Annotated in this window: 38 protein-coding genes, 3 rRNA genes and 7 pseudogenes (2 of these 48 only partly in view); 34 read left to right on the top strand and 14 right to left on the bottom strand. The window is 72.8% G+C overall.

Features of this window, described 5'->3' with window-relative positions:
• Together ABEB13_RS40590 and ABEB13_RS16685 are read left to right on the top strand one after the other, a co-directional pair.
• Positions 1-3,164: pseudogene (locus tag ABEB13_RS40590) on the top strand (glycosyltransferase); it begins 780 nt to the left of the window's first position.
• Positions 3,165-3,170: 6 nt separating this feature from the next.
• On the top strand, positions 3,171-4,835 hold the full coding sequence (locus ABEB13_RS16685; RefSeq protein WP_345706144.1) for a DUF5719 family protein: 1,665 nt from the start codon (positions 3,171-3,173) through the stop codon (positions 4,833-4,835).
• A 43-nt stretch (positions 4,836-4,878) separates the two neighbouring features.
• Here ABEB13_RS16685 and ABEB13_RS16680 read toward each other — a convergent pair whose 3' ends face one another.
• Positions 4,879-5,328 carry a metallopeptidase family protein gene (locus tag ABEB13_RS16680; RefSeq protein ID WP_100889937.1) on the bottom strand — a complete coding sequence of 150 codons (450 nt, stop codon included), beginning with the start codon at positions 5,326-5,328 and terminating at the stop codon, positions 4,879-4,881.
• 84 nt (positions 5,329-5,412) lie between these two features.
• Here ABEB13_RS16680 and ABEB13_RS16675 point away from each other — a divergent pair, with 84 nt between their 5' ends.
• From ABEB13_RS16675 to ABEB13_RS16650, 6 genes and pseudogenes are all read left to right on the top strand, one after another.
• Complete coding sequence (locus ABEB13_RS16675; RefSeq protein WP_345706143.1) at positions 5,413-5,820, top strand: DUF3499 domain-containing protein; 408 nt, start codon at positions 5,413-5,415, stop codon at positions 5,818-5,820.
• 216 nt (positions 5,821-6,036) lie between these two features.
• Positions 6,037-6,219 (top strand): Trm112 family protein, encoded by a 183-nt coding sequence (locus ABEB13_RS16670; RefSeq protein WP_345706142.1) that lies wholly within the window; start codon positions 6,037-6,039, stop codon positions 6,217-6,219.
• Positions 6,220-6,253: 34 nt separating this feature from the next.
• Positions 6,254-7,420, top strand: a complete 1,167-nt coding sequence (locus tag ABEB13_RS16665; protein WP_345706141.1) for an SIS domain-containing protein — start codon at positions 6,254-6,256, stop codon at positions 7,418-7,420.
• 126 nt (positions 7,421-7,546) lie between these two features.
• Positions 7,547-8,521, top strand: a complete 975-nt coding sequence (locus tag ABEB13_RS16660; protein ID WP_345706140.1) for a cation diffusion facilitator family transporter — start codon at positions 7,547-7,549, stop codon at positions 8,519-8,521.
• A 297-nt stretch (positions 8,522-8,818) separates the two neighbouring features.
• Positions 8,819-10,267 (top strand): adenosylhomocysteinase, encoded by a 1,449-nt coding sequence (gene ahcY / locus ABEB13_RS16655; RefSeq protein WP_100889941.1) that lies wholly within the window; start codon positions 8,819-8,821, stop codon positions 10,265-10,267.
• Between the two features lie 124 nt (positions 10,268-10,391).
• A pseudogene (locus tag ABEB13_RS16650) lies at positions 10,392-11,041 on the top strand (hypothetical protein).
• Between the two features lie 45 nt (positions 11,042-11,086).
• On the opposite strand, the gene ABEB13_RS16645 reads toward ABEB13_RS16650, so the two are convergent.
• Positions 11,087-12,043, bottom strand: coding sequence for an RDD family protein (locus tag ABEB13_RS16645; protein ID WP_345706138.1), 957 nt, complete (start codon positions 12,041-12,043; stop codon positions 11,087-11,089).
• Positions 12,044-12,155: 112 nt separating this feature from the next.
• Here ABEB13_RS16645 and ABEB13_RS16640 point away from each other — a divergent pair, with 112 nt between their 5' ends.
• The 4 genes from ABEB13_RS16640 (at position 12,156) to rrf (ending at position 18,841) form a co-directional block, all read left to right on the top strand.
• A complete protein-coding gene (locus ABEB13_RS16640) occupies positions 12,156-13,160 on the top strand; it encodes a stage II sporulation protein M (protein WP_345706137.1) in 1,005 nt (334 codons plus the stop codon).
• Positions 13,161-13,731: 571 nt separating this feature from the next.
• Positions 13,732-15,253, top strand: a 16S ribosomal RNA gene (locus ABEB13_RS16635).
• 279 nt (positions 15,254-15,532) lie between these two features.
• Positions 15,533-18,637 (top strand): 23S ribosomal RNA (locus ABEB13_RS16630).
• Positions 18,638-18,725: 88 nt separating this feature from the next.
• Positions 18,726-18,841: ribosomal RNA gene (rrf, locus tag ABEB13_RS16625) — 5S ribosomal RNA — on the top strand.
• Together the 16S, 23S and 5S rRNA genes form the textbook arrangement of a ribosomal RNA operon.
• 72 nt (positions 18,842-18,913) lie before the next feature.
• Here the strand turns inward: rrf and ABEB13_RS16620 are convergent.
• Positions 18,914-19,090, bottom strand: coding sequence for a hypothetical protein (locus tag ABEB13_RS16620; protein WP_345706136.1), 177 nt, complete (start codon positions 19,088-19,090; stop codon positions 18,914-18,916).
• On the bottom strand, positions 19,087-19,959 hold the full coding sequence (locus ABEB13_RS16615) for an LLM class flavin-dependent oxidoreductase (protein ID WP_345706135.1): 873 nt from the start codon (positions 19,957-19,959) through the stop codon (positions 19,087-19,089). The genes ABEB13_RS16620 and ABEB13_RS16615 overlap by 4 nt, the downstream gene beginning before the upstream one ends.
• Positions 19,960-20,007: 48 nt before the next feature.
• Here ABEB13_RS16615 and ABEB13_RS16610 point away from each other — a divergent pair, with 48 nt between their 5' ends.
• Positions 20,008-20,826: a helix-turn-helix domain-containing protein gene (locus tag ABEB13_RS16610; protein ID WP_345706134.1), complete on the top strand. Its 819-nt coding sequence runs from the start codon at positions 20,008-20,010 to the stop codon at positions 20,824-20,826.
• On the opposite strand, the pseudogene ABEB13_RS16605 reads toward ABEB13_RS16610, so the two are convergent.
• The 5 genes and pseudogenes from ABEB13_RS16605 to ABEB13_RS16585 form a co-directional block, all read right to left on the bottom strand.
• Positions 20,804-22,112 (bottom strand): annotated as a pseudogene (locus ABEB13_RS16605) (DUF58 domain-containing protein). The gene ABEB13_RS16610 and the pseudogene ABEB13_RS16605 overlap by 23 nt on opposite strands.
• A 25-nt stretch (positions 22,113-22,137) precedes the next feature.
• Positions 22,138-23,135: pseudogene (locus ABEB13_RS16600) on the bottom strand (AAA family ATPase).
• A 56-nt stretch (positions 23,136-23,191) separates the two neighbouring features.
• Positions 23,192-24,469 carry a DUF4350 domain-containing protein gene (locus ABEB13_RS16595; protein WP_345706133.1) on the bottom strand — a complete coding sequence of 426 codons (1,278 nt, stop codon included), beginning with the start codon at positions 24,467-24,469 and terminating at the stop codon, positions 23,192-23,194.
• Positions 24,466-25,086: a DUF4129 domain-containing protein gene (locus ABEB13_RS16590; RefSeq protein ID WP_345706132.1), complete on the bottom strand. Its 621-nt coding sequence runs from the start codon at positions 25,084-25,086 to the stop codon at positions 24,466-24,468. Before ABEB13_RS16590 ends, ABEB13_RS16595 begins: the two co-directional genes overlap by 4 nt.
• 66 nt (positions 25,087-25,152) lie before the next feature.
• Positions 25,153-26,064 carry a DUF7847 domain-containing protein gene (locus ABEB13_RS16585; RefSeq protein WP_345706131.1) on the bottom strand — a complete coding sequence of 304 codons (912 nt, stop codon included), beginning with the start codon at positions 26,062-26,064 and terminating at the stop codon, positions 25,153-25,155.
• Positions 26,065-26,679: 615 nt separating this feature from the next.
• On the opposite strand from ABEB13_RS16585, the gene mtrA reads away from it, so the two are divergent.
• From mtrA to ABEB13_RS16560, 5 genes are all read left to right on the top strand, one after another.
• Positions 26,680-27,357 carry an MtrAB system response regulator MtrA gene (gene mtrA, locus ABEB13_RS16580; RefSeq protein ID WP_033821070.1) on the top strand — a complete coding sequence of 226 codons (678 nt, stop codon included), beginning with the start codon at positions 26,680-26,682 and terminating at the stop codon, positions 27,355-27,357.
• Positions 27,358-27,418: 61 nt separating this feature from the next.
• Entirely contained in the window at positions 27,419-29,497 is a 2,079-nt protein-coding gene (gene mtrB, locus ABEB13_RS16575; RefSeq protein WP_380233101.1) for an MtrAB system histidine kinase MtrB, read from the top strand.
• Positions 29,487-29,945 carry an LpqB family beta-propeller domain-containing protein gene (locus tag ABEB13_RS16570; RefSeq protein WP_345706130.1) on the top strand — a complete coding sequence of 153 codons (459 nt, stop codon included), beginning with the start codon at positions 29,487-29,489 and terminating at the stop codon, positions 29,943-29,945. Before mtrB ends, ABEB13_RS16570 begins: the two co-directional genes overlap by 11 nt.
• Positions 29,870-30,424 (top strand): LpqB family beta-propeller domain-containing protein, encoded by a 555-nt coding sequence (locus tag ABEB13_RS16565; RefSeq protein ID WP_345706129.1) that lies wholly within the window; start codon positions 29,870-29,872, stop codon positions 30,422-30,424. Before ABEB13_RS16570 ends, ABEB13_RS16565 begins: the two co-directional genes overlap by 76 nt.
• Positions 30,328-31,323 carry an LpqB family beta-propeller domain-containing protein gene (locus ABEB13_RS16560; RefSeq protein WP_345706128.1) on the top strand — a complete coding sequence of 332 codons (996 nt, stop codon included), beginning with the start codon at positions 30,328-30,330 and terminating at the stop codon, positions 31,321-31,323. Before ABEB13_RS16565 ends, ABEB13_RS16560 begins: the two co-directional genes overlap by 97 nt.
• Here the strand turns inward: ABEB13_RS16560 and ABEB13_RS16555 are convergent.
• Complete coding sequence (locus tag ABEB13_RS16555) at positions 31,311-32,054, bottom strand: ComF family protein (RefSeq protein ID WP_345706127.1); 744 nt, start codon at positions 32,052-32,054, stop codon at positions 31,311-31,313. The two genes, ABEB13_RS16560 and ABEB13_RS16555, sit on opposite strands and share 13 nt — an antisense overlap.
• A gap of 412 nt (positions 32,055-32,466) precedes the next feature.
• Here ABEB13_RS16555 and hpf point away from each other — a divergent pair, with 412 nt between their 5' ends.
• On the top strand, positions 32,467-33,153 hold the full coding sequence (gene hpf / locus ABEB13_RS16550) for a ribosome hibernation-promoting factor, HPF/YfiA family (RefSeq protein ID WP_345706125.1): 687 nt from the start codon (positions 32,467-32,469) through the stop codon (positions 33,151-33,153).
• A 191-nt stretch (positions 33,154-33,344) separates the two neighbouring features.
• A complete protein-coding gene (locus ABEB13_RS16545; protein WP_345706124.1) occupies positions 33,345-34,070 on the top strand; it encodes a response regulator in 726 nt (241 codons plus the stop codon).
• A gap of 4 nt (positions 34,071-34,074) precedes the next feature.
• Here ABEB13_RS16545 and ABEB13_RS16540 read toward each other — a convergent pair whose 3' ends face one another.
• The gene (locus tag ABEB13_RS16540; RefSeq protein WP_345706123.1) at positions 34,075-35,238 is read right to left on the bottom strand and encodes a winged helix-turn-helix domain-containing protein; all 1,164 of its coding nucleotides are present in this window, start codon (positions 35,236-35,238) and stop codon (positions 34,075-34,077) included.
• 272 nt (positions 35,239-35,510) lie between these two features.
• Between ABEB13_RS16540 and secA the strand changes: the two are divergent.
• Positions 35,511-38,259: pseudogene (secA, locus tag ABEB13_RS16535) on the top strand (preprotein translocase subunit SecA).
• A 92-nt stretch (positions 38,260-38,351) separates the two neighbouring features.
• Here secA and ABEB13_RS16530 read toward each other — a convergent pair.
• The gene (locus tag ABEB13_RS16530; protein ID WP_345706122.1) at positions 38,352-38,963 is read right to left on the bottom strand and encodes an Rv3235 family protein; all 612 of its coding nucleotides are present in this window, start codon (positions 38,961-38,963) and stop codon (positions 38,352-38,354) included.
• Between the two features lie 330 nt (positions 38,964-39,293).
• Here ABEB13_RS16530 and ABEB13_RS40585 point away from each other — a divergent pair.
• The 7 genes and pseudogenes from ABEB13_RS40585 to ABEB13_RS16500 all read left to right on the top strand — a co-directional run.
• A pseudogene (locus ABEB13_RS40585) lies at positions 39,294-39,530 on the top strand (patatin-like phospholipase family protein); the annotation flags it as partial.
• A gap of 218 nt (positions 39,531-39,748) precedes the next feature.
• Positions 39,749-39,904, top strand: coding sequence for a hypothetical protein (locus ABEB13_RS16525; protein ID WP_345706121.1), 156 nt, complete (start codon positions 39,749-39,751; stop codon positions 39,902-39,904).
• A complete protein-coding gene (locus tag ABEB13_RS16520) occupies positions 39,904-40,362 on the top strand; it encodes a patatin-like phospholipase family protein (RefSeq protein ID WP_345706120.1) in 459 nt (152 codons plus the stop codon). The genes ABEB13_RS16525 and ABEB13_RS16520 overlap by 1 nt, the downstream gene beginning before the upstream one ends.
• Before the next feature lie 99 nt (positions 40,363-40,461).
• Positions 40,462-40,971, top strand: coding sequence for a DUF6912 family protein (locus tag ABEB13_RS16515; protein WP_100889957.1), 510 nt, complete (start codon positions 40,462-40,464; stop codon positions 40,969-40,971).
• 30 nt (positions 40,972-41,001) lie between these two features.
• Positions 41,002-41,661 (top strand): HAD family hydrolase, encoded by a 660-nt coding sequence (locus ABEB13_RS16510; protein ID WP_345706119.1) that lies wholly within the window; start codon positions 41,002-41,004, stop codon positions 41,659-41,661.
• Positions 41,662-41,761: 100 nt separating this feature from the next.
• Positions 41,762-43,339, top strand: coding sequence for an aldehyde dehydrogenase family protein (locus ABEB13_RS16505; RefSeq protein ID WP_345709695.1), 1,578 nt, complete (start codon positions 41,762-41,764; stop codon positions 43,337-43,339).
• 314 nt (positions 43,340-43,653) lie between these two features.
• Positions 43,654-48,592 (top strand): annotated as a pseudogene (locus ABEB13_RS16500) (NAD-glutamate dehydrogenase).
• 70 nt (positions 48,593-48,662) lie between these two features.
• Here ABEB13_RS16500 and ABEB13_RS16495 read toward each other — a convergent pair.
• Positions 48,663-49,313, bottom strand: coding sequence for a Pycsar system effector family protein (locus tag ABEB13_RS16495; RefSeq protein WP_345706118.1), 651 nt, complete (start codon positions 49,311-49,313; stop codon positions 48,663-48,665).
• Between the two features lie 193 nt (positions 49,314-49,506).
• Between ABEB13_RS16495 and ABEB13_RS16490 the strand changes: the two genes are divergently transcribed.
• From ABEB13_RS16490 to ABEB13_RS16465, 6 genes are all read left to right on the top strand, one after another.
• Positions 49,507-50,190 (top strand): Crp/Fnr family transcriptional regulator, encoded by a 684-nt coding sequence (locus ABEB13_RS16490; RefSeq protein ID WP_345706117.1) that lies wholly within the window; start codon positions 49,507-49,509, stop codon positions 50,188-50,190.
• Positions 50,191-50,291: 101 nt separating this feature from the next.
• Positions 50,292-51,047: a hypothetical protein gene (locus ABEB13_RS16485; RefSeq protein WP_345706116.1), complete on the top strand. Its 756-nt coding sequence runs from the start codon at positions 50,292-50,294 to the stop codon at positions 51,045-51,047.
• A complete protein-coding gene (locus ABEB13_RS16480) occupies positions 51,044-52,477 on the top strand; it encodes a hypothetical protein (RefSeq protein WP_345706115.1) in 1,434 nt (477 codons plus the stop codon). Before ABEB13_RS16485 ends, ABEB13_RS16480 begins: the two co-directional genes overlap by 4 nt.
• A complete protein-coding gene (locus tag ABEB13_RS16475; RefSeq protein ID WP_345706114.1) occupies positions 52,393-53,097 on the top strand; it encodes a hypothetical protein in 705 nt (234 codons plus the stop codon). The genes ABEB13_RS16480 and ABEB13_RS16475 overlap by 85 nt, the downstream gene beginning before the upstream one ends.
• A gap of 23 nt (positions 53,098-53,120) precedes the next feature.
• Entirely contained in the window at positions 53,121-54,107 is a 987-nt protein-coding gene (locus ABEB13_RS16470) for a hypothetical protein (protein ID WP_345706113.1), read from the top strand.
• Positions 54,070-55,806, top strand: coding sequence for a DUF4407 domain-containing protein (locus ABEB13_RS16465; RefSeq protein WP_345706112.1), 1,737 nt, complete (start codon positions 54,070-54,072; stop codon positions 55,804-55,806). The genes ABEB13_RS16470 and ABEB13_RS16465 overlap by 38 nt, the downstream gene beginning before the upstream one ends.
• A gap of 60 nt (positions 55,807-55,866) precedes the next feature.
• Here the strand turns inward: ABEB13_RS16465 and ABEB13_RS16460 are convergent, their stop codons facing one another.
• On the bottom strand, positions 55,867-57,671 hold the 3' portion of the coding sequence (locus tag ABEB13_RS16460) for an FHA domain-containing protein (RefSeq protein ID WP_345706111.1). The gene runs 970 nt beyond the window's last position; only the last 1,805 of its 2,775 coding nucleotides appear in the window; its start codon lies beyond the right edge, outside the window; its stop codon occupies positions 55,867-55,869.

The following is a 57,671-nucleotide window of genomic DNA, read 5'->3' as shown; positions in this document are numbered from 1 at the left end:
GACTTCTGCTGGCGGGTCAACGCCGCCGGCCACCGCGTCGTCGTCGCCCCCGACGCCGTGCTGCGGCACGCCGAGGCGGCCAGCCGCGAACGCCGCTCCATCGACTGCGCCGCCGAGCACCCGCACCGGGTCGACAAGGCCGGCGCGGTCTACACCCTGCTCGCCAACTCCCGCGGCGTGCTCTTCCCATACGTGCTGTTCCGGCTGATCGTCGGCACCCTGCTGCGGGTGCTGGCCAACCTCGTCGGCAAGGACCCCCGGCAGGCGTTCGACGAGCTCGCCGGCCTCGGCCACGAGCTCGTCCGGCTGCCCCGGCTGCTGCTCGCGCGCAAACGGCGCAGGCGCACCCGCTCCGCCGACGCCCTCGACGACCGCAGCCTCTTCCCGGCCCCCGGCGCCACCGCCCGCCTCGCCCTCGAGACCGCCATCGCCTCGCTGGGCATCGGCGGCAGCGACGACGCCGGCGCCGGCCGGCACGGCTCCGTCGAGTCCGGCCCCGGCGACGACGACGCCGACGACCTGGTCGTCGAGCAGTTCGTGCTGCTCAAGAAGATCGTGCGGCGCCCCGCCCCGGTGCTCTTCGGCGCCCTCCTGGTCTTCGCCCTCGTCGCCTGCCGCAGCCTGCTGGGCGGCGGCGACCTGCTCGGCGGCAACCTGCTCCCGGCCTCCGACGGCTTCTCCGGCCTGTGGAGCGCCTACGCCGACTCCTGGCACCCCGTCGGCACCGGCTCCACCGCCGCCGCACCGCCCTACCTCGCGGTGCTCGCCCTGCTCTCCGGGCTGTTCTTCGGCAACGCCAACCTGGCGCTCACCCTGGTCGTGGTGCTGTCCGTGCCGCTCGCCGCGGTCAGCGCCTACCTGGTCTCGCGGCCGCTGATCGAGTCCAAGATCGTCCGCGCCTGGGCCAGCGCCACCTACGCGCTGCTCCCCGCCGCGACCGGCGCGCTCGCCCAGGGCCGGATCGGCACCGCGGTGCTCGCCGTCACGCTCCCGCCGCTGGCCCGTGCCGCGGCCATCGCGGCCGGCCTCGGCATCCGCACCGAGAGCGCCGCCCGCGGCGCCCGGCCCGGCTGGCGGCCGGTCTGGATGGCCGCCTTCATGCTCATGCTGTCCACCGCGTTCGTCCCGCTCGCCTGGGCCATCGCCGTCCCGCTGTCGCTCGCCGCGCTCGCGCACGCCGTGCTGCGCGGCGGCGCCTTCGGGTCCGGCGGCTCGGCGCTGCGGCTGCTCGGCCTGCGGGTGCTGGTCATCCTGGGCGTCCCCGTCCTGGTGCTCGCGCCCTGGTCGCTCCAGGTGCTGTCGCACCCTCGCGGCTGCTGCTGGAGGCCGGCGTCCCCGGCTTCAGCGGCTCCGGCGCGACCCCGCTCGGCCTGCTGCTGACCAACCCCGGCGGCGCCGGCACCCCGCCGTTCTGGCTCTCCGCCGGCGTGGTGCTCGCCGCGCTCGCCGCCCTGCTGCGCGCCGACCGCCGCCGCGCGGTGCTCGCCGCCTGGGGTGCGGCCGGCGCCGGCCTGCTGTTCGCCGTCCTGGTCGCGGGCACCGAGGTGACGCCCGCGTCCGGCGGCCCGGCCGTCGCCGCCTGGGCGGGCCCCGCCACCCTGCTGACCGGCGTCGCCCTGCTGGCGGCCGCCGCGATCGGCGCGGACGGCGCCAACGCCCGCGTCTCCGGCATCGCCTTCGGCTGGCGCCAGCCGGTCGCCGCCCTGGTGCTCTTCTCGGCCGCGCTGGCCCCGCTCGGCACCGGTCTGTGGTGGGCCGTCACCGGCGCCGACGGGCCGCTGCACCGCAGCCAGGAGGCCCAGCTTCCCGCGTTCATCGCCGAGCAGGCCACCACCACCGACCGCTCCCGCACCCTCGTGCTGACCGGCCCGGCCAACGGCGCCACCGTGGGCTACGCCCTCGTCCGCGGCGCCGGAATGACCCTCGGTCAGGCCGAAGCCACCGTGGACGCCGCCGACGACGACGGCCTCGGCGGGCTCACCGGCCGGCTGCTGGCCGGTTCCGGCGGTGACCAGGCAAAGGCCCTCGCCGCCTTCGGCATCGGCTACGTCGAGGTCAAGGACCCGCTGACCGCCAGGGTGCGGGACGTGCTGGACACCACCCCCGGCATCACCCGGCTCAGCCAGGGCCACGGCATCGGCCTCTGGCAGGTCGACGGCGCCGTCGCGACCAGGGTGACGATCGTCCCGCCGAAGGGCGGCGCCGTGCTGCCCGTCCGGTCCGGCGCGCACGACGTGTACACCAGCATCCCGGCAGGCCCGACGGGCCGCGTGCTCCGCCTCGCCGAACACGCCGACCCGGACTGGCAGGCCACCCTCGACGGCACGCCGCTGCACCCGGTCACGCTCGACGGCGACTGGGCGCAGGCCTTCGAACTCCCGGCCTCCGGCGGCCGGCTGGACGTCACCAGGACGGGCAGCCTGGCGCACACCGGCTGGATCGCCGGTCAGCTGCTGCTCGGCCTGGTCGTCCTGGTGCTGGCCCTGCCCGGCCGGCGCAGCCACAAGGACGACGACCTGCCCGAGGAGGTCGTCGCCGCCCAGGCGCTCGCGGCGGCCGCCGAGGCGCCGCTGCCCGGCAGCCGCCGGGCACGCCGGATGGCCGAGCGCGGCGAGGGCGAGGGCGACGGCACCGACCCGTCCGGCGTCTACGCCGGCGGCCCCGACCAGGGCGGCGCCGACCCCGGCCACCCGGACGCGGACGAGTCGTTCGCCGACCCGTACCAGGCCGACCCGTACCAGGGCACCGGCTACCAGGACGCGTACGGCTGGGAGCAGTCCGCGCAGGGCACGCCCGAGCCGGAGGGCGCCGCCGACGGCCAGGGCTACGAGCAGGGGTACGAGCAGGGCTACGACCCGCAGGCCTACCCCGTCGGCTACCAGCAGCAGTACGACCAGCAGGGGTACGACCAGTCGGGGTACCAGCAGCCCGGCCAGGACCAGGGCTACCAGCCCCAGCCCGGCTACGAGGGCGGCCAGTACGCCGACCCGTACGCCCCCTACGGCTACGAGCAGCAGCAGTACCAGGGCGGTCACCCGGCCGAGCAGGAGCAGCCCTGGGTCCCGGGGCAGCAGCAGGGCGAGCCCTACTACGACCCCAACGCGGCGCACCAGGACGGCTACGGCAACGGCGGGCACCCGCACCACCACGGATCGGGGAGCTGACCCGCGATGAAGAAGCCCAGCATCAAGGCGCCCGCGCTGAAGGCCCCGAAGCTCAAGGAGAGCCTGCGCCGTCCCGCCCTCGGCGGCGGCCTGCCCGGCGGCAGCCGCACCGGGCAGTCGCTGCTGGCCGCCGCGGCCGTGCTCGGCGTGGTGTTCGGCCTCGCCGAGCTCCGGCCCCCGGCGGCCCCGACCGCCGTGGGCGGTCACGGTACGGCGACCACCTCGCAGGTCGAGCGGACGGCCGCGGTCTGCCCGCCGCCGCGCCAGGGCCTGATCGGGACGACCACGCAGACCCTGTTCAACCCGGCGACCGACGCGGCCAAGGGCACCGGCACCCTGACCGACCTCGCGCCGCCGGCGGCGGCCCCGGCGCCGTCCGCCGCGGCCCCGTCGGGCAGCGCGTCCGGCTCGCCCTCGGCGAACCCCTCCACCGGGGCGTCCGCCCCGGCCGGCGGCCAGGCCGCGGCGCCCGCCCGGCTCACCCTGGCCAAGCCCGGTGTGCCGGTGACCGGCACCGCCCCCGACGGCGACGCCCCGGCCACGGTGGCCGGCGCCAGTGGCGCCTTCGCCCCCGGCTTCAGCGTGTCGCAGACGACCTCGGTCTCCGACCAGAGCCGGCTCGGGCTGTCGGGCGTCACCTGCGAGGCGTCCGGGACGGACTTCTGGTTCGTCGGCGGCAGCACCGCGGCGGACCGCAACGACTACGTGACCCTGGTCAACGCCGACTCCTCCCCGGCGACCGTCGACGTCCGGCTGTTCGGCGACAAGGGCGAGCTCACCACCGAGGGCGGTACCGGCATCTCGATGGCGCCCGGCACCTCCCAGGCGTTGCTGCTCAAGCCGATGCTCAAGGACGAGGTCGCCGACCTCGCGGTGCACGTCGTGGTGCGCGGTGGCCGGGTCGCCGCCGGGGTGAACGCGGCCCAGCAGGGCAAGGGCTCGGACTGGATCGCCGCCTCGGCGGCGCCGGCCGCCACCCAGATCATGCCCGGGCTCCCCGCGGACCTCACCTCCTCCCGTCTGGTGGTCGCGGCCCCGGCCGACGACGACGCCGACCTGAAGATCCAGGTCTCCGGGAAGAACGGCTGGTTCACCCCGGCGGGCAAGGAGACCCTGCACGTCAAGGCCGGCATGGTCGCCGCCCTCGACCTGGGGAGCCTCAACCACGGCGAGGCCGGTGCGATCAGGATCAGCCCGAGCGACCCGGCCCACCCGACGCCGGTGGTGGCCACCGTCCGGGTGGACCGCAGCAACAACGGCAAGGCCGAGGCCGCCTGGATCGCCGCCGCGCAGCCGGTCGGCAAGCGCGCCAGCATCGCGGAGAACCGCGGCGGCGGCGCCACCACGCTCTACCTGACCGCGGGCGGCGCCTCGGCCGCCAAGGTCCGGCTGACCGCCTCGGCCGGCAGTGGCGGCGGCACCCCCGCGACCAAGGACGTCGACGTGCCCGCCGGCACCACGGTGGCCGTCCAGGGCCTGGAGCCGGCCGGTCTGAAGGACGTGTACGGCATCACCGCCGAGACGCTGTCCGGCGGGTCGGTGTTCGCGGCGCGGATGCTGGCGGTCAACCAGAAGGACGTCCCGGCCTTCACCGTCCAGGCCTTCCACGACGACCACAGCACGGTGACCGTGCCGTTCGCCGAGAGCGACCCGGGCCTGCTGCTGCGCTGAGCGGCGTGGGGGCGGCCGGCCGACCGCCCCCACGGAGGCGTCGTCAGTCCTCGTCGTAGCGGGGGTCGACGGCGTCGGGCGACAGCCCGAGCAGTTCGGCGACCTGTTCGATCAGGATCTCGTGGACGAGGGCGGCGCGGTCCTCGCGCGACTTCGCGCGGATCTCGACCGGCCGCCGGTACACCACGATCCGGCTCTTGCGGCCCTGCGCGGCGGTGATCACCCGGCCGAGCGGCACCCCGTCCGGTGCCGGCTCGCCCTTGGCGGGCAGCGGCACCTCCTGGACGGCGAACTCGACGTCCACCAGCTGCGGCAGGCGGCGTTCCAGCCGTTCCACCGACTCGCGCACGTAGTCGTCGAACAACTCGGAACGGGTAAGCGAGATCGGCACCTGAGGCGGTGCCAGCGGTCCGCGCATACCGCGGCCGTGTCGGTCGCGGTGGCGCGGTCGCCGCTGCCCGCCGGCCGGTGACGGAGATGTGGGGCTGTCCATATCAGTGTCGAGAGTAGTCCCTGACCGCGCCCGTGCGGGCCACCTCGCCGTCCACCCGCGGGCGACACGGCGAGCTCGCCGGGGGTGGGTCGTCGCGGCCCGCTCGGGAGTGCGGTACCGTCCACCCTCGTGAGCTCTGTACGTCGTTGTTCGCGGACCGCGTGCGGCCGGCCGGCCGTCGCAACGCTGACGTACGTCTACGCGGACTCCACCGCCGTCCTGGGCCCGCTCGCGACCTACGCGGAGCCGCACTGCTACGACCTGTGCGCGGAACACGCCGAGCGCCTCACCGCCCCGCGCGGCTGGGAGGTCGTCCGCCTCGCCGCCGACACCGGGCCCGTGCGCCGCACCAGTGACGACCTGGAGGCGCTGGCCAACGCCGTCCGCGAGGCCGCTCGCCCGCAGGAGCGCAGCCCGCGCCAGTCCGGTGACGGCGACCCCGGCGGCCTGCGCCGCGGCCACCTCCGCGTGCTGCGCTCGCCCGACAGCTGAACTCCCGGGCACGCCCGGCCGGGCGCCCGACGCCGCGCGCACATCCGCCGCGAACCGCCGGGCGGGCCCCGAGCCCCGTCCTCGCCGCCGACCGCACCCGACGGCCACGGCTCCGGCACACGGATGATCTGACGACGGCCGTGCCCCGGCCGGTAGTGTTGCTACCGGCCGGGGCACGGCCGTACCGCCACGCAACGAACCTGGAGCCCGACGTCCATGAGCCTGCCGTCCTTCCTGCTGGAGATCCTGGTCTGCCCGCAGTGCCACGCGCCGCTGATGGAGAGCTCCGAGCAGGGCGAGAGCGAGCTGCGCTGCACCGGTGACGGCTGCGGCCTGATCTACCCCGTCCGCGACGAGATCCCCGTCCTGCTGGTCGACGAGGCCCGCCGCCCCTCCTGAACCCCGCCCGGTGAGCCCGCTGGAGGCCGGCCGCATGCTCGACGACATCCTGCTCGACGATCCGGCCGCGCTGCAGCGGGCCGACCGGCATCACGCCCTGCTCGCCCTCGCCGGGGCCGGGGCACGGGTCCGCACCGCGGCCCGGCTCGCCGACGAAGCCGGACTCGGCGACCTCCGCCCGGAGGGCCGTCCCCGCACGGTGCTCGTGGCGGGCCACGGCAGCGCCCTGACCGCGGCCGCCGCCCTGGACGCGCTCGCCGTGACCGGCTGCCAGGTCGTGCCGCTGCCGCCGTCCGAGGTCGGCCGGGCCGACCGGGGGGCGTTCGCCTCCGGATTCGGCTGGCAGTTGCCGGGCTGGCTCGGCCCGCTGGACCTGCTGGTGATCAGCAGTGCCACCGGTGGCGAGCGCGGCCTCGTCCAGCTCGCCCAGCAGGCCTACACCCGGGGCTGCGCGATCGTCGTCACCGCGCCGCGTGAGAGCCCGCTCGCCCAGGCCGCCCTGCAGGTCAGGGCCCTGTCCCTGCCGTACGCGCCGAGCCCCGTGGAGCCCGGCGAGGGCCCCGACGACGAGCCCGACCTGCCGGCGGAGGACCCGGGGGCGCTCTGGGCGCACCTGGCGCCGCTGGCCGCGCTGGCCGACCGGATCGGCGTCGTCCAGCTGCCCCAGGGCGCCCTGGCCGCCGTTGCCGACCGGCTGGACGAGGTGGCCGTCCGCTGCCGTCCGGACGCCGCTGCCTACCTGAACCCCGCCAAGGGCCTGGCCGCCCAGCTGTCCGGCACCGTCCCGCTGATCTGGGCCGACGGAGAGGTCCCGGGCGCGGTGGCCGAGCGCTTCGCCGCGATGCTGGCGGACCGGGCCGGGCTGCCGGCCCTGCCGGGCCGACTGCCGCAGGCGCTCACCGCGCACCGCGGCATGTTCGTCGGGCACCTCGGCGGCGGCGGGGATCCGGACGACTTCTTCCGCGACCGAGTGGACGAGCCCGAGCAGCTCCAGCTCCAGGTGGTGCTGCTGCGGCACGCCCCGGGCCGTCCCGAGGACAGCGACCCGGGCCGTGCCGTCGGCCGGGCCCGCCGTCTCGCGGCCGGGCACGAAGTCCGGCTGACGGAGTTCTCCAGCACGCTGGAGGATCCGCTCCAGGCCTTCGCCGAGCTGGCCGGGCCGGCCGACTTCGCCGCGGTCTACCTCGGTCTGGCCCGCTGACCGCCGGTCCGGGTGTCCGTCCTGCGGCCGGCCGCGGGTGCCGGCCGGCCGTCAAGATACTGTGTCCGGTCGGAAGCTGAGCCACGGCCGCCCGCAGCGGCCCGTCCGGAGGGACCGATCCACAGCATGAGCACCGAAGGCGGCACCAAGGCACTGGTCGCGGCACTGTCCGCGAACCTGGCGATCGCGGTCGGCAAGTTCACCGCCTTCGCCTTCACGGCCTCCTCCTCGATGCTGGCCGAGGGCGTCCACTCGATCGCGGACTCCGGCAACCAGGTGCTGCTGCTGATCGGCGGCAAGCGCTCCACCCGGGCGGCCGACGAGCAGCACCCGTTCGGCTACGGCCGCGAGCGCTACGTGTACGGCTTCCTGGTCTCCATCGTGCTGTTCACCGTCGGTGGTCTCTTCGCCTGCTTCGAGGGCTACGAGAAGATCCACGACCCGCACGAGCTGAAGTCGTGGGGCTGGGCGGTCGGCGTCCTGCTGTTCGCGATCGTGATGGAGGGCTGGTCCTTCCTCACGGCGTACCGCGAGGCCGCCAAGGACAAGTCCGGCCGGAGCTGGACGGAGTACATCCGCCGGGCCAAGGCCCCGGAGCTGCCGGTCGTCCTGCTGGAGGACACCGGCGCGCTGATCGGCCTGGTGCTGGCGCTGCTCGGCGTCTCCCTCACGGTGATCACCGACAACGGCGTCTGGGACGGCATCGGGACGCTCGCGATCGGCATCCTGCTGGTCGTCATCGCGGTCGTGCTCGCCCTGGAGACTAAGTCGCTGCTGATCGGCGAGTCCGCGGACAAGGAGGTCGTCGCCGAGATCCGCGACGCCCTGGTCGACCACGACTCGGTGACCGACGTGATCCACATGCGCACGCTGCACCTCGGTCCGGAGGAACTGCTGGTCGGCGCGAAGATCGCGGTCAACGCGCAGGACAGCGCCGTGCAGGTCGCGGAGGCCATCGACCTGGCCGAGGCCCGGGTCCGCCGCGCGGTGCCCATTGCCCGGGTCATCTACCTGGAGCCCGACATCTACAGCGCCGAGAAGGCCGCCGCCGGCCCCGACCCGGAGGCCACCCCGGGCGGTCCGGTCCCCGCCGCGCACTGACCCCCGGCCGTCCCGGCCACCGGAGGTCCGCCCCGTCCGGCGCGGACCGCCGACGGCCCGGGGCGGCCGAAACCGTGCACCCGAACACCGCGCCCCGCCGGTTTCCCGCCGCCTCGCGGTGTAGATTCGTGGGCAGAGCCAAACGTCGCTGCTGATGGCGGTCGATCGGAGCCCGGTGCCCGGTCGAGGGAGAGAGGTCCTCCGACGGATTGTGCCGCGCAGCAGAGTGCCGACCACCGGCCGCTCTGCGGCCAAGCACACCCGTTCACAGGCCCCACGCAGCGAGGAGTACCCCGCATGTCGTCCAACCTCAACGGTGACTTCAAGGTCGCCGACCTCTCCCTGGCCTCGTTCGGCCGCAAGGAGATCCAGCTGGCCGAGCACGAGATGCCCGGTCTGATGTCCATCCGCAAGGAGTACGCGGCGTCGCAGCCGCTGGCCGGTGCGCGGATCACGGGTTCGCTGCACATGACGGTGCAGACGGCCGTGCTGATCGAGACGCTGACCGCGCTCGGTGCCGAGGTCCGCTGGTGCTCCTGCAACATCTTCTCCACCCAGGACCACGCGGCCGCGGCGATCGCGGTCGGCCCCGAGGGCACCGTGGAGAACCCCTCGGGCGTTCCGGTGTTCGCCTGGAAGGGCGAGACGCTGGAGGAGTACTGGTGGTGCACCGAGCAGGCGCTGACCTGGCCGGACGGCCAGACCCCGAACATGATCCTGGACGACGGCGGTGACGCCACCCTCCTGATCCACAAGGGCGTCGAGTTCGAGAAGGCCGGCGAGGCGCCGGACCCGTCCACCGCGGACAACGACGAGTTCCGGATCATCCTCGAGGTGCTGAACCGCACCCTGACGGAGTCGCCGAGCAAGTGGACCGAGATGGCGGCCACGATCAAGGGCGTCACCGAGGAGACCACGACCGGTGTCCACCGGCTGTACGAGATGCACCGGGACGGCAAGCTGCTGTTCCCGGCGATCAACGTCAACGACGCCGTCACGAAGTCGAAGTTCGACAACAAGTACGGCTGCCGCCACTCGCTGATCGACGGCATCAACCGGGCCACCGACGTGCTGATCGGCGGCAAGGTCGCGGTCGTCTGCGGCTACGGCGACGTGGGCAAGGGCTGCGCGGAGTCGCTGCGCGGCCAGGGCGCGCGCGTGATCGTCACCGAGATCGACCCGATCTGCGCGCTGCAGGCGGCGATGGACGGCTACCAGGTGACCACCCTGGACGAGGTCGTCTCCATCGCGGACATCTTCATCACCACGACGGGCAACAAGGACATCATCCTCGCCTCGCACATGGAGCGGATGAAGCACCAGGCGATCGTCGGCAACATCGGCCACTTCGACAACGAGATCGACATCGCGGGTCTGGCGAAGCTGCCGGGCATCGTGAAGACCGAGGTGAAGCCGCAGGTCCACGAGTGGCGCTTCGCCGACGGCCACACGATCATCATGCTGTCCGAGGGCCGCCTGCTGAACCTGGGCAACGCCACCGGTCACCCGTCGTTCGTCATGTCGAACTCGTTCGCGAACCAGACGATCGCGCAGATCGAGCTGTTCACGAAGACCTCGCAGTACCCGGTCGGCGTGTACGTGCTGCCGAAGCACCTGGACGAGAAGGTCGCGCGACTGCACCTGGACGCGCTGGGCGTGAAGCTCACCGTGCTGTCGCAGGAGCAGGCCGACTACATCGGCGTCCCGGTCGAGGGCCCGTACAAGCCGGAGCAGTACCGCTACTGACCCGGTCGTAGCGCGCCGACGTGCGCCCGGTGCCCTCGCGGCACCGGGCGCACGCCCGTTCCCGGGCCCCGGCCACCGCAGGCCGTACCCCGCCCCACCGGGGCGTACGCATAGGCTTCGGCCCATGCCCAACGGCCGCTACTCCTCCACACCGACACCGGCCCCGCCGGCCACGGTCCCGTGCTGCTCGGCGAGGAGCGCTTCAGCTGTGCCCCGGGCCCGGTCGGCTGGCGGTACGTCTCCAAGACGTACGCCCCCGACGGCACGGTGCTCGCCACCACCGACCTGACCCTCGACTCGCGCAGTCGGCCGCTGCGGATGGAAGTGCGCTCCGGCGACTGGCAGGTGCGCGGCGGCGCGGTGGACGGGGTCGCCTGGGTCCGGTCCGCCGCCGACGATCCGGCCGGCGAGCAGGCCGTCGAGGGCCACGACCGGGCGCACGGGTTCACCGGGACGTCCCCGGCCTTCCTCGTCGCCACCGCCCGCATGCTGGGGCTCGCCGTCGGCGCGAGCAGCCGGGTCCGCCTCGTCGAGCTCACCGAGCCGGTGCTCGCGCCCCGCACGGTCGACCAGGGCTGGCAGCTCGCGGGGGTGGACGTGCACGACACCGACACCGGCCCGCTGGCGGTCGAGCGCTACCTCGTCGCGGACCTCGCGACCGGTGAGCAGCGCACCGTCCACCTCGCGGGCGACGTCGTCGTCGCCGCGCCCGGCATCGAGCTGGAGGAGCTGGCGTCGCCGCCCAACGCCTGGCCCGCACGCCCGGCGGACTGACCGCCGGACCCCGGCCGAGGTGCGGGACGCGGCGCGGGCCTCGGGTCAGGCCGGGGGAGCGAACCCGGTCGACGGCCGGTCGGACGGCGCCGGTGCCGGAACCGGAGGCGGAGGCGGAGCCGTCGGGAGCGCGGGTGGCGGGGCGTGGGCCGGCAGGACGGGAACGGACGGCAGCTCGTACTGCTGCTGCTGCTGAGGCGCGGAGTGGTGTTGCGCGTACTGCTGCTGAAGGGCCGCGGCGCCGGAGGCCTTCTCCCACTCGCGCCGCTGCCGCTCGGTCAGCACCGCCCCCAGATAGCCGGCCGGGTGGACGCCGTACGGGACCGGCCGGCCGGTGAGACCCGCGAAGTCCGCGGCCAGCCGCCCCGCCATCGCCTCCGCGACGCCCGGGTCGAGCTGGGCCTGCCGGCCGAGGAACTGCCGGATCGCCAGCCACAGTCCGTCCGGCACCGCCGAGAGGTCCAGGGCCACCAGCTGCTCGCCGATCGCGTGCAGCAGGGCGGGCGCGACAGGAGGAAGCTCGGAGTGCCGACGCGCGGCCTCCGGGACCCGCTCCCGGACCACCAGGGTGCCCGCGAAGAGGTCGCCCAGCCGACGGCCCTGGGGAGAGACCAGCGAACTGATCACCGCACCGGTGCCGGCCAGCATCTGGATCTCCAGCACCGCGACCAGGCCCCGGACCATCGCGTGCCGGAAGCGCACCGGGCCGCCGTCGGTGCGGACCACCCGGAGCCCCAGCGCCAGCTTGCCCAGCGACCGGCCGCGCGAGAGGGTCTCGACCGCCACCGGCACACCGAGCAGGAAGAACACACTGATGCCGAGGATCAGGGCCGCGCCGGCCGCCTCGTCCAGGTCCGGCACGGCGGACACGACGATCGCGGTCGTCACCGCCAGGCCGACGAACTCCACCGCCAGGTCCAGGGCGATGGCCAGTGCCCGGCTCGGGACCTTCGCCGTCTGCAGCCCCAGGACGACGGCCTCGCCCGTCACCAGGTCGCTCACCGCACCCACCCCACCCGTTTCCGTCGTGATCTCAGGCGGCCAAACATACGGCTGCGCGCCTCTGGCAAGCTAGGCCCGCCCCCGCCCGTCGCGCACCCGTGGAGTGAGCAGCATGGACCTGGACGTCTTCGTCGCCACCCACCAGCAGGAGTGGGGCCGGCTGGAGGCGTTGAGCCGCAGGCGCCGGCTCGACGGCGCGGAGGCCGACGAGCTCATCACCCTCTACCAGCGCGCCACCGGCCACCTCGCGCAGGTGCAGTCCGCGGCCCCCGACCCCTCCCTGGAGGGCCGGCTCACCACGCTGGTGGCCCGCGGACGCAGTGCGGTGACCGGCGCCCGCACCTCGTCCTGGCGGGACGTCGGCCGGTACTTCACCGTCAGCTTCCCGGCGGCCCTCTACCGGGCCCGCCGCTGGTGGGTGCCGATCGCGGTGGTCTCGCTGCTGGCCAGTGCCCTGGTCGCGTGGTGGGTCTCCACCCATCCCGAGGTCCGCGACGCGCTGGCGACCCCTGCGGAACTCGGCGACATGACCCGGCCCGGCGGTGCGTACGAGGCCTACTACTCGGCGCACCCGGCGACCGCCTTCGGGTTCCAGGTCTGGACGAACAACGCCTGGGTGGCCGCCCAGTGCCTGGTCTTCGGTGTCTTCCTCGGCATCCCGGTCCTCGGCGTGCTCTTCGAGAACGTGATGAACCTCGGCATCGGCCTGGGGCTGATGTCCTCCGCCGGACGCCTCGACCTCTTCCTGGGGCTGCTGCTGCCGCACGGGCTGCTCGAACTGACCGCCGTGTTCGTGGCCGCCGGCATCGGTCTGCGCCTCGGTTGGACGGTTGTCGACCCCGGCCCGCGCACGCGCGGCGCCGCCCTCGCGGAGGAGGGCCGCGCCGCCATCGGCATGGCGATCGGACTGGCCGCCGTCCTCCTCGTCACCGGGATCATCGAGGCCTTCGTGACCCCGTCCGGGCTGCCGACCTGGATCAGGGTCGGCATCGGCGTCGTGGTCGAGGTGCTGTTCCTCCTCTACGCGCTGGTCCACGGCCGCCGCGTGGTGGCCGCCGGCGAGATCGGCGACGTCGAGCGGGCCGACCGCACCGACATCCAGCCCGTGGCCGCCTGAGCGTGGTGTGCAGGAACCGGCCCGCCGGCCTGGTAGGCTCGTGATCATCCCGCCAGGACCATTGACGTGGAAGTAACGGGCTAGTAGGTTTGAACGGTTGCGTACAGCTGGACAACAGCGGGACGCAGGCGTAGTGTCTACGACACCGTCGAGCCGAGGCAGAGCGTCCGCAAGGATCGCCACCCGGCGAAGACAAATCCCGGAACTGAGCACTCCAAAGCCTTTGATAGGCTTTGCTGCGAAGTGAAGGAAATCCCCCTCAGCGGGAATTCCGAGAAACGGAAGCCGGTAAAACGGCCGCCGCGGATCTGATAAGCTGGGAACACGAAAGAGCGAAACGCCCGGAGGGTCCGCTGGAAGGCGGTCCGAAGGAAGTGTCCGTTCCTTGAGAACTCAACAGCGTGCCAAAAGTCAACGCCAGATATGTTGACATCCCCGGCCCCGGATTTTCTGGGGTTGGAGATTCCTTTTGAAGTAACAAACACAGCGAGGACGCAGTGCGCGGGGTTCACCTCATTCCGGTGACCGCCGTGCCGCTCAACGCGGGTGTGAACCCGATTACGGGTAATCATTCACGGAGAGTTTGATCCTGGCTCAGGACGAACGCTGGCGGCGTGCTTAACACATGCAAGTCGAACGGTGAAGCCCTTCGGGGTGGATCAGTGGCGAACGGGTGAGTAACACGTGGGAAATCTGCCCTGCACTCTGGGACAAGCCTTGGAAACGAGGTCTAATACCGGATATGACCTGCTCCTGCATGGGGGTGGGTGGAAAGCTCCGGCGGTGCAGGATGATCCCGCGGCCTATCAGCTTGTTGGTGGGGTAATGGCCTACCAAGGCGACGACGGGTAGCCGGCCTGAGAGGGCGACCGGCCACACTGGGACTGAGACACGGCCCAGACTCCTACGGGAGGCAGCAGTGGGGAATATTGCACAATGGGCGAAAGCCTGATGCAGCGACGCCGCGTGAGGGATGACGGCCTTCGGGTTGTAAACCTCTTTCAGCAGGGAAGAAGCGCAAGTGACGGTACCTGCAGAAGAAGCACCGGCTAACTACGTGCCAGCAGCCGCGGTAATACGTAGGGTGCGAGCGTTGTCCGGAATTATTGGGCGTAAAGAGCTCGTAGGCGGCCTGTCGCGTCGGATGTGAAAGCCCGGGGCTTAACCCCGGGTCTGCATTCGATACGGGCAGGCTAGAGTGTGGTAGGGGAGATCGGAATTCCTGGTGTAGCGGTGAAATGCGCAGATATCAGGAGGAACACCGGTGGCGAAGGCGGATCTCTGGGCCATTACTGACGCTGAGGAGCGAAAGCGTGGGGAGCGAACAGGATTAGATACCCTGGTAGTCCACGCCGTAAACGTTGGGAACTAGGTGTTGGCGACATTCCACGTCGTCGGTGCCGCAGCTAACGCATTAAGTTCCCCGCCTGGGGAGTACGGCCGCAAGGCTAAAACTCAAAGGAATTGACGGGGGCCCGCACAAGCAGCGGAGCATGTGGCTTAATTCGACGCAACGCGAAGAACCTTACCAAGGCTTGACATACACCGGAAACGGCCAGAGATGGTCGCCCCCTTGTGGTCGGTGTACAGGTGGTGCATGGTTGTCGTCAGCTCGTGTCGTGAGATGTTGGGTTAAGTCCCGCAACGAGCGCAACCCTTGTTCTGTGTTGCCAGCATGCCTTTCGGGGTGATGGGGACTCACAGGAGACTGCCGGGGTCAACTCGGAGGAAGGTGGGGACGACGTCAAATCATCATGCCCCTTATGTCTTGGGCTGCACACGTGCTACAATGGCCGGTACAAAGGGCTGCGATGCCGCGAGGCGGAGCGAATCCCAAAAAGCCGGTCTCAGTTCGGATTGGGGTCTGCAACTCGACCCCATGAAGTTGGAGTTGCTAGTAATCGCAGATCAGCATGCTGCGGTGAATACGTTCCCGGGCCTTGTACACACCGCCCGTCACGTCACGAAAGTCGGTAACACCCGAAGCCGGTGGCCTAACCCTTGGGAGGGAGCCGTCGAAGGTGGGACCAGCGATTGGGACGAAGTCGTAACAAGGTAGCCGTACCGGAAGGTGCGGCTGGATCACCTCCTTTCTAAGGAGCACATGGCCGGTTGCGAGCGAATGTCTCGCACGGTTGCTCATGGGTGGAACGTTGACTATTCGGCACATCGAGTATGGGTCTGTCAGTACTGCTCCTTCGGGGGCGTGGAACGCGGGGACCGCTTGGTGGGTCGGGCACGCTGTTGGGTCCTGAGGGAACGATTTTTTCGTTCGCCTCTGGGATGCCGGCCTCACTTGACGCACTGTTTCGGTGTGGAGGGTGGGTGTCTGGTCGTTGTTTGAGAACTGCACAGTGGACGCGAGCATCTGTGGCCAAGTTTTTAAGGGCGCACGGTGGATGCCTTGGCACCAGGAACCGATGAAGGACGTGGGAGGCCGCGATAGGCCCCGGGGAGCTGTCAACCGAGCTTTGATCCGGGGGTGTCCGAATGGGGAAACCCGGCAGTCGTCATGGGCTGTCACCCATACCTGAACACATAGGGTATGTGGAGGGAACGCGGGGAAGTGAAACATCTCAGTACCCGCAGGAAGAGAAAACAACCGTGATTCCGGGAGTAGTGGCGAGCGAAACCGGATGAGGCTAAACCTGATACGTGTGAGACCCGGCAGGGGTTGCGTATGAGGGGTCGTGGGAAAGTTCTTCAGTCGTCTGCCGGCGGCTGGGTGAGTCAGAAACCGTTGGTGTAGTCGAAGGACATGCGAAAGGTCCGGCGTAGAGGGTAAGACCCCCGTAGACGAAACATCAGCGGCTCACTTGAGCTTCTCCCAAGTAGCACGGAGCCCGAGAAATTCCGTGTGAATCTGGCGGGACCACCCGCTAAGCCTAAATATTCCCTGGTGACCGATAGCGGATAGTACCGTGAGGGAATGGTGAAAAGTACCGCGGGAGCGGAGTGAAATAGTACCTGAAACCGTGTGCCTACAAGCCGTGGGGGCAGTCTTCGGACTGTGACTGCGTGCCTTTTGAAGAATGAGCCTGCGAGTTTGCGGTGTGTAGCGAGGTTAACCCGTGTGGGGTAGCCGTAGCGAAAGCGAGTCCGAATAGGGCGGTACAGTTGCATGCCCAAGACCCGAAGCGGAGTGATCTAGCCATGGGCAGGTTGAAGCGCGGGTAAGACCGTGTGGAGGACCGAACCCACCAGGGTTGAAAACCTGGGGGATGACCTGTGGTTAGGGGTGAAAGGCCAATCAAACTCCGTGATAGCTGGTTCTCCCCGAAATGCATTTAGGTGCAGCGTCGTGTGTTTCTTGCCGGAGGTAGAGCACTGGATAGGCGATGGGCCTCACCGGGTTACTGACCTTAGCCAAACTCCGAATGCCGGTAAGTGAGAGCACGGCAGTGAGACTGTGGGGGATAAGCTCCATGGTCGAGAGGGAAACAGCCCAGAACACCGACTAAGGTCCCTAAGCGTGTGCTAAGTGGAAAAGGATGTGGAGTCGCAGAGACAACCAGGAGGTTGGCTTAGAAGCAGCCACCCTTGAAAGAGTGCGTAATAGCTCACTGGTCAAGTGATTCCGCGCCGACAATGTAGCGGGGCTCAAGTACACCACCGAAGTCGTGTCATTCACAGAATACGCCCAACGGCGCTGTGGATGGGTAGGGGAGCGTCGTGTGCCGGGTGAAGCAGCGGAGGAATCCAGTTGTGGACGGTTCACGAGTGAGAATGCAGGCATGAGTAGCGATACAAGAGTGGGAAACTCTTGCGCCGATTGACCAAGGGTTCCTGGGTCAAGCTGATCTGCCCAGGGTAAGTCGGGACCTAAGGCGAGGCCGACAGGCGTAGTCGATGGACAACGGGTTGATATTCCCGTACCCGCTTTGAAGCGCCAACGTCGAACCTCTTGATGCTAAGCCCGTGAAGCCGGCCTGGAGTCTTCGGACGAAGGGACGTGGTGGAGCCGGTGACCCAACAGGGTAGTAGGTGAGCGATGGGGTGACGCAGGAAGGTAGTCCAGCCCGGGCGGTGGTAGTCCCGGGGTAAGGGTGTAGGACGAACGGTAGGCAAATCCGCCGTTCACATAGTCTGAGACCTGATGCCGAGCCGATTGTGGTGAAGTGGATGATCCTATGCTGTCGAGAAAAGCCTCTAGCGAGTTTCATGGCGGCCCGTACCCCAAACCGACTCAGGTGGTCAGGTAGAGAATACCGAGGCGTTCGGGTGAACTGTGGTTAAGGAACTCGGCAAAATGCCCCCGTAACTTCGGGAGAAGGGGGCCAGTCCTGGTGATGACATTTACTGTCTGAGCTGGGGTTGGCCGCAGAGACCAGCGAGAAGCGACTGTTTACTAAAAACACAGGTCCGTGCGAAGCCGTAAGGCGATGTATACGGACTGACGCCTGCCCGGTGCTGGAACGTTAAGGGGACCGGTTAGTCTAGTTTCGACTAGGCGAAGCTGAGAACTTAAGCGCCAGTAAACGGCGGTGGTAACTATAACCATCCTAAGGTAGCGAAATTCCTTGTCGGGTAAGTTCCGACCTGCACGAATGGCGTAACGACTTCTCGACTGTCTCAACCACAGGCCCGGTGAAATTGCATTACGAGTAAAGATGCTCGTTTCGCGCAGCAGGACGGAAAGACCCCGGGACCTTTACTATAGCTTGATATTGGTGTTCGGTTCGGCTTGTGTAGGATAGGTGGGAGGCTTTGAAGCCGTGACGCCAGTCATGGTGGAGCCATCGTTGAAATACCACTCTGGTCGTGCTGGATGTCTAACCTGGGTCCGTGATCCGGATCAGGGACAGTGTCTGGTGGGTAGTTTAACTGGGGCGGTTGCCTCCTAAAGAGTAACGGAGGCGCCCAAAGGTTCCCTCAGCCTGGTTGGCAATCAGGTGTTGAGTGTAAGTGCACAAGGGAGCTTGACTGTGAGACTGACGGGTCGAGCAGGTACGAAAGTAGGGACTAGTGATCCGGCGGTGGCTTGTGGAAGCGCCGTCGCTCAACGGATAAAAGGTACCCCGGGGATAACAGGCTGATCTTCCCCAAGAGTCCATATCGACGGGATGGTTTGGCACCTCGATGTCGGCTCGTCGCATCCTGGGGCTGGAGTAGGTCCCAAGGGTTGGGCTGTTCGCCCATTAAAGCGGTACGCGAGCTGGGTTTAGAACGTCGTGAGACAGTTCGGTCCCTATCCGCTGTGCGCGTAGGAGTGTTGAGAAGGGCTGTCCCTAGTACGAGAGGACCGGGACGGACGAACCTCTGGTGTGCCAGTTGTCCTGCCAAGGGCATGGCTGGTTGGCTACGTTCGGGAGGGATAACCGCTGAAAGCATCTAAGCGGGAAGCCTGCTTCGAGATGAGCACTCCCACCTCCTTGAGAGGGTAAGGCTCCCAGTAGACGACTGGGTTGATAGGCCGGATATGGAAGCCCAGTAATGGGTGGAGTTGACCGGTACTAATAGGCCGAGGGCTTGTCCTCAGTTGCTCGCGTCCACTGTGTTGTTCTGAAACAACGACCCCGACCCCGATCTTTTTCGGGTGTGTCGGCGGCGACAGTTTCATAGTGTTTCGGTGGTCATAGCACGAGGGAAACGCCCGGTCACATTCCGAACCCGGAAGCTAAGCCTCGTAGCGCCGATGGTACTGCAGGGGGACCCTGTGGGAGAGTAGGACGCCGCCGAACAATCATTCTGAAAGCCCCTCCAGGCCACGCCTGGAGGGGCTTTCTGCATTCCCGGGCCCCATTTCCTTCCGGCTACTGACCGAGCCGCGGCAGGATGTCGGCGATCCGCTCCAGCTGGTCGTGCTGGTCCTTCAGCGTCAGTGCGCCGATGCGGAGGATCAGGTGGCGGGCACCGGCGTCGATGTAGCGGCCGAGGGTTGTGGCGACTTCATCGGCCGTGCCGGTGACCAGGGCCTGAATGGCCGTCACCTGTTCCAAGGACATGCCGTAGGTGCTGCGGGCGTAGGCATCGACGGTGCGCCGGCCGTCCTCCGGGTCGTCGGCGAGTCGCACCGTGACGAAGAGCGCGGGCGTGACGGCATCGGCTCGACGGTCGGCGGCGGTGGCGGCCAGCCGTACGGCGGCCAGGCCCGAACGGTAGTCGTCGGGGTCGGGCGGGTACGGCAGCCATCCGTCGTAGAGGCGGCCGGTGCGGGCGAGTGCGGCGGGGTGGCGCCGCCGAGCCAGATGGGGGGACCACCGGGTGCGAAGGGGCGGGTCGCCGGCGGTACCTCGTCGAACTGCAGCAGCTCGCCGTGGAACGAGGTCGGGCCGTCGGCCGTCCACAGCTGCCGCCAGAGCCGGACGGTCTCGTCCAGGCGCTTGAAGCGCCGCTCCCACGGGACTCCCGACAGGTCGTAGAGCGGTTTGCCGAAGCGTCCGGGGAAGCCGGCCCCCACGGCGACGGCGAGCCGGCCGCCGGAGAGCAGGTCGATCGAGGCCAGGCTCTGGGCGGCCTGGACGGGACGGCGGAGGAAGGGCAGCAGTGCGCCGGTGCCGAGCGTCGTACGGTGGGTCAGCGGGGCCAGTGCGGCGAGCATGGTGAGCGGCTCGATCCGCGGGGTGAGCAGCGAGTCGTTGACGAAGAGCGAGCCGAAGCCGAGCTCCTCGGCGCGCAGGGCGAACGGGACGAGGTCGCGGGGGTCGGTGCCCTCTCCCCACTGGGCCGAGCCCGTGGGCAGCAGGACTCCGACCCGGACGGGATCCGGGCGGCGGTCCTGCGGTGCGTCCGTCTGCGCGGTGGTCTCCTGCGGTGCGTTCACCTGCGGCGGCTGGTTCCGGGTGGTGTCGTTCGGCATGGCACCACCGTCCCCTGCCGTGGTCATCGGCTCAATTCCCCGGAGGGAATGGTGGATCGGCCGTGGACGGCGGAGACTCGGGGCATGGGGTTCGGGGAGTCACTGAAGGAGCGCAGGACGCAGCGGCGGATCAGCCAGCTCGAACTCGCGCACCGCGCGGGCACGTCGCAACGCCATGTCAGCTTCATGGAGAGCGGCCGGTCCGCGCCGGGGCGGGCGATGGTGCTGCGGCTCGCCGACTCGCTCGGGTTGTCCTTGCGGGAGAGCAACGAGTTCCTGCTGTCCGCCGGTTACGCCGCGGCCTTCCCGGAGAGCGGCGTGGACGGGGCGGCGCTGGCTCCGGTGCGGCGGGCGCTGGACCTGATCCTGGAGGGCCATCTGCCGTGGCCCGCGCTGGTGATCTCCGGGTCGGGTGAACTCGTGGCGTCGAACGCGGCGTTCGGGAGACTGGTCGCCGGGGTCGACCCGGAGCTGTGCGCGGTCGGGGCCAACGTGTACCGACTCGCCCTGCATCCGGACGGGTTGGCGCCACGGATCGTCAATCTGGCGGAGTGGTCGCGGCACATCCTGGCGCGGCTGCGGCAGGCGGGCGGCGCCGGGCCGGTCGGGCTGTACGCCGAACTTCGTTCCCTGGTGCCGGAGTCGGCGGACGGTGCCCAGTCGCTGGGCTTCGCCGTGCCGCTGGTCCTGCGGTCGCCGGGTGGCCTGCTGCGGCTGTTCACGACGGTGACGACGTTCGCGACCGCGACCGATGTGACCCTCGCCGAGCTGAAGCTGGAGGCCTTCCTGCCCGCGGACGACGCGACCGCCGACCTGCTGGCCGGGGACTGGCAACAGGTCAGGGTCAGAGCCGGCCGGCGGCCTTGAGGGCGAGGTAGGCGTCGGCGAGCGCCGGGGGCAGCGCGGCGGGCGGGGCGTCCAGGACGGTGGCGCCGAGCCGGGTCAGGCGCTCGGCGGTGCGGCGCCGGCCGGCACGGGTCCGCTCGGCGGCGGCGGCACCGTAGACGTCGTCCACCGTGCCCCGGGCGGTGGCGAGTTCGTCGAGACGGGGGTCGGCGACCGACGCCACGACGACCTCGTGGCGCTTGGCCAGCAGGGGATCCGGGCGAGCAGCCCGTCCTCGGCGGATCCGTTGTCCAGGCCGGTGAGCAGGACGATGAGAGAGCGGTGCGGAGCCATCCGCAGCGCGGCGGCGGCCAGGGCCCGGTGGTCGGTCTCGACCAGGGTGGGCTCCAGGGTGGCCATGGCGTCGGTGAAGGCGGGCAGGATGTCCGCGGGGGAGCGGCCGACCACGGCGGCGCGGCGGTGCCGGTCGTGGGCGAGCAGGTCCACCCGGTCGCCGGCCTTGGTGGCGAGTGCGGTGAGCAGCAGGGCGGCGTCCAGTGCGGCGTCCAGCCGGGGGCGTCACCGACCCGGCCGGCCGCGCCGCGGCCGGTGTCGAGCACGATCAGGATGTGCCGGTCGCGTTCGGGCCGCCAGGTGCGGACGGCAACCGTGTGGCGGCGGGCACTGGCCCGCCAGTCGATCGACCGGACGTCGTCGCCGGGCAGGTACTCCCGCAGCGAGTCGAATTCGGTGCCCTGTCCGCGGGTCAGCACCGAGGTGCGGCCGTCGAGTTCGCGCAGCCGGGCGAGCCGGGACGGCAGGTGCCGGCGGCTGGCGAACGGCGGCAGGGCGCGGACCGTCCACGGGACGCCGTGCGAGCCCTGACGGGCGGCCAGGCCGAGCGGGCCGTGCGAACGGATCGTCACCCGGGTGGCGTGGTGGTCGCCGCGCCGCGTCGGCCCGAGGACGGTGACCAGCCGTCGCCGCTCGCCGCCCGGGATGCCCACTCGGTGCCGGGAGGCGGCGTAGGAGCTGCCGGACTGCCAGGCAGACGGCGGCCAGGCGTCCCTGACGGCCGCTCGCAGCACCCGTCCCGACGGGTTGGTGACGGTCAGTTCGACCTGCGCCCGCTCGCCCGTCCGCACCCGGGTGTCGCCGGCGCGTTCCAGGCGGAGCGTGCGGACGGGCGCGGCGAGCACCAGATCGGCGATGACGCCGAGCAGGACGACGCCGGTCACCGCGGCGATGCCGGCCCAGGAGGGGGTGACCAGGCCGACGACGAGCGCGCCGAGCGCGGCGAGCAGGGCGGTGCGGCCGGTCAGGGCCATGGGTGGGGCTCCTCGGGGGTGGGGGTCAGCGCGGGGCGGGGGTCTGGGCGAGGACGGCCTGCACGACGGAGTCGGCGGTGACGCCCTCCATCTCGGCCTCGGCCCGGAGCTGGACACGGTGCCGCAGCGTGGGCAGTGCCAGGGCCTTGACGTCGTCGGGGGTGACGTAGTCGCGGCCGGCCAGCCAGGCCCAGGCCCGGGAGGTGTTGAGCAGGGCGGTCGCACCGCGGGGGAGACGCCGATCGACAGCGACGGCGACTGCCGGGTCGCCCGGCAGAGGTCGACGATGTAGGCGAGGACCTCGGGGGCGACCGTGACCGCGGCGATCTCCGCCCGGGCGGCGGCGATGTCGGCCGGGCCGGCCACCGGGCGGACGCCGGCGGCGGCGAGGTCGCGCGGGTCGAAGCCGGACGCGTGGCGGGCCAGCACCTGGTACTCCTGCTCGCGGGTCGGCAGCGGCAGGACGAGCTTCAGCAGGAAGCGGTCGAGCTGGGCCTCCGGCAGCGGGTAGGTGCCCTCGTACTCGACGGGGTTCTGGGTGGCGGCGACCAGGAACGGGACGGGCAGCGGCCGCGGCTCGCCGTCGACGGTGACCTGCCGCTCCTCCATGGCCTCCAGCAGCGAGGCCTGGGTCTTCGGAGGGGTGCGGTTGATCTCGTCGGCGAGCAGCAGGTTGGTGAAGACCGGGCCGGGCTGGAAGGAGAACTCGGCGGTGCGGGCGTCGTAGACGAGCGAGCCGGTGACGTCGCCGGGCATCAGGTCCGGGGTGAACTGGATGCGCTTGGTGCCGAGGCTGAGCGCCCGGGACAGGGTGCGGATCAGCAGGGTCTTGGCGACGCCGGGGACGCCTTCGAGCAGGACGTGGCCGCCGCAGAGCAGGGCGACCACCAGGCCGGTGACGGCGGCGTCCTGGCCGACCACGGCCTTGGCGATCTCGTCGCGCAGGGCGGTCAGCGCGGCGCGGGCGTCACCGGCGGCCGGGGCGGGGGCGGACCCGGCGAGTGGCTGCCGGCCGGCCGGTATCGCGGCCGGGGGCTCGTCGGTCTTGCTGAGGGACGTGAGGGCAGCGGGCTGCTCGGTCACGGCTGTCGTACCTGCCTTTCCAGGGCGTCGAGGTCGTCGGTGAGCCGCAGCAGCGCGGCGTCGTCGGAGGGCGGCCCGCCGTACAGCAGTGCGTGGACGTCGGCCGAGGTCCGGCCGATGCGCCCGGCGGCGGCCGCGCAGAGCGCCGCCGGGTCGGGTCCGCCGGCGGCGGGCGGGACGCCGAGCACGGGCGCGAGGCGGTGCCGGGCGGCCTCGCGGAGCGCGTCGGCGGCGTGGCCGCGGGCGTTGGCCCTGCGGTACAGCCGGGCGCGGCCCTCGGTGGTCTCGGCCGCGCGGACCACCACGGGCAGGTCCTCGCCGACCACGGGGCCGAGCCGGCGGGCCCGCCACAGGACGGCCAGCAACGCGGCGACGGTGAGCTGCAGGGCGGCCCAGGACCAGCCGGACGGGATGAGGTCGGTGAGGCTGCGCTGCCGGGTCTCCGCCGGCGGCGCCTGGCCCTGGGCGGGGTGGCCGGGCAGGTACCAGACGAGGTGCGGGTGGGCGCCGAGCAGGCCGAGGGCGAGCGCGGCGTTGCCGTCCGTCGTCAGCCGGGCGTTGGTGAGCGGCCGGGCGGTGCCGAGCACGGCGGTCTGCCGTCCGGTCGCGTCCCGGTGCAGCACCAGCGAGGGGTGGCCGTTGCGGGGGTAGCAGCCGGTGTCGTCCGGCTGCGGCAGGTAGAGCAGCCCGCCGAACTCCGCGCTGCCGGCCCGGGTGGCCTCCGGCAGGTCGCACCCGGGCGGGGTGCTCTCGTCGGTGACGTAGTCGGGCAGCCCGTCGGTGTCGGCGGCCAACCGCAGGCCGCCGGCGAACGCGTCGAGGACGCCGTTGTCCGGGGCGAGCAGCACCAGCCGGGTGGCACGGCCGCGCTCGGTGGCGGCGAGGCCGCCGAGGTCGGGGGTGTCGAGCAGGTACGGCTCCGGGAGCACGACGGTGGTGTCGTCCTCGCGCAGTGCGGCGGCGAGTTCGGCCTCGCCGGTGGCGGTGCGGACGGTGACGCCCTGCCGTTCCAGCAGGTGGACGAGGGCGCGGGTGCCCGAGGGGTCGGGGGAGCGCGGGTCCAGCGGCGCCCAGCTGCTGTTGCCGCCGAGGCCGGTGATGAGCAGCCCGGTGAGGAGGAGGACGGCGACCGTGGCGAGGGACCAGCGGGCCCGCCGCCAGCGCAGGCGGGCCGGGACGGCGAGGCTGGTGGCCCCGGCCGGGGCGCCGTCGCCGGGGCGGCCGTCGTGGTGGGGCGCGGTGTCCGCGGGGCCGAGCGGCGGTGCGGTGGTCATGCGGCGGCTCCGCCGGTCGGGGCCAGCACGGGGCGGGTGGCGGTCAGGGCCCGGTCGAGGGCGACCAGGCCGTCGTAGGCCGCGCGGTCGGCGGTGCGCTCGCCGTACGCGATGTCGTCGAAGGTGCGGGCGGCGGCGGCGAGCCGGTCGGCGTGCTCGGGGAGCACGCGGCCGGCTTCGGCGGCGGCCTCGTCGGCGGTGCGGCCGGGTCGGAGGTCGAGCAGGGCACGTTCCTCCAGGGCGCGGACGAGGGCGCGCATCTGCTCGCGGACGGCCTGCTGCCAGTCGCCCGCGGCCGCGTGCGCGGCGGCCCCGGCGCGGTGCTGGTCGGCGGTGCGCGGCCCGCGGGCCTCGAACAGGGCGGTGGCCCGCCCGGCCTCGCGGCGGGGGGCACCGAGGCGCCACCACAGGGCGGCCACGACCAGGACGGCGAGCAGGATCAGCAGCACGATGCCGGTGGCGTCGCCGGCCATGGCCTGGCCGACGTGCGAGAACAGCCGGGTGACCTGCTCGTCCAGCCAGTCGGTGACCCGCTGGGTGATGCTCGGGTCGTGCCGGTGGTAGGCCGGGTCGAGCAGTTCGAGCCGTGCCGAGTCCCGGGCCGGCCCGCGCGGCACGGTGACCGGTACGCCGTCGGCGAGAGTGCGCAGCGCCGCGCCCGGAGCCCCCAGTACGGCATCGGTTCAGGCCCCCGGGACGGGGTACTGCCCGGACCAGCCGGTCACCTGGGGCTCGGGCAGGCCGGCGGCCCGGGCGAGCTCGATGTCGAGGGCCTCGCGGCGGATCCGCTGGTCGATGTAGAGCAGCACGTTGACGGCGGCGGCGAGCGGGAAGGTCAGGGTGGAGACGATCGTCCCGGCGATCGCCATCACCAGCAGGCCGAGCGGCGGCATGGTGCTGGTGAACGGGTCGCCGGAGGCGTTGATCGAGGGCCCGCCGGAGATCACCACGGCGATCACCGAGAACGGCACGCTGATCATCCCGGCGGCGATCGTGATGATCACCCGGGTGAGCAGGTTGATGCCGAACAGCCGCCACCAGGCGCCGCGCACCAGCCGGGCGGAGCGGCGCAGCGACGTGGTCACGCCCTGCCGCTCCAGGACCAGCGCGGGTGCCGCGAGGCTGAACCGGATGCCGAGCCAGGCCGTGAACGGGAGGCCGGCCAGCACGAGCAGGGCGCCGATGCCGATCAGCAGCGGGTCGGCGTCGTAGACGAGGCCCAGGACGAGCGTGATGGCGCCCGGGAACATCGGGGCGGCCGCGATCAGGCCGGAGAGCAGGGTCACGCCGGTCAGCGCGAGCATCCGCGGACGGGCGGCGGCCCAGGCCTCCCGCAGGGTCACGCCCTGCCCGAGGACGGCCTTGCTGACCACCAGGGTGAGCATGCCGACGGCGACCACGCCGAGCAGCAGGTCCAGCGGCAGGCCGATCGCCAGGGACAGCAGGTCGGAGAGGCTGCCGGGGTGCTCGTACGCCCACCAGCCGGCCAGTGCCTGCACCAGCTGCTGGACGACGGCCAGGCCCAGTGAGAGCCCCAGCGCGGTGCGCCAGTGCCGGCGCACGGTGGTCACCGCGCCGTCGAGGACCTCGCCCACGCCGAGGGGACGCAGCGGGACGACGCCGGGCTTCGGGCTGACCGGCGCGGCCCAGCCGCCCGGCCCCCAGCCGCCGGGCGCGCCGTACGGGGCTCCCGGGCCCCAGCCGGGACCGGGAGCCCCGGGGCCGCCCGCCCCCGGGCGCCGCCGTCCGGGCCCTGGCCCTGGCCGGGGATGCTGCCGTACGCTCCGCCGTACCCGCCGTCGTGGGGCCCGGCGCCGCTCGGTGCGGGGCCGCCGACCGAGCCCGGCTGAGGTCCGGCCGGCGGCCGGACGTCGTCGCGGGGCGGTTCGGACGAGCCGGGAGAGGCCCAGCCCGGGGTGTCGGTCATCAAGGCTCCTTGGCGGGCCCGGGCGCTGTCGCCCGCGGCACCGGGAGTTCGGGGCGGCATCGGTCGGGTACGGCGGGACGGTCGTGGGTCGCCGCTGTGCCGCCCATCGTGCCATGGTGGGGCCGAGGGCCCCAGGGGTATCCCGTTGCTGATCGACAACGGTCGGCGGAGCTGCTCTGAGCAGCGGTTTTTGCGGCGCTATGCCCGGTTCGAAGGGTGCGGCGACGGACGGTCTGCGGCAGCTGTGCGGCAGGTCACAATCGGGTAATGAGAAGATGGAGACATGAAGGGACGTGTCCTGGTCGTCGATGACGACACCGCACTGGCCGAGATGCTCGGCATTGTGCTGCGTGGTGAGGGTTTTGAGCCGTTTTTCGTGGCAGACGGGGACAAGGCGCTGGCCGCGTTCCGCGAGACCAAGCCGGATCTGGTGCTGCTCGACCTGATGCTGCCCGGCAGGGACGGCATCGACGTCTGCCGGCAGATCCGGGCGGAGTCCGGCATCCCGATCGTCATGCTGACCGCGAAGACGGACACCGTCGACATCGTGGTCGGCCTGGAGTCCGGCGCCGACGACTACGTGACGAAGCCGTTCAAGCCCAAGGAGCTGGTGGCCCGGGTCCGCGCGCGGCTGCGCCGTGCCGAGGAGCCGACGCCCGAGCAGCTGACCATCGGCGACCTGGTGATCGACGTGGCCGGTCACTCCGTCAAGCGGGACGGCCGGGGCATCCCGCTGACCCCGCTGGAGTTCGACCTGCTGGTCGCGCTGGCCCGCAAGCCCTGGCAGGTGTTCACCCGCGAGGTGCTGCTGGAGCAGGTCTGGGGCTACCGGCACGCCGCCGACACCCGGCTGGTCAACGTGCACGTCCAGCGCCTCCGGTCGAAGATCGAGAAGGACCCGGAGCGCCCCGAGATCGTCGTGACGGTGCGCGGTGTCGGCTACAAGGCCGGGCCCAGCTGACGTGACGCGGTACGAGGCTGACGACTCCCCGTCGGGCACCGATGCCGGCGGGGAGGCTGCTGTGCGCGGCGACGTGCTGAGTTCCAGCACGCGCGGACGCACGTCCCGGCGCTGGCCGGCCGCGCTCTGGTCGGTGCCCGCCCGTCAGCTGCGCCGGCCCCTGCGCCGGCTGCTCGCGCTCTACCGCCGCTCCATCCAGCTGCGCGTGGTCGCGGCCACCCTGCTGCTCTCGGTGGTCGTGGTGCTGGTGCTCGGCGTGGTCGTGGTCGCCCAGGTCCGGACGGGGCTGCTCGACACCAAGAAGCACGCCGCGCAGGGCCAGGCCCTCGGCGGCTTCCAGATCGAGCAGGACAAGATCAACGAGGCGATCAACCTCCAGGCCAAGGCCGGCACCGGCAACGACCCCACCCGGGACGAGATCGGCACCTGGCTGATCAAGCAGGTCTCCGACCTGGCCAGCGGCGGCACCGGCGTGTACTCGGTGGTCGCGCTCGTCCCGTCCACCGGCGGCCAGGAGAGCGCGCCCAGCGCCGCCCTGCGCGGCGCCTGGTACTCCGGCAACATCGTCCCCGGCTCGATCAGCCAGGAGCTGCGCGACCAGGTCGCGGGCGAGCCGACCGTCCCGCACCAGCAGACCACCACCATCCAGCGCAGCCCCGACGACGGCAGCCCGCCCTACACCGAGCCCGGCCTCGTCATCGGCAAGCAGTTCAGCGGGCCCGACGGCACCCCCTACCAGCTCTACTACGTCTTCTCCTTCGGCCAGGAGACCAAGACCCTCGGCCTGGTCACCGGCACCCTGGCGACCGCCGGCGTGTTCGTGGTGATCCTGCTCGGCGGCATCGCCTGGCTGGTCGTGCGCCAGGTGGTGACCCCCGTCCGGATGGCCGCCGGGATCTCCGAGCGGCTCGCCGCCGGACACCTGGAGGAGCGGATGAAGGTCACCGGGACGGACGACATCGCCCGCCTCGGCGAGTCCTTCAACCGGATGGCCAACGCGCTCCAGGCCCAGATCCGGCAGCTGGAGGAACTCTCCCGGGTGCAGCGGCGCTTCGTCTCCGACGTCTCGCACGAACTGCGCACCCCGCTGACCACCGTCCGGATGGCCGCGGACCTGATCTACGACAGCCGCGAGGACCTCGACCCGATGGCGGCCCGCTCCGCCGAGCTCCTCCAGGACCAGCTGGACCGCTTCGAGTCGCTGCTCGCCGACCTGCTGGAGATCAGCCGCTTCGACGCCGGCGCCGCGATCCTGGACGCCGAGCCGGTCGACCTGCGCGACATCGTGACCCGGGTCGTGGAGTCCGCCGACCCGCTCGCCCAGGCCAAGGGCTCCGCGGTCGTCATCCGCGGCGCCGAGAAGCCGGTCGTCGCCGAGGTCGACTCGCGGCGGATCGAGCGGATCCTGCGCAACCTCGTCGTCAACGCCCTCGAACACGGCGAGGGCCGGGACATCGTCGTCCGGCTCGGCACCGGCGAGGGCGCGGTCGCCGTCGGCGTCCGCGACTACGGCATCGGCCTCAAGCCCGGCGAGGCGTCCCGGGTCTTCCACCGCTTCTGGCGGGCCGACCCCTCGCGGGTCCGCACCACCGGCGGCACCGGCCTCGGCCTGTCCATCGCCGTCGAGGACGCCCACCTGCACGGCGGCTGGCTCCAGGCCTGGGGCGAACCCGGCGGCGGCTCGCACTTCCGGCTGACCCTGCCGCGCACCCGCGGCGGCGAGATCATCCGGGCGCCGTTCCGCCTGGAGCCCGACGACTCCCGGCACAACCGCGGCCTGGCCGCCACCGGCGCCCCCTACCGCCGGGCGCTGCGCCCCGGCGGTGCCACCGCCCTCGCCACCGCCGACGGCGGCCCGGCGCAGGACAGCCCGGAGACCCCGGAGACCGGCCCGTCCGGCTTCGGCAGCGGGCTCGGCGGCGTGCTGTCCATCGGCCCCGGCCTCGGACGGCAGCCCGCGGCACCGGTCGCCGACCCCTCGGACGTCCGGACGCTGGCCTCGGGATACGGTGCCACCGGGGCCCAGGTCGTGGTGGACCGCGGACCGGCCCGCCCGCTCCCGTCGCAGGACGGGGCGGACACCGCCGACACCCGGACGGAGGGGCCGCAGCGTGCCAAGGACGAGCAGCGTGAAGGCTGACCTGCGCTCCGCGCGGGTCCTCTGCGCCGTTTTCGCCGTACTGCTCGTCGCCGGCTGCGCGGCGATGCCCTCCGACGGGCCGCCGGAGCGGGTGGACGTGCCGCAGGGCGCGGGCGCGGAGAACCTCCAGGTCCGGGTCTTCCCGGTGCCGCCGCACAAGGGCGAGGACCCGCTCGACCTGCTGGCCGGCTTCCTCGACGCCTCCAACGCGGACGAGGTGAAGAACTACGACACCGCCCGCAAGTACCTCACCGCCGACGCCGACAAGCGCTGGAACCCGGAGGCCGGGGTCGTGGTGCTGGCCGCCACCCCGCGGCGGGACACCGCCGTCAGGGGGCCGACAGCACCACGATCACGGTCAGCGGCGCCAAGGTGGCCGAGCTCGACGAGGCCCGCTCGTACCGGGTCTCCGCCGACCCCTCGTACCAGCAGAAGTTCACCTTCGTGAAGCAGACCGAGGGCGCCGACAAGGGCGAGTGGCGGATCGACCGGCTGCCGGACGGCCTGATCGTCGACCAGACGAACTTCAAGAACGCCTACCGCGCCGTCCACCGCTACTTCTTCGCCTCCTCCGACCCGTCGGCGGAGGGCGCGGCCGCGGCCGCGGCGGTGATGGTGCCGGACCCGATCTACCTGCGCCGCCGCACCGACCCGCTGACCGCTGCCGCCAAGGCGCTGGTGGCCGGGCCGTCCCGCTGGCTGGCCCCCGCCGTCCACACCGCCTTCGACGGCGTCCGGATCGAGGGGGCGTCACCGTCAGCGACAGCGGCGTGGCCTCCGTCCGGGTCGACGTGCCGGACTTTGCCGGGCGGCAGACCGCCTGCACCCAGATGGCGACGCAGCTCTACCACACCCTCGCCGACCAGCAGGCCAAGGGCCAGCTGGACCGGCTCGACCTGGCGGGGGTCAGGGGCGGCTGCTCGCTGACCGCCGCGCAGGCCGCCGACTCGGCACCCGGCCAGCTGGCCGGGACGGCCGCCGGCTCGCAGTACTACCAGGTGGAGGGCGGGCAGCTGTTCCTCGCCCAGGGCGACACCCCCGGGCACCCGGTGCCCGGGCCGCTCGGCCAGGCCGGACCGGTCAAGATGGGCGAGCTCGCCGTCCGCCGGGACGGCGGCGCCGCCGCGGCCGTCGGCACCGACCGCCGCACGCTGTACGTCACCGGCCTCGCCGAGGGCGACCGGCTCGGCGACCCGGTGGCCACCGGCCCGAGCGGGGCGGGCGGCCCGACCCTCGCCTCGCCGAGCTGGGACGGCCGGCAGAACCTCTTCCTGGTCGACCGCGACCCCCAGCACGCCCGCGTCCTCATGGTGCGGGACCGCAAGACGGTCACGGCCGACGTCGAGGGCCTCGCCGGCCGCACGGTGCAGAGCCTGCGGGTCTCCTCGGACGGCACCCGGATCGCGCTGGTGCTCAAGGACGCCTCGGGCGGCTGGTCGCTGCAGATCGGCGTGGTCGTCCACGACGGCTCGCCGACCTCGCCGCGGGTGCGGATCACCGGCCTGCGGCCGCTCGCCCCGCTGCTCACCGACGTCGCCTCGGTCTCCTGGGCCGACACCGACCAGTTGCTGGTGCTCGGCGCGGAGCAGGACAAGCTCCAACTGGTGCACTACGTCGGCACCGACGGCTCGCAGGCCAGTGACTCGCCGCTGCAGGGCGGTGAGTCGATGACCGCGGTGTCGGGCACCGAGAACCGCACCGGTGAGACCGTCCCGCCCGTGCTGGCGGTCTCCGGGGACCACCGGATCTTCCGTCTGCAGGGCAACCAGTGGCGGGAGTTCGTCCTCCAGGGCCACCAGGCGGTCTCCTTCGCCTACCCGGGCTGAGCCCCGCCGCCCGGCCCGTGCGGACGGCGCCGGACGGTCGCGGCCACGGTCGCGGCCGCCCGCGCCGGGCAGCCGGCTTCGTGCAGGGCGCGCGCGGCGTCGGCGAGGCTGGCGCCGGTGGTCACCAGGTCGTCCACCAGCACGACCGGCCGGCCGGCGAGCCGACCGGTGCGGCCGGGGGCGACGCCCAGCGCACCGTGCAGGTTCCGGCGCCGTTCGGCGGCGCCCAGCCCGGCCTGGTCGTGGACCGGGCGGACCTGCCGCAGGACGGGCAGCGCCCGGGCGGGCAGGCCGCCGCGGCGCAGCTCGCGGGCGGCGGCCCGGGCCAACCGCAGCGTCGGGTCGTGGCCGCGGGCGCGGACGGCGGCGCGCGCGGACGGCACCGGGACGAGCAGCACGGGGCCCGACCGGGGCGGCGGGCTGCCGACGGCGGTGCGGACGGCGGCGGCCAGCGCCGAGCCGAGCGGGCCGGCCAGGCCGAGCGCACCGCGCTCCTTGTGGGCGATGAGCAGGCGGCGCACCGGCCCGGCGTAGGGCGCGGCCGCGTACACGGGCGGCAGACCGGCCGGGCGGGGCAGCGGGCCGGCGGCCCCCGGGGCCGCGGTGGCGAGCGCGGCCCGGCAGCGTGCGCAGAGCTGGGCGCGCCCCTCCCCGCACCCCGCGCAACGGGTGGGCAGCAGCAGGTCGAACAGGCACTGGGCGCGGTTCGGCCGGGTGGCGGAGGTGGTCACGTGGCCTCCCGTGGCGCGCCGCCGGTGCGGCCGGCCGGAGTGCGGATGATGACGGACGCGGGCTCTTGCCGCGGTACGGACTGAGCCATACGGTTGGCGCCCCGGCGCGTGTTGTCCAGAAGTTGGCCGGTGTTTCACCCCATGGGGGGTAAACAGTGGGGAACAGCTGTGCAGCCGCCGCCGTCTCGCTACGTTGTTCGACTGGGGAGGCGGAATCCCCCGCAGAGGTGTTCCATAAGGCACACAGGGGGTTTCAGGCGCTCCTGGTGGGGAGGAAGTGAGAAGAGGGCCAGTCGGTTTCGCCGCTCCCGGCGAAGGCTGGGGGCGGGCGGTGGACGGCTGGTCCGGCTGGGTCTCAGTCCGGTCCGGGTGCGTTCCGGATCGGCGACAGCACAAGGGATCGGAGTTCTGCGTGGACATCGTCGTCAAGGGCCGCAAGACCGAGGTGCCCAAGAGGTTCCGCGAGCACGTGGCCGAGAAGCTGGAGAAGGTCCAGAAGTTCGACGGCAAGGTGATCAGCCTCGACGTCGAGGTGTCCAAGGAACACAACCCGCGGCAGGCCGACCGGTCCGAGCGGGTGGAGATCACTCTCCGTACCCGCGGCCCGGTGATCCGGGCCGAGGCCGCCGCCAGCGACCCGTACGCGGCGCTCGACCTGGCCTCGGCGAAGCTCGACGCCCAGCTCCGCAAGACCGCGGACCGGCGCCGGGTGCACAAGGGCGGCAATGGCCGCACCCCCGTCAGCGTCGCTGCGGCGACGGCGGCACTGGCCGCCCTCCCCGCGACGGAGGCGACCGAGACCCCGACGAACGGGGCGGTCCGCAAGACCATGATGGGATCCCTGGAGGTGGAGGGCGACGGTCCGCTCGTCGTCCGCGAGAAGACGCACCCCGCCGCACCGATGTCGCTGGACCAGGCGCTGTACGAGATGGAACTCGTCGGCCACGACTTTTTCCTGTTCGTGGAGAAGGACAGCGGCCTGCCGAGCGTGGTCTACCGCCGGCACGGCTACCACTACGGCGTCATCCACCTCAAGGAGGACGCGACCGCCGTGGGCGGCGGCGCCGGGGGCGCCATCAACGGGCCCGACGAGGACTGATCCCGTCCCCGTCGGAGATCCGACGCAGTGATCGACCGGGTGACCCCGGCGGCCGGGCCGCCGGGGTCACCCAGCTGGGCGGCCCGGTGTCGGAGGGTGATCAACCCGCCTGTCGTCATGGAATGATGGGGCCAGACATCGACCGGCGACCGGGGAGGAGCGGATGGGCGAGCCCATCAGCCGAGGTGCGGATGGCGGCCCGGGCGCGGGTGCGGGGTCGGGCAGCCCCCACCGGGTACGGAGCGCACCGTGCGGAGCCGATCAGGGTGCTGGTCGTCGACGACCACGCACTGTTCCGCCGCGGCCTGGAGATCGTGCTGGCCGAGGAGGAGGACATCACCGTCGTCGGCGAGGCCGGCGACGGCGCGGAGGCCGTGCTCAAGGCGGCGGACCTGCTGCCGGACATCATCCTCATGGACGTCCGGATGCCCCGGCGCAGCGGCATCGAGGCCTGCACCGCGATCAAGGACGTGGCGCCCAGCGCCAAGATCATCATGCTGACGATCAGCGACGAGGAGGCCGACCTCTACGAGGCGATCAAGGCGGGCGCCACCGGCTACCTGCTCAAGGAGATCTCCACCGACGAGGTGGCCACCGCGATCCGGGCGGTGGCGGACGGTCAGTCGCAGATCAGCCCGTCGATGGCGGCCAAGCTGCTCACCGAGTTCAAGTCGATGATCCAGCGCCGTTCCGACGACCGGGACTTGGTGCCCGCGCCGCGGCTCACCGACCGCGAGCTGGAGGTGCTCAAGCTGGTGGCCACCGGGATGAACAACCGGGAGATCGCCAAGGAGCTGTTCATCAGCGAGAACACCGTGAAGAACCACGTGCGCAACATCCTGGAGAAGCTCCAGCTGCACTCCAGGATGGAGGCCGTCGTCTACGCGATGCGCGAGAAGATCCTCGAAATAGGGTGACCGGTCAGGCCAGCGCCCGCTCCAGGGCGGGCCGCAGCCGCTCGTCCGCCAGCCGCTCGACGCGGACGGCGTCGCAGCCCACCCAGCCGGCCGCCTCGCGCAGTGCGGCGGCCAGCGGCGCCACGTACGCCGCGCCCTCCAGGGAGATCTGACGGGCCACCAGGGTGCGCCCCTCGCGGGCCGGGTCGACCCGGCCGACCAGTCGGCCGCCGGTGAGCAGCGGCATCGCGAAGTACCCGTGCACCCGCTTGGGCTTGGGGGTGTAGGCCTCCAGCCGGTGGGTCATCCCGAAGATCCGCTCCGTCCGGGCGCGGTCCCAGATCAGCGAGTCGAACGGGGAGAGCAGCGTCGTGCGGTGCCGGCCGCGCGGTTCGGCGGCCAGCGCCGCCGGATCGGCCCAGGCCGGCGCCGCCCAGCCCGCCACCGAGACCGGCACCAGACCGGACTCCGGCAGCGCCGCGGCCACCTGCTCCTTCCGCAGCCGGTGGTAGTCCATCAGGTCGGCCACGGTGGCCACCCCGAGGGCGGCGCCGGCCTGGCCGACCAGCCGGCGCAGGCACTCCGCGTCGTCCGGGTCCTGCGCGTACAGCCCGGCCGGGACGGCCTGCTCGGCCGCCTCGTACACGCGCTTCCAGCTGCGGCGCTCGGTGCAGACCACGTCGCCGAAGGCCAGCGCCTGCTCGACGGCGATCTTGCTCTCCGACCAGTCCCACCACTCCGACGTCCGCTTGGCGCCGCCGAGTTCGGTCGAGGTCAGCGGCCCCTCGCCGCGCAGCCGGTCCAGCACCTCGCGGTAGGTACGGTCGGAGACCTCGTGGCCGCCCCAGAGCCGCCCGCGGGAGCGGTAGGCGCGCCGCCGGAAGGCGAACAGCGGCCACTCCTCGATCGGCAGGATGCAGGCCGCGTGCGACCAGTACTCGAACGTCGTCTCCGAACCCCAGTAGGCGTGTTCGACGCTCGTACGCCCCACCGCGCCGAGCCGTGCGTACGGCACCAGTTCGTGCGAGCGGGCCAGCACCGAGATGGTGTCCAACTGCACGGCGCCGAGGTGCCGCAGCACGCCCCGGACGCCGGCCCGGCGGTCGGGTGCGCCCAGCAGGCCCTGGGCGTGCAGGGCGATGCGGCGGGCCCGGTCGGCGGAGAGCTCGGTGGTGTGCGGCGAGGTCATGCCGGGCAGCGTAGGCGGTGTCACCGACAGCCGTCGCCGTACCGGGGGAACCTCCGGGCCGCGCCGGGGTTGTGCAGGGCGAGGAGTCCGCGGCGATGACCGTTTTGCCCGGCGGCTGGTACTTCACCGTGCTTTGCCCCGGCGGGTGACACAGGAATACCGTGCTGACGGACCTCCCGGCGGCTTGGCCTCCTCGCATACGATGGCGCCGTACGGTGGGGTAGCTCTCGCCGAATGTCGTCCAGAGCCGATCCAGGCAAGGAGCCCGCTCAGTGTCCGTCTTCGACAAGATCTTGCGCGCAGGCGAAGGCAAGATCCTTCGCAAGCTGCAGCGGATTGCTGCCCAGGTCAACTCGATCGAAGAGGACTTCGTCAACCTCACCGACGACGAGCTGCGCGCGCTGACCGACGAGTACAAGGCCCGCCTCGCCGAGGGCGAGAGCCTGGACGACATCCTGCCCGAGGCCTTCGCCACCGTGCGCGAGGCCGCCAAGCGCGTGCTGGGCCAGCGTCACTACGACGTCCAGATCATGGGCGGCGCCGCGCTGCACCAGGGCTTCGTCGCCGAGATGCGCACCGGCGAGGGCAAGACCCTGGTCGGCACGCTGCCGGCGTACCTCAACGCGCTGACCGGCAAGGGCGTGCACCTGATCACGGTCAACGACTACCTCGCCGAGCGCGACTCGGAGTGGATGGGCCGGGTGCACCGCTTCCTCGGCCTGGAGGTGGGCGTGATCCTGGCGAACATGTCGCCGGCCGAGCGCAAGCGCCAGTACGGGATGGACATCACGTACGGCACGAACAACGAGTTCGGCTTCGACTACCTGCGCGACAACATGGCGTGGGCGCAGGAGGAGCTCGTCCAGCGCGGCCACAACTTCGCGATCGTCGACGAGGTCGACTCGATCCTGATCGACGAGGCCCGTACCCCGCTGATCATCTCCGGCCCGGCGGACCAGGCCACCAAGTGGTACAGCGACTTCGCCAAGCTGGTGCAGCGCCTCAAGATCGACCGCGACTACGAGGTCGACGAGAAGAAGCGCACCGTCGGCGTGCTGGAGGAGGGCGTCGGCCGCGTCGAGGACTACCTCGGCATCGACAACCTCTACGAGTCGGTGAACACCCCGCTGGTCGGCTTCCTCAACAACGCCATCAAGGCGAAGGAGCTCTACAAGGCGGACAAGGACTACGTCGTGATCAACGGCGAGGTCATGATCGTCGACGAGCACACCGGCCGCATCCTCGCGGGCCGCCGCTACAACGAGGGCATGCACCAGGCGATCGAGGCCAAGGAGGGGTGGAGGTCCAGAACGAGAACCAGACGCTGGCCACCATCACCCTGCAGAACTTCTTCCGCCTCTACGACAAGCTCTCCGGCATGACCGGTACGGGCACCACCGAGGCCGCCGAGTTCCACCAGATCTACAAGCTCGGCGTCGTCCCGATCCCGACCAACAAGACCCCCAGCGCATCGACCAGCCCGACCTGATCTACAAGTCGGAGCCGGCCAAGTTCGCCGCCGTGGTCGAGGACATCGCCGAGAAGCACGAGAAGGGCCAGCCGGTGCTGGTCGGCACCGTGTCGGTCGAGAAGTCCGAGTACCTCTCCCAGGAGCTGCGCAAGCGCGGCATCCCGCACGAGGTGCTGAACGCCAAGCAGCACGAGCGCGAGGCGCAGATCGTCGCCCAGGCCGGCCGCAAGGGCGCCGTCACCGTCGCCACCAACATGGCCGGCCGCGGCACCGACATCATGCTCGGCGGCAACCCGGACCACCTCGCCGCCGCCGAGCTGGCGCAGCGCGGGCTCAACCCGGAGGACACCCCGGACGAGTACGAGTCGGCCTTCCCGAGCGCCCTGGACAAGGCCAAGGAGGCCGTCAAGGCCGAGCAGGAGGAGGTCCAGGAGCTGGGCGGCCTCTACGTGCTCGGCACCGAGCGCCACGAGTCCCGCCGGATCGACAACCAGCTGCGCGGCCGCTCCGGCCGTCAGGGCGACCCGGGCGAGTCCCGGTTCTACCTGTCGCTCGGCGACGACCTGATGCGCCTGTTCAAGGCCGGCATGGTCGAGCGCGTGCTGTCGATGGCGAACGTGCCCGAGGACGTCCCGATCGAGTCGAAGATGGTCACCCGCGCCATCGCCTCCGCGCAGACCCAGGTCGAGCAGCAGAACTTCGAGATCCGCAAGAACGTCCTCAAGTACGACGAGGTCCTCAACCGCCAGCGCGAGGTCATCTACGGCGAGCGCCGCCGCGTCCTGGAGGGCGAGGACCTCCAGGAGCAGGTCGGCCACTTCATGGACGACACCGTCGAGGCGTACGTCACCGCCGCCACCGGCGAGGGCTTCGAGGACGACTGGGACCTCGAGAAGCTCTGGACGGCCCTCAAGCAGCTCTACCCGATCACCCTCGACCTGGAGGAGCTGGAGGAGGAGGCCGGCGGCCCCGCCGGGCTCAGCCCGGAGTTCCTCACCAAGTCCATCCAGGAGGACGTCCAGGCGCAGTACGGCGCCCGCGAGGACCAGCTCGGCGAGCAGATCATGCGCGAGCTGGAGCGCCGGGTCGTCCTGTCGGTGCTGGACCGCCGCTGGCGCGAGCACCTCTACGAGATGGACTACCTCCAGGAGGGCATCGCCCTGCGGGCCTACGCGCAGCGCGACCCGCTGGTCGAGTACCAGCGCGAGGGCTTCGACATGTTCTCCGCGATGATGGAGGGCATCAAGGAGGAGTCCGTCGGCTACCTGTTCAACCTGGAGGTCCAGGTCGAGCAGCAGGTCGAGGAGGTGCCGGTCGCCGAGGACGAGGTGTCCCTGGAGAAGGCCGACGCCCGCCCGGAGATCCGCGCCAAGGGCCTGGAGGCCCCGGCCCGCCAGCGCCTGCACTACACGGCGCCCACGGTCGACGGCGACGACACCGTCATCGAGGGCGACTTCGACGACGCCCCGGCCGACGAGGGCGACGGCCTGACCCGCGCCGAGCGCCGCAAGGCCGCCAAGTCGGCCAAGGGCCGCCGCCGCAAGGCCTGACCCGCAGCGACCCGCAGCACCCTGACAGGGCGCCGCTCCCACCCGGGGGCGGCGCCCTGCCGCTTCTCCGGCCCGGCCCGGCCGTCGCGGGCTCAGCGGGCCTCGACCGCCGCGCACTGCCACTGCTCCGTCCGGCGGTGCCGCTCCAACCGGAAGGCCACCATGTGGTGGCGCGGCCCGAACTCCACCCGCACGCACACCTCCAGCGCCCCGGGACCGGGCGCGGAGTCGTACACCCGCCCCAGCCGGGTCTGCGGCACCCGGCCGCGCGGGCGCAGCGGCCCGGACCGCACCAGCGCGGTGAGCTGCTGGTAGCCCTGCAGCGTGGTGTGCCGCTGCAGCTGGCCGACCGGGCGCGCCCCGGTCAGCACCTCGACCAGTCGGTGGGCGAAGCGCCCGGCCACATCGCCCTGTCCGGCGCCCTGCGAGGGCGTACAGGCCGCGCGCGGCCGGGCGGCCGGACGGCTGCCCCCGGGGTGGTGCGGAGCGGCCGGGACGGCGCCGTGGTGGCCTCCCGGAGACCGGGCGCCGCGGCCGGCGTGCGGTGTCCGGACGGGCCGCCGCGCCTGCGGATGCCCCGGGAGGTGCACCAGCGGCCGTACCAGGGGCGCCGCCTCGTGCGCGCGGTGCGCGGCGGGCCCGGTGGCGGCCGGGACGGCGCAGGCGGGCGCGGCGGACACGTCGGCGGGCTGCTGCTCGGCCATGGCGGGACTCCTGTCGGGCGGGGACCGGCGGTGCTGTCGGACCTTTGCTACCGGCGTCGCCGCGGCGGCTCAAGGACCCTGCGCCCGGCGTCGGCGGGTGGCGCCGGTGTCCCCTATCCGGATGACATCGCGTGCGGCGCCGGGCCGGTGCACGGGTGCCCGGCCCCACCGCGTTGACGTGCGAGGAGGGTGCGCGGTGCACGAAGGGGGACGGGAGGGCGCCGGAGAAATCCGCGCCGCGGCCCGGTTGCCCGGCCGCGTCTACCCCCGGGTAGGGCGGAGGATCCTGTCGGCTGGTCCTGTCGACGGACCGAGGGAGGCGGGCACGGCATGGTGACCCAGGTGTCCACCGGGGACGACCCGGTGGTGGCGGGCGGCGTCCGCGAGCCCCGGCGCGGGCTGGTGCTGGGCGGCGGCGGCATGCTCGGCGCCGCCTGGACGGTCGGCGCGCTGTGCGCCGTCGAGGAGGCCACCGGCTGGCACCCCGGCGGCGCCGAGGTGATCCTCGGGACGTCCTCCGGATCGATCCTCGGCGCGCTGCTGGCGGCCGGCGTCGACCCCGGCCAGCTGCGCGACCACCAGCGCGGCCTGCCGGTCACCGCGGGCCCGCTCGCCGGCGTGGAGTTCGACTACGACACGGCGGTCGGCGGTGCGCTGCCGCCGCGCCCGGGCGCCCGGATCGGCTCGCCCGGGCTGCTGCGCACCGCGGTGCGGCATCCGCGCGACTACCCGTTCCTGACCATGGTCTCGGCGATGGTGCCCCCGGCCGGGGCTCGGTGGCCCCGGTGGGCGACCTGGTGCGCACGCTGGGCGGCGACGGCGACGGCGAGGGGTGGCCACCGGGATCGGCGCTGCGGGTGGTGGCGGTCGACTACCGCAACGGCCGCCGGGTCGTCTTCGGCGACCAGGGGCGCCGCCGGCCGCGGTGGCGGAGGCGGTGATGGCGTCCTGCGCGATCCCCGGCTGGTTCGCGCCGGCCGAGGTGGCCGGCGCCCGCTACGTCGACGGCGGCTGCTGGTCGACCACCAACGCCGACCTGATGGGCGGCCGCACCCTGGACGAGGTGTTCGTACTGGCGCCGATGGCGCTGCGACTGCACCCGGAGGGCCGGGCCGAGCAGGCCCGGGGCACCGTGGCGGCGCTGCGCGAATGGCGCGCCCGGGACCGGCCGCGCGGGGTGCTGGCCCAGCTGGCCAGCCGCTACCGGCGAGCCGTCACCCGGCAGATGCTGCGCGAGGCACGCGAGCTGCGGGCCGCCGGTGTCCGGGTGCAGCTGCTCGCGCCGACCCTCGCCGACCTGGCCGTGATGGGCCCGAACATGATGGATCCGGCCCGCCGGGCCGAGGTGCTGGAGTCCGCGCTGCGCACCAGCCGGGACGCGCTGGCGGCCGTGCCCTGAACGGGCCGTGCGCCGAGCGGGCCGTGAGGTGATCACCCGGGGCCGTATCCTTGGGGCGCGGCCCGACGGCCGTACGACCGACCGAGCGGAGTGCCCCCGATGCGCGTGTACGTGCCCACGACCCTGGCCGTCCTGGCTGCGGCGCACCCGGGAGGCGTCCTGGAGCAGGTGGCGGCGTACGCCGTCACGCCGGCGCTGCGCGAGTGGTACGTCAGCGACGACATCGAGGAGCTGGAGTACGCCGCGCTGAACCGGGCCGGGCAGGCGTCGCTGCGGCTGCTGGCGGCCGACCCTGCGGCGGCCCGCCGCCGGGTCGTGGTGGCGGTCGAGGTCGCGGACTCCGCGGTGGGCGCGTTCGCCGGCGACGAGTACCAGGACCAGGCCTCGCTCGGCCGGGTGGTGCTGCACGGCCCGGTACCGCTGGCCAAGGCCGCCGCGGTGCACGCCGACGTGGCGGACGCGGACGTGGTCGCCGACGTGACGGCGGCGGTCGCCGCGATCGGGGCGGCCGACAAGGGCGACGAGGACGCCCAGTTCACCGTGGACGGGGCCGAGGACCACGAGCTGCTCTGGTTCGCGACCCAGGAGATCCCCAACCTGCTGGCCTGAGTGTCGGCGGCGACGGGTAGCGTGCCCGGGATGCGCACTCACATCGTCTGGGACTGGAACGGCACCCTCTTCCACGACATGGCGGCGGTGCTCGGCGCGAGCAACGCGGCCTTCGCCACGGTCGGGCTGGAGCCGCTGAGCCTCCAGCAGTACCGCGAGCTGTACGAGATCCCGATCCCGCGGTTCTACCAGCGGCTGCTCGGCCGGGAGCCGAGCCCGGGCGAGTGGGAGGCGCTGGACGGCGCCTTCCACGACCGGTACCGGGAGCTGAGCGTCGCCTGCGGGCTGACCGAGGGCGCGCCGGCCCTGCTGAGCGGATGGGGCGCGGTGCCCGGCCGCAGCCAGTCCCTGCTGTCGATGTACGAGCACGAGCGGCTGGTGCCGGTGGTGGAGGGCTTCGGGCTGACCGGCCACTTCGTCCGGGTGGACGGTCGCACCGGCGCCTCGGGCGGCCGCAAGGCCGGCTTCCTGGCGGCCCATCTGGCGGCGCTCGGCCCCGACCTGGACCGCTCCCGCACAGTGCTGGTCGGCGATGCGGTGGACGACGCCGAGGCGGCCCTGGAGTCCGGGATCGGGGCGGTGCTGTACACCGGCGGTTCGCACACCCGGGAGAAGCTGGCGGCGGTCGGCGTGCCGGTGGTGGACACCCTGGCGGAGGCGGTCGCCCTCGCGGAGCAGCTGGCCGCCTGACGGGCGGTCCACGGCCCGCCAGGCGTGTCAGCGACGCCCGGGCGGCCCGCTCCGGGGACTCTGGACCGATGTCCCGATCCGGAGCGGAGCCGCGATGCCCATCGACGCAGTGACCCAGGTGCCGACGCCCGCCCGCGAGCCGGCGACCGGACACCCGTCCGGCAGCGCCGCCCACGAGCGGCTGGACCGGAGGCTGGACGAGCTGGCGGGCGAGCAGATCCCGCTGCCGATGACCGTCGGCGGCGAGCAGCGCTTCGGTGGCGGCGAGCGGACGGAGGTCGTCCAGCCGCACCACCACGCGGCGCGGCTGGGCGTGCTCGGCAACGCCACCCACCAGGACGCGCAGCTCGCGGTCGACGCCGCGCTGGCCGCGGCGCCCGACTGGCGGGCGCTGTCCTTCGACGACCGGGCGGCGGTGCTGCTGCGCGCCGCCGACCTGCTGGCCGGGCCGTGGCGGGAGACGCTGACCGCCGCCACGATGCTCGGCCAGTCCAGGACGGCCGCCCGGGCCGAGGCGGACGCGGTGTGCGACCTGGCCGACTTCTGGCGGTTCGGCGTGCGCGCCGCGCGGCGGATCCTGGCGGAGCAGCCGCTCTCCCCGCCGGGGTCGTGGCGGCGCTCCGACCACCGTCCGCTGGAGGGGTTCGTCTGCGCGTTCTCGCCGTCCGGCTCCACCGCGCTCGCGGGGCACCTGCCGACCGCGCCGGCGCTGATGGGCAACACCGTGGTGTGGAAGCCCGCGCGGGCGCAGAGCTTCGCCGCGCACTTCCTGATGCGGCTGCTGGAGGAGGCCGGGCTGCCGCCGGGGGTGGTCAACCTGGTGACCGGCGACGGCCGGGTGCCGGCGGAGGTCGCGCTGGCGAGCCCGGCGCTGGCCGGTCTGCACGTCGCGGGCTCGGCCGGCACGTTCCGGGCGCTGTGCCGGACGGTCGGCGCCGCCGCCGGGTCCTACCGCACGTTCCCGCGGATCGTCGGGGAGGGCGGCGGCGGGGCCTTCCTGCTCGCGCACCCCTCGGCGGCCCCGGACGCGGTCGCCACCGCGATGATCCGGGGCGCGTTCGAGGGCCGGGCGTGCCCGGCGCTGTCCCGGGCGTACCTGCCGCGCGGCCTGTGGCAGCGGATCGGCCCCGAGTTCCTGGCCCGGGTGGACGAGCTCGCGGTGGGGGACGTCGGCGACCCGACCACCGCCATGGGCGCCCTGGCCGATGCGCAGGCCCACCGGCGGACGGTCGCCGCGATCGAGCGGGCCCGGCAGGACCCGCAGGTCACGGTGGCGGCCGGCGGGCAGTACGACGACGCGATCGGCTGGTTCGTCCGCCCCACCGTGCTGCGCTGCGACGACGGCCGCAACGAGGTGTTCCGCGCCGACCACGGCGGGCCGGTCCTCGCCGTCCAGGTGTACGAGGACACCGCGTGGGAGGAGGTGCTGGGACGGGTGGGCGCGGACGCGCCGCACGGGTCGGCCGGTTCGGTCCTCGCCCGGGACCGGTACGCGGTGGTGCAGGCGATGGAGCGGTTGCGGTTCGGCGCCGGCGACCTCTGCGTCAACGACCTGCCGGCCGGTACCGCGGCCGACCGGGCGGGCTCCGTGCAGGGGCTGCTGCGCTGGACGTCGGCCCGTTCGCTCGCCGAGACGTTCGTGCCGCCGGTGGATGACGTCCGGCCGCACCTGAGGTGACGGGGTGGAAACACCTGACAGGCGCTGACACGATGCATGCGCCCCGTTTGGACAACGTGTCCAGTAGTGCGGTGCCTTCCTGCGGGATTGCTCCTCTGTGTCCCCTGACACCTTCGTTTCATCCGGTTAGGCTGACTGGCGTCGCCGGGTTCGCCCCGCTGGCCAAACATCCTGTTGTACCCGGATGCAGCTCCGCTCATGCGTGCCACGAGCGGTTTTCGTCCAGGTGCTGCGGGAGGATTGCGGACAGGCCCGGCGGTGGACACCAGCCATCACCGAGTCACGCAACGGCGCGCGACAGGAGCCAAACAGTCATGCAGACCAAGCTGGACGCAGCCAAGGCCGAACTGCTCGCCAAGGCAGCAGCAGCCGCTGAGAACAGCCAGGTGGGGGAGCGGCGCCGGGAGAGGGTCTGAGCAACGGTGCTCTGACCGCGTACCTGCACCACTACTACCTCCACACCGCGCCCGAGGACCTGGTCCGCCGCGACCCGGTCGACGTGTACGGCGCGGCCGCCTCGCACTACCGGCTGGGGCTCAAGCGGCCCCAGGGCACCGCAGAGGTCCGGGTGCACACGCCGACCGTCGAGGAGAACGGCTGGTCCTGCGGCCACACCGTGGTCGAGGTCGTCACCGACGACATGCCCTTCCTCGTCGACTCGGTCACCAACGAGCTGACCCGCGTCGACCGCGGCATCCACCTCGTGGTCCACCCCCAGCTGGCCGTCCGCCGCGACATCACCGGCAAGCTGCTGGAGATCCTCGACATCGACGCCTGCTCGCGCAGCCAGGCCGCCGGGCAGGAGTGGCCGGCCGACGCCGTCGTCGAGTCCTGGATGCACATCGAGATCGACCGCGAGACCGACCGCGACGACCTCCGCGCCATCGAGGCCAACCTGCGCCGGGTGCTCGGCGACGTCCGCGAGGTCGTCGAGGACTGGTCCAAGATGCGCGACTCCGCGCTCCGGATGGCCGACGAGCTCGCCGAGCAGCCCCCGGCGCACCTGCCCGAGCAGGAGGTCGGCGAGGCCTGGGAGCTGATGCGCTGGCTGGCCGACGACCACTTCACCTTCCTCGGCTACCGCGAGTACGACCTCGTCGAGCACGAGGGCGAGGAAGTCCTGAAGGCCGTCCCCGGCACCGGCCTCGGCATCCTGCGCGCCGACCCGCTGAGCCACGACACGGACCACCACCCGGTCAGCGAGGCCTTCGGCCGGCTGTCGGCCCCCGTCCGCGCCAAGGCGCACGAGAAGAAGCTCCTCGTGCTCACCAAGGCCAACAGCCGGGCGACCGTCCACCGCCCCGCCTACCTCGACTACGTCGGCGTGAAGAAGTTCGACGCCAACGGCGAGGTCATCGGCGAGCGCCGCTTCCTCGGCCTGTTCTCCTCCGCCGCGTACACCGAGTCGGTCACCCGCATCCCGGTCGTGCGCCGCAAGGTCCAGGAGGTCGTCACCCGCGCCGGCTTCTCCGGCGAGAGCCACGACGGCCGCGACCTGCTGCAGATCCTGGAGACCTTCCCCCGGGACGAGATGTTCCAGACCCCGGCCGAGGAGCTCCAGTCCATCGCCACCAGCGTGCTCTACCTCCAGGAGCGCCGCCGGCTGCGGCTGTTCCTGCGCCAGGACGAGTACGGGCGCTACTTCTCCGCGCTGGTCTACCTGCCGCGCGACCGGTACACCACCCGGATCCGGCTGCGGCTGATGGAGATCCTCACCGAGCAGCTCAACGGTGACGCCATCGACTACACGGTGTACGCCACCGAGTCCGTGCTGACCCGCCTGCACTTCGTCGTCCGGGTCGCCCCCGGCACCGAGCTGCCCGCGCTCACCGACGCCGAGATCGAGCGGATCGAGGCCAAGCTCGCCGAGGCCGCCCGGTTCTGGATGGACGGCTTCAACGACCAGCTGCACGTCGAGCTGGGCGAGGAGCGGGCCGCCGAGCTCGCCCACAAGTACGCCAACGCCTTCCCCGACGGCTACCGGGCCGACTTCACCGCCCGCACCGCCGTCGCCGACCTCAAGCAGATCGAGGCGCTGCACGGCGAGGGCGACTTCCGGCTGAACCTGTACCAGCCGGTCGGCGCCGGCGACGACGAGCGCCGCTTCAAGATCTACCGCGTCGGCGGCCCGATCTCGCTCACCGAGGTGCTCCCCGTCCTCCAGCGCCTGGGCGTCGAGGTGCTCGACGAGCACCCCTACGCGCTCAAGCGCGCCGACGGCACCACCGCGTGGGTGGTCGACTTCGGCCTGCGGCTGCGCGAGTCCACCGAACTGACCGACGAGGCCCGCGAGCGCTTCCAGGAGACCTTCGCGGCCACCTGGACGGGCAAGGCCGAGAACGACGGCTTCAACGGCCTCGTCCTCACCGCCGGCCTGACCTGGCGCCAGGCCGTGGTGCTGCGCGCCTACGCCAAGTACCTCCGCCAGGCCGGGAGCACTTTCTCCCAGGACTACATGGAGGACGCGCTCCGCAACAACACCCACACCACCCGGCTGCTGGTCAACCTCTTCGAGGCCCGGCTCAGCCCCAGCCACCGGCTGGGCTCCGCCGAGCTCACCGAGGGCCTGCAGGAGGAGCTGGAGGGCGCCCTCGACGAGGTCGTGTCGCTGGACGAGGACCGCATCCTGCGCTCCTTCCTGCACCTGATCCGGGCGACCCTGCGCACCAACTTCTTCCAGCACGCCGACGACGGCGACTGGCACTCCTACGTGTCGATGAAGTTCGACCCGAAGGCCGTCCCCGACCTGCCGGCCCCGCGCCCGGCGTTCGAGATCTGGGTCTACTCGCCCCGCGTCGAGGGCGTCCACCTGCGCTTCGGCAAGGTCGCCCGCGGCGGTCTGCGCTGGTCCGACCGGCGCGAGGACTTCCGTACCGAGATCCTCGGCCTGGTCAAGGCCCAGATGGTCAAGAACACCGTGATCGTCCCGGTCGGCGCCAAGGGCGGCTTCGTCGCCAAGCAGCTGCCCGACCCGTCGGTCGACCGCGACGCGTGGCTCGCCGAGGGCATCGCCTCGTACAAGACCTTCATCTCCGCGCTGCTCGACATCACCGACAACCTCAAGGCCGGCGAGGTCGTCCACCCCGTCGACGTGGTCCGCCACGACGAGGATGACACCTACCTGGTGGTCGCCGCCGACAAGGGCACCGCGACCTTCTCCGACATCGCCAACGGCGTCGCCGAGTCCTACGGCTTCTGGCTGGGTGACGCGTTCGCCTCCGGCGGCTCGGCCGGCTACGACCACAAGGGCATGGGCATCACCGCCCGCGGCGCCTGGGAGTCGGTCAAGCGCAACTTCCGCGAACTCGGCGTCGACACCCAGTCCGAGGACTTCACCGTCGTCGGCATCGGCGACATGTCCGGCGACGTCTTCGGCAACGGCATGCTGCTGAGCGAGCACATCCGCCTGGTCGCCGCCTTCGACCACCGGCACATCTTCCTCGACCCGAACCCGGACGCCGCCGTCTCGTACGCCGAGCGCCGCCGGCTGTTCGACCTGCCGCGCAGCTCCTGGGACGACTACGACAAGTCGCTGATCTCGGCCGGCGGCGGCGTCTTCCCGCGCACCGCCAAGGCGATCCAGCTCTCCCCGCAGGTCCGCGAGCGGCTCGGCGTCGAGCAGGCCAAGCTCACCCCCGCCGAGCTGATGAAGGCCATCCTGCAGGCGCCCGTCGAGCTGTTCTGGAACGGCGGCATCGGCACCTACATCAAGGCGACCAGCGAGACCAACGCCGAGGTCGGCGACAAGGCCAACGACCCGATCCGGGTCAACGGCGCCCAGGTCCGCGCCCGGGTCATCGGCGAGGGCGGCAACCTCGGCTGCACCCAGCTCGGCCGCATCGAGTTCGCCGCCTCCGGCGGACCCGAGTCGACCGGCGGCTGGATCAACACCGACGCCATCGACAACTCGGCCGGCGTCGACACCTCGGACCACGAGGTCAACATCAAGATCCTGCTCAACCAGGTCGTCGCCGAGGGCGACATGACGGTCAAGCAGCGCAACGCCCTGCTCGCCGAGATGACCGACGAGGTCGGCCACCTGGTGCTGCGCAACAACTACGCGCAGAACGTCGTGCTGGCCAACGCGGTCGCGCAGGCCGTCAGCATGGTCAACGTGCACGCCCGCATGATCAACCGCCTGGAGGCGGACGGGCAGCTCGACCGGGCCCTGGAGTTCCTGCCCGCCGAGAAGCAGATCCGCGACCGCCAGCAGGCCGGCCGCGGCCTGTCCCAGCCCGAGCTGTCGGTGCTGCTCGCCTACACCAAGATCACGCTGGCCGACGAGCTCCTCGCCACCGACCTGCCCGACGACCCGTACTTCCGCGCCGCGCTGCACGACTACTTCCCGAGCGCGCTGCGGGCCGGTTCGCCGACGCGATCGACCAGCACCCGCTGCGCCGCGAGATCATCACCACCCTGATCGTCAACGACACGATCAACCGGGGCGGCTGCACCTTCGCCTTCCGGCTCCGCGAGGAGACCGGGGCGACCATGGAGGAGATCGCCCGCACCCACGCCGCGGCCCGCGCGGTCTTCGGCCTGGAGCAGCTCTGGGACGAGGTCGAGGGCCTGGACAACCAGGTCACCGCCGCGGTCCAGACCCGGATGCGGCTGCACGCCCGCCGCCTCGTCGAGCGCGCCACCCGCTGGATGCTCAACAACCGGCGCCAGCCGCTCGACATCGCCGGCACCATCGCGTTCTTCCACGACCGGGTCAACCAGGTCTGGGACAGCCTGCCCAAGCCGCTCCGCGGCGAGGACGCGGTCTGGTACGACTCGGTGTACGCCGAGCTCGCGGCCGCGGGCGTCCCCGACGCCCTCGCCACCCGGATCGCCGGCCTCTCCTCGGCCTTCCCGACGCTCGACATCGTCGGTGTCGCGGACCGCTCGCTGTCCGACGTGATGGAGGTCGCCGAGCTCTACTACGACCTCGCCGACCGCCTGCAGATCACCCACCTGCTGGACCGCATCATCGAGCTCCCGAGGACGGACCGCTGGTCCTCGATGGCCCGCGCCGCGATCCGCGAGGACCTCTTCGCGGCCCACTCGGCGCTGACCGAGGACGTGCTGGCCTGCGGCCCCGACGGCTCCCCGCCGGAGGACCGCTACAAGGCCTGGGCCGAGCTCAACGGCACCCTGCTGAGCCGTGCGAAGACCACGCTCGACGACATAAGGGGTTCCGACAACTACGAGCTGTCCAGCCTCTCGGTGGCCATGCGCACCATCCGCACCCTGCTGCGCACCACCCGCTGACCCGGCAGCTCCCCGCGAGGGCGGTACCGTCACCCGACGGTGCCGCCCTCGCGGCGTCGCGGGCGGCCGGTCAGACGCCCGCCGCCACCGCCGACGCCGCGCATCCCGCCGCGAGGAAGGCCGCCAGGAGCAGGCGCATCGCCCGGTTCACCCAGTCGAACTTCGCGTCGGCGATCTGCGCGTTCGCCCAGACCTGGGCGGTGATCTGCGCGGTGAGCGCGGACGGGTCCCCGAGCAGGGCGCCCAGTGGCTGCCCGAAGGTGTCCGCCGTCCAGCCGCCGCGCACGATGTGGCCGAAGTAGAGCAGGCCCGGCGCCGCACCCGTCCGGTGCCTGCGCGGATACAGCGCGGCCCCCGCGCACGCCGCGGCCGCGAGCGAGAGCGCGGCGGTGGCCACCACCGCCGCCACCGCCCAGGGGCCCGGCCCGGGGTGCTTGTCGACCAGGTTGAACAGCACCCCGCCGAGGACGCCGGCGGCCGCCAGCGCGACCCCCGCCTTGGTGTCGGCCTGGTTGATGGACGCCGTCACACCGTCCAGGATCCGCCACGCGCGGTCCACGCTGCCGCTGTCCGCCGTCGGCGCCCCCTGCACCGGCACCGCGCCGGCCGCCTGCGACTCCACGTGCATGTCGATCCCGCCTTCCCCGGCGGCGGCCGCCCTGGGCACCGCCGCTCCACTGTCGCCGTGGCCGCGCCGTCCGAGCGGCGCGACGTGCTGCACCGTACCTGCCCGGCGGGGTGTCCGGGGAACCTCCGGCGGCGGGCGGCGCCGGGCCCTCGGCCGGGCGGGAGGAGTTCCCGCGAGCGCCGGACCGATGAGTCGATGATGTGTCAGAGTTGGTGCTTCGCAGGACACTTGGTGGCCGAGACGGGGCTCTTGACATCCCCTCCCGAGGTTGCGGAGGACAGGCGCAGTGGCGGAGTGGGACCTTTCGTGGCCCGCCAGGAGCTTCCTGGCGACGATCGGGCCGCTGGCGGGCCGCGAGCTGCTCCGGCGGGGGCGCGAGCGGGCGTTCCGCCGTGGCGAGACCGTCCTGGACCACGGGAGCGACAGCAGGCACGTCGTGCTGCTCGTGTCGGGGCTCGCCAAGGTGGTCGGCTCGGCCGCACCCGGTCACGAGAGCGTCCTCGCCCTGCGGACCCGCGGCGACCTGCTGGGGGAGATGGCCTTCCTCACCGGGCTGCCCCGCTCGGCGCGGGTGGCCGCGGCAGGCCCGGTCCGCGCCCGCCTGATCTCCGCCGACGGCTTCGCCGCCTTCCTCGCCGAGCACCCCGCGGCGGCCACCGCCGTCGCGGAGACCGTCACGCACCGGCTCAGGAAGGCCAACGAGCGCCGCACCGAGTTCGCGGCCCTCTCGGCTGCCGCGCGGATCGCGCACGCCCTGGCCGACGTCGCCGACGTCTACGGCCCCGCTCCCGGCGGCGGCTGGGTGGTCGGGCCGGAGTGTACCCAGGCCGACCTGGCCTCGCTGGCCTCGGTGTCCGTCCGCACGGTGGAGAAGGTGCTGCGGGACCTGGAGGTGGCCGGCCTCGTCGAGCGCCGCCGCAGGGCCCTGACGGTCCGGGATCCGCGAGCGCTGAGAGAAGTCAAGGACTGAAACCGGCCTTTCCCGCCTGGACGGGAAAGGCCTCCACGACCACGTGGCAGCGTGGTCCGACACGCCGTCCGACGGCTGGGCGGGCGTGCGGGAGGAGAACTGTGAACGACAAGGACCGCTTCGCCAGGCACCTCGTCATCGGCGTGGACGCGAAGGGCTACAGCAGCCACGACGCCGTCGGGCAGGACGAGTTGCAGCAGATCCTGCTGGGTCTGCTCGACCGCGCCGCCGCGGCCGTCGACCTCGACCGCAGCCGCTGGACCAGGCAGCCCCAGGGCGACTGCGAGTTCTCGCTCGTCCCGCCGGACCAGCCGGAACCGCGCATCGTCGACGACTTCGTCCGCGAGCTCGACGCCGCCCTCGACCGCCACAACCACAGCCGGCTCCCGGAGTTCCGGCTGCGGCTGCGGGTCGCCGCGCACTTCGGCGTGGCGTACCCGTCCGACACCGGCTTCGCCGGGCAGGCCGCCGTCGTCACCGCCCGGCTGCTGAACAGTGCCGAGCTGAAGGCGGCGCTGGCGGACACTCCCGAGGCCGACGTCGTGCTGATGCTCTCCGACCGGGTCTACACCGACGTGGTCGCCAACCGCCATGTGTCCACCAGGCCCTCCGAGTTCGGCCGGGTGGAGATGGCGCTGGCCGACTACACCGGGCCGGCCTGGATCAGGCGGCTGCGGCGCAGCGGCCCGCCCACCCGGCAGGCCGCCGGCCCCGCCGCCCCCGGCCTCCGGCCGTCCGCCGCGGAGGGCGGTCCCCACGCGCCCGCGATCCACCACTCCGACGTGCAGAACACCTTCCACGGCCCCGTCACGGCCGAGGTCATCGGGATCAACCTGGCAGGACGGGACGGCAGATGAGCACGCCGGACCAGCCGGACGGGTACCCGGGCGAGGAGGCGCCGGAGTCCGGCCGCGGGCCCGGGCAGGAGGCGGGCCCGACCGAGCAGGACGAGACCCAGCTCCTCCAGAACATCAACAACTTCTACGGCCAGGTGACCGTCGAGGGCACCGTCGGGATCTCCGCCGGTGCCCGGCCGGCCCGACGCAGCGGCAAGGTGGACGCTGCGGAGATCGCCCGGGCCGAACGCTGCTACCTGGCACCCGATGCCCAGTCCGCGGCGGCCGCCAGGCTGCGCGACTCGCACGTGGTCTTCCTGGTCGGGCCCGAGGGCAGCGGGCGCGCCGCCGGGTCGCTCATGCTCGCCCGGCAGTTCCGGCGGGACGGCTGCGCCGTCGTCCGGCTGCCGCCGACCCGCACGCTGGAGGAGCTCACCGGGACGACCTTCCGGCCCGGTGAGGTCTACCTGGTGCAGGACTGGACCCCGGCCGTGGGGGACGGTCCCTCGGCCGTCCGGTTCGACGCGGAACAGCTCTCCGGCCGGCTGCGCGGCGCCGGTGCCCACCTCGTGGTCACGGCCACCCGGGGCGGCGAGGCGACCCGCCACCTCTCGGCGTTCGCCGTGGCCTGGGCCCCGGTGGACGCCCGGCGCCTGCTGGCGCACTGCCTGGACCGGGTGGCCAGCCCGGTCCTTTCCCCGGCCGACCTCGCCAGGCTCACCGAGCGTGCCGTCCAACTGGCCCGGCCCGCCCGGGTCGTGGAGCTGGCGGCCGGGCTCGTCGACGGCGTGGACGCGGCGCTGGCCGCCGTGGCCGACACCGACGCGGCCCGGGTCGCGGAGTGGTTCGACCGCACCCTGCCGGTGCGGCGCACGCTCTCGGCCGCGGTCACGCTCGCCTTCTTCTCCGGCGTCGGGCTGCGCTGCTTCGAACAGCTCGCCGACGACCTGGACCGGCTGATGTCCGGGGCCGACCCGGCCGCGGCGACGCAGACCCCGGGGGTACGCCGTTCCCCCAGACCCGGGCGACGCTCGTCGCCGACTCGGGCCTCGGCGAGTTCCTCGCGGAGGCGGGCGCGGAGCGTCCGTTCGGCGCCGAGCAGCGGTTCGCCTTCCGGACGGGCCACCAGCAGGAGCTCTTCCTGGCGGAACTCTTCCGCCGCTACGGCTCCGACCTCTGGAACCCCGTCCGGCAGTGGCTCGCGGAGACCGTCCAGCGCCCGCTCGGCCCGGAGCACTTCGCCGCCGCCCGCGGGCTCGGTGCGCTGTGCCGTTCCTCCCCCGCCGAGGTCACCGGCGGCTACCTGGACGTGTGGGCGGCCGGCCGGACCAGCGAGCGGTTCACCGCCGTCGGCATCCTGTGGGCGATGGCCCAGGACGACCTGCTGGCGCCGCTGGCCCTGCGGACGGCGGTGGGCTGGGCACGCAACCGCGGGCAGCAGCGGGCGATGACCGCCGCCGTCGCCCTCGGCGGCGTGCTCGGCCAGCGCTACCTCTCCGAGGCGCTGCGCTGGCTCTGGGTCCTGGCGCTGCGCGGCGGGCGGATCCGGGCGGCCGCGCAGCGGGCGCTCGGGCACCTGCTGTCCGTCGAGGCGGACGCGGACTCCGGCTCCGGCGGCGTGCCGCGCTTCCTCGCCAGCAAGGTCCGGCCGCTCCTGCGGCCCGGGGCGGACATCGCGGAGCGGCGGCTCGCGCTGACCACCGTCGTCGCGATCCTCTCGACCACCGCGCCGGACTCCGACGACCCGGTGGTGGCGCGCCTCGTCCTGGACCGGCCCGGCGACGTGCCGGTCGTGGCCGAGCTCTGGGCCTCGGCCATCCGCAGCGGCCCGCACCGCGGCGACGCCGTCGCGGCGCTGCGGGCCACCCTGCGCTCGCTGGCCCGCAGCGAGGCGACATCCGCCGCCGCCCGCCTGGGTGCCGAGCTGCTGCCGCGGCTCCCGCCCGAGCTGCACGGCTTCGTCGCGCGGACGCTCGCCCACCCCAACCAGGAGCCGGGGACGTCCGGGCACGTGCTCCGGGCGTTCCTCGACAGCCGCACCGCCCGACCGGCCCGTCCCTCCCTCCGCTAGAACGAACCAGGAGACACCGCCTGATGGAACGCCCGTACCCCGTCATGGACGAAAGGCGACTCCCCGCTGTTCCGCGCAAGTTCTGGGGATCCGCCCGCCGTCCGCTCACCGACCTGCCGGCCGCCGGGCCCGGCACCGCCCTCGTCCTGCACGTCGGCGGCCGTTGCATCGCCGTCACCGAGGGGAACCGCCTCACCGGCGCCGAGGAGGCGCTGCTGGAGGCGACCTCGGTGAGTCTCGTGGACCTCCGGCCCAGGACGTTCGGCGTGGAGCTGAACGTGCCGTCGGCCGACCCCGCCGACACCTTCGACATCCACGTCGTGTTCCAGGCCAGGGTCGACCGTGCGGAGATCGCCGCGGAGTGCGGCGCCATCGACCTGGCCGCGGAGCTCCGCCGCTACGTCCGCCGCGACGGCAAGCTCCTGAAGATCGGCAGCGACTACCGGGTGCACGAGATCGCCGAGGTCAGGGAACTCGTCGAGGCCCGGGTCGAGGCGTACTGCGAGCTCCTGCCGTACGAGGGGGCCCCCGGCGTCTCGGTCGCCTTCCGGCTCGCCGAGGTCGGCACCCCGAACAAGCTGCGCGAGCACGCGGTGACCATCCGGGACGAGGTGTGGCAGCAGGAGCTCGCCAACCTGCGCAACCTGGGCGAGGACGTGAGCGTCGCCCGGCTCAAGGCCCTGGTGGAACAGGGTGCGCCCGCGCTCACCGCACTCGGCCTGGCCCGCGGCGAGTACGGCCTCGGCGACGCCGTCCGGGAGGCCAGGTCGGACGAGGACGCGGCCCGCCGCCACCTCATCGAGGTCCTGCGGATCATGGACGTCGACTTCGTGACCGTCGACACCCAGCGGATCGTCGACAGCCTCCTCCACCAGATCACCCGCTCGGCGGTGGACCCGGGGCACAGCCGGCCCCTGGCCCGCGGCACCGAGGCCTCGGCCCTCACCGGAGGGCGGCCGCGAAAGGAGAACGATGAGAATCCGCCGGACGAGAGCGACCTCTACGACTGACCGGGCCGACCGGCCCGCGGCAGCGCCGTTCGGCCCGTCGGGCGACGACGGCTTCGGCCGCCGGCTCAGGGTCCTGACCGGGGTGGAGGAGGAGCTCCTCGGCCGGGTCCGGACGGAACGCGCCCGCTACACCGCGCTCGCCGCCGTGATGGTCTGCACCGCGGCCATCGGCGGCTGCTCGATGTACTTCGCACTCGCCGAGATCCTCGGCGAGGCCGAATTCTGGTTCGTGCCCGCGGCCCTGGGCTGGGGGACGTTCGTCCTGTGCCTGGACCGCTGGCTGGTGTCCAGCTCCGGCGGCGCACGCTGGCGGACCCGCGCCTCGGTGCTCGGTCCGCGGCTGGTCGTGGCCTGCTTCTTCGGCTTCCTGATCGCCGAGCCCATCGTGCTGCGGGTCTTCGAGCCCTCGGTGCTGTCCTCGGTGCGCCACGAACGGCAGGAGACCATCGACACCCTCCGCAAGGGGCTGCTGGAGTGCAACCGCTCCCCGCTGGAGGCCGCGGCCTCCGGACCCGCGGCCATCGACTGCACCACGCTCCGGCTCGGGATGACCGGAGCGGTCGGCGCCGAGGCGGCCAAGCTGGACGGTCTTCGCAGCCAGGCCAAGGACCTGAAGGCACGGATCGACGGGGAGCAGGGCAAGCTGGACGGCCTGCGGGAGACGGTCAACAAGGAGTGCAACGGGACGAGCGGGACGGGACTCACCGGCCGGGCGGGGAACGGCCCGGCCTGCCAGTACGACCAGGAGGCGGTGCGCGACTTCACGGCGGCCAACCCGATCGAGCAGCAGATCCGGGATCTCGAGGATCTCAACCACCGGATCACCGATGCGTCGGACGGGCAGAGCGGCACCGAGGCCGACTTCCAGGCGGCCCGGGCCAAGAAGATCGACGAGCGTCTCGCCAAGGAGGACTCCCCGGACGGCCTGGTCGGCATCGGCGACCGGTTCGACGCGCTGTTCGCGCTGGCCTCGCGGAGCGGCTTCATAGGCGCCGCGAGCTGGCTCGTCCGGATCTTCTTCGTCCTCATCGACTGCATGCCCGTGCTCGTGAAGTTCTTCAGCGGCGCGACCGCGTACGACCGGCTCGTCGAGATCGAGATCGCGTCGGCCGAGAAGCTCTACACCGACGAGACCCGGGCGGACGAGGCCGCCGCGGAGGAGCGGCTCAAGACCGAACTGCACGAGATCAGGGCGCACGCCGAACGCCGGCGGATGGAGATCGACCTGGAGACCCGACGCCACGCCGACGACCAGCAGGCACGCCAGCAGCGGGCCGTCGACGACCTGTGGGAGCGCAAGCTCGGCCAGCGCAGGACGACCCCGTTCGGGTCGGACCGGCCCGCCCGGCCGGCCCGCCCGCAGGCGGCACCGGAGCCCGTCCCCGCGGCGCACGTCCCTGCGGCGCACGGTGCCGGCGGATCCGGCGCGGGCGTAGCCGGTGCGGGAGTGTCCCGCACCGGGCCGGCCGACGCCGAACCGTTCGACGGGGAGGCACTCGACCGGCTGTTCGCGGCCAAGCTCGCCGCGAAGCGGGCGGCGCGACCGGCACCCGCCGATGCCGCCACCGGGCCGGCGGCCGGGCCCGAGCCCCGGCCCGGCCGTGGCCCCGGCCCGGTGTCGCCGGTGCCGTGGTCGGCCCTGAAGCAGCTCTCCGACGACGCACCCCGGCACACCCGGGTGAACGGGCACCGGATCTGAGCGATCACCCCGCGAGGGCGGCACCGTCACCCGACGGTGCCGCCCTCGTCGTACCGGGGCCTAGGCCCGGGCGGCCGCCCGCTGAAGGGCGCTGGCCAGCAGGGCCAGGTCGGTCGGTCCGTTGCCGAGCTCCCGGACGGGGCGACGGGTCGGCGGGACACCGAGCTGCATCGGGTCGATCGCGACCACCGTCGGCCGAAGCGTCGAGGTGCGCGGGATCCGGCCGCTGACCCGGGCGGTCTGGAAGGCGGTGACGCCCCCGTCCGGGCGGCGCAGGTAGCCGCGGCCGGGGGTGTCCTCCGGCAGGGCCGCGGCGTCCGGCAGGTGGATCAGCTGGTCGGAGTCGGCGGGCTGGTCGGTGCGCAGCGCGATCCGCAGCTGGGCGGCCTCGTCGATCTCGGTGCCGGCGATCCGCTCGGGCACGCCGGTGGCGGCCACCAGGTGGACGCCGAGCCTGCCGCCGCGCCGGGCGATCGCGCCGAGGGCGCGGGCGAGCGGACGCCCGGCGGGCGAGGTCGGTGCGTACAGCGCGTCGAGGTCGTCCACCACCACGACCATCCGGGCGGGCGCCGGCTCGTGCGGCCTGGCGTCGGGGGAGGGCCGCTGGCCGACGACCCGTGCGGCCGCGGCGCCGGCCGCGTCGGCACCGGTGTCCGTGCGGCCGCCCGCGTTCACCAGGGCCGGCGCCTTGGCGAGGGCCCGGGCGGTGTGCCAGGCGGTGAAGTCGAGGCCGTCGAGCACGGCCTCGCGGTGGGCGAGCTCGTCCTCCAGCCACTCCGCGGTGAGCAGGGCGCGGCGGGGGTCGGCGGCGGCGTCCAGGTGTGCGACGACGTGCGGCAGCTCGCTGCAGGCGCGCAGGCCCGCGGCGCCGTCCGGGCCCGCCGGGGTGCGGGACTCGATGACGGTGACGGCGAGCCGCTCGGGCCGTTCGGCCACCGCGAGAGAGGCGATCAGGGTGCGCAGCAGCTCGGTCTTGCCGGCGCCGGGGGCGCCGCCGACCAGCAGGTGCGGACCGTCCTCGGCGGGCTCGTCGGAGCCGGCCAGGTCGAGGGTGCACAGGCCGTCGCGGGCGGTGCCGAGCAGGGCGGTGGCGCCTCCGGCGCCGTCCGGCAGGGCAGCCCAGCGGTCGGAGAGCTTGGCCGGTGTGACGGCCTCCAGCCGGAGCAGGTCGAGCAGGCGCAGGGCGTCCGGGAGCGGCCCGCGGGCGGCCGGGGCGGCCTCCCGCAGCGGGGCCAGGGCCCGGGCCAGGCGCTCCGCCCAGGCGGCGGTGACGGCGTCCAGGGCGACGTCCTCGATCCGCTCGCGGCCGCCGGCGCCGGGCAGGTCGACGGTGAGCAGCGTGGCGACCTCGCCGGTGACGGTGGCCCGGGCACCGAGGCCGTCGGGGAGGTCGTCGGCGTCCTCGGCGAGGCAGACCGCGTGCACGCCGACGGCGGGGCCCTGGCGGAGCAGCAGGGCGAGGGCCTGGCGGGCGGCCGGGGTGCCGGGGTCGCCGTCCACCAGGACGACGGTCGCCTCCGGGCCCGCCGAGGCGGCGGCCAGCTCGGCGAGCCGGGCCTCGGCCTGTTCGGCGCCGAACCCGACCAGCAGACGGCAGTCCTGGCCCTGCCCGGGGCGCAGGTGCGGCAGCCACATCGTCCAGCCCCAGTCGGCGGCCCGGCTCTCGTCGGCGGCGACCACGACCAGGGCGAGGCCGCTGGGCGTGTGCAGGGTGGCGAGCTGGGCGAGGACGGCGCGGCCCAGCCCGGTGAGGCGGGCGCGGGGCCCGGCGAGGCCGAGACTGCCGGCGGTCTGCAGGCCGACGGTGACCGGGACGGCCGGCAGCAGCGTGCCCGGTGCGGTGCCGGGGCCGCCGGGCCGGTCGG

The organism is Kitasatospora paranensis, assembly GCF_039544005.1.
GTDB lineage: Bacteria > Actinomycetota > Actinomycetes > Streptomycetales > Streptomycetaceae > Kitasatospora > Kitasatospora paranensis.
The sequence above is the reverse complement of the archived record's forward strand: the minus strand, read 5'-3'. Positions and strand labels throughout refer to the sequence as shown.

Excerpts from the sequence above, each read along its gene's own strand:
- ABEB13_RS16685 (WP_345706144.1), top strand. The coding sequence starts at position 3,171 with ATGAAGAAGCCCAGCATCAAGGCGCCCGCGCTGAAGGCCCCGAAGCTC.
- ABEB13_RS16680 (WP_100889937.1), bottom strand. The coding sequence starts at position 5,328 with ATGGACAGCCCCACATCTCCGTCACCGGCCGGCGGGCAGCGGCGACCG.
- ABEB13_RS16670 (WP_345706142.1), top strand. The coding sequence starts at position 6,037 with ATGAGCCTGCCGTCCTTCCTGCTGGAGATCCTGGTCTGCCCGCAGTGC.
- ABEB13_RS16665 (WP_345706141.1), top strand. The coding sequence starts at position 6,254 with ATGCTCGACGACATCCTGCTCGACGATCCGGCCGCGCTGCAGCGGGCC.
- ABEB13_RS16660 (WP_345706140.1), top strand. The coding sequence starts at position 7,547 with ATGAGCACCGAAGGCGGCACCAAGGCACTGGTCGCGGCACTGTCCGCG.
- ahcY (WP_100889941.1), top strand. The coding sequence starts at position 8,819 with ATGTCGTCCAACCTCAACGGTGACTTCAAGGTCGCCGACCTCTCCCTG.
- ABEB13_RS16640 (WP_345706137.1), top strand. The coding sequence starts at position 12,156 with ATGGACCTGGACGTCTTCGTCGCCACCCACCAGCAGGAGTGGGGCCGG.
- ABEB13_RS16615 (WP_345706135.1), bottom strand. The coding sequence starts at position 19,959 with ATGCCGAACGACACCACCCGGAACCAGCCGCCGCAGGTGAACGCACCG.
- ABEB13_RS16610 (WP_345706134.1), top strand. The coding sequence starts at position 20,008 with ATGGTGGATCGGCCGTGGACGGCGGAGACTCGGGGCATGGGGTTCGGG.
- ABEB13_RS16595 (WP_345706133.1), bottom strand. The coding sequence starts at position 24,469 with ATGACCACCGCACCGCCGCTCGGCCCCGCGGACACCGCGCCCCACCAC.
- mtrA (WP_033821070.1), top strand. The coding sequence starts at position 26,680 with ATGAAGGGACGTGTCCTGGTCGTCGATGACGACACCGCACTGGCCGAG.
- ABEB13_RS16560 (WP_345706128.1), top strand. The coding sequence starts at position 30,328 with ATGGCGACGCAGCTCTACCACACCCTCGCCGACCAGCAGGCCAAGGGC.
- ABEB13_RS16545 (WP_345706124.1), top strand. The coding sequence starts at position 33,345 with ATGGCGGCCCGGGCGCGGGTGCGGGGTCGGGCAGCCCCCACCGGGTAC.
- ABEB13_RS16540 (WP_345706123.1), bottom strand. The coding sequence starts at position 35,238 with ATGACCTCGCCGCACACCACCGAGCTCTCCGCCGACCGGGCCCGCCGC.
- ABEB13_RS16530 (WP_345706122.1), bottom strand. The coding sequence starts at position 38,963 with ATGGCCGAGCAGCAGCCCGCCGACGTGTCCGCCGCGCCCGCCTGCGCC.
- ABEB13_RS16520 (WP_345706120.1), top strand. The coding sequence starts at position 39,904 with ATGGCGTCCTGCGCGATCCCCGGCTGGTTCGCGCCGGCCGAGGTGGCC.
- ABEB13_RS16515 (WP_100889957.1), top strand. The coding sequence starts at position 40,462 with ATGCGCGTGTACGTGCCCACGACCCTGGCCGTCCTGGCTGCGGCGCAC.
- ABEB13_RS16510 (WP_345706119.1), top strand. The coding sequence starts at position 41,002 with ATGCGCACTCACATCGTCTGGGACTGGAACGGCACCCTCTTCCACGAC.
- ABEB13_RS16480 (WP_345706115.1), top strand. The coding sequence starts at position 51,044 with ATGAGCACGCCGGACCAGCCGGACGGGTACCCGGGCGAGGAGGCGCCG.
- ABEB13_RS16475 (WP_345706114.1), top strand. The coding sequence starts at position 52,393 with ATGGCCCAGGACGACCTGCTGGCGCCGCTGGCCCTGCGGACGGCGGTG.
- ABEB13_RS16470 (WP_345706113.1), top strand. The coding sequence starts at position 53,121 with ATGGAACGCCCGTACCCCGTCATGGACGAAAGGCGACTCCCCGCTGTT.
- ABEB13_RS16465 (WP_345706112.1), top strand. The coding sequence starts at position 54,070 with ATGAGAATCCGCCGGACGAGAGCGACCTCTACGACTGACCGGGCCGAC.